This is a genomic window from Blautia sp. HCP3S3_D9 (assembly GCF_052063845.1).
In the GTDB taxonomy this organism is placed as follows: domain Bacteria; phylum Bacillota; class Clostridia; order Lachnospirales; family Lachnospiraceae; genus Blautia_A.
The window spans coordinates 1-57,671 of the sequence record NZ_JBQHWS010000008.1 but is presented as its reverse complement, the minus strand read 5'-3'; the positions used below and the strand labels follow the sequence as shown (position 1 = coordinate 57,671).

Genomic DNA, 57,671 nt, shown 5'->3' with positions numbered 1-57,671 from the left:
GCGCAGAGAAGAAACGAAATTTTAAAACTCCTTCATCAGGCAGAGAAGCCGATCGCAGCCAGAGCACTGGCATCACAGTTTGGGGTAAGCCGGCAGGTGATCGTACAGGATATGGCAGTAATACGGGCGTCCACACCGGGAATCCTCTCCACTACCAGAGGCTATGTCCTGCAGCAGGACAAAGACGTTGCATGTACCAGAGAATTTAAAGTACGTCACGGACAGGAACAGGCAGCAGAAGAACTGAACCTGATCGTAGACTGCGGAGGACGGGTCAAGAACATCAGCATCAGCCACAGAGTCTACGGACGTGTCAGTGCAGAGATGGATATTCGTTCCAGACAGGATGTAAATGAATTTGTCCAGGCCATCAACAGCAGCCATTCCACAGTGTTAAGCAGTGCGACTTCCGGATATCATTATCATCTGGTAGAAGCTTCCAGCCAGGAAAGACTGGACCTGATCGGAGAACAGCTGGCGAAAGCAGGATTTATTGCTCCGCTTCAGCCATGGGAAAAAGAGAAACAGGAATAATGAAAACAGAATCAGGAAAAAGGAATTAAAACAATGACAATAGCAGAAATTCAGCAGGAAATCCTGCGCATGAAAAAAGAAAAGGATATCTGTATCCTTGCACACGCATATCAGGGCCAGGAAATCCTGGAAGTGGCAGACTATACAGGCGATTCTTATGGACTGAGCGTACAGGCTTCCAAAAGAGACTGCAGCGGCGTGATCATGTGCGGGGTCCGCTTCATGGCAGAAACATGTAAAATATTAAGCCCTGAAAAAAGAGTATGGCTTGCAAATCCGGCAGCTGGCTGTCCGATGGCAGAACAACTTGATCTGGAAAGCCTGCGTGAATTAAAAGCACAGTATCCGGATCATGCAGTGGTTGCCTACATCAACACAACTTCAGAACTTAAAACAGAATGTGATGTATGTGTTACTTCCTCTTCGGCAGTGGAAATCTGCAGAAAACTGGAACAGGATAATATCTTATTTATCCCGGATCGTAATCTGGGGCATTATGTAGCAGAAAAACTCCCAGAGAAAACATTTGAATTCTACAGAGGCGGATGTCCGAGACACATCGTAGTAAGTGCAAAAGATGTAGAAAATGCCCGCGCAGAACACCCGGATGCCCTTTTCCTGGTACACCCGGAATGCCGTCAGGAAGTAGTAGAACAGGCAGATTTTGTAGGTTCTACAACAGGAATCATGGAATTTGCCCAAAAATCCGATCACAGAGAATTTATTATCGGAACAGAAAACAGCATCGTAGAACATCTCCAGTTCGCTTGTCCTGATAAGAAATTCTATCCGGTTACTGTGCAGCTTACCTGCATGAACATGAAAGTTACAACCCTTATGGATATCTATAACTGTCTTAAAGGAGAGGGTGGAGAAGAAATCTTCCTTCCACAGAATGTCATGGATGGTGCCGGAAGATGCATTCACAGAATGGTAGAACTGGGCGGCTGAATTTAGTATAGCAATTTTCTACTGGCTATTATTGCATGGAATTGGTACAATAAGTAATATTGAGAGAATATGAAAACAGATCAGGGGTAGAAAATTGAAGAATATACAGGCAGACATTAAATCAGGTAATTTCAAACAGGCATATCTTCTGTATGGAGATGAAGCATATCTGAAGCAGCAGTACAAGCATAATCTGGTGAAGGCATTGAATCCGGATGGCGACACTATGAATTTCAATCATTATGAAGGAAAAGGCGTTGATGTTAAACAACTGATCGATCTCTGCGAAACTATGCCATTCTTTGCAGACCGGAGAGTAATCCTGTTGGAAGATACTGGTTTCTTTAAGAACAAGAGTGAAGAGCTGGCAGACTATATGAAAGAACTGCCGGATTATCTGTGCATGGTCTTTGTGGAATCCGAAGTGGATAAACGAAACCGTATGTATAAAGCGGTAAAAGCCTGCGGCACGATCGCAGAATTTGCCAGACAGGACGAGAAAACTTTGATGCGCTGGGCAGCAGGAATTCTTGGAAAAGCAGGAAAGAAGATTACACAGAGAGATATGGAACTCCTGCTTACAAAGACAGGAACAGACATGGGAAATCTCAGAATGGAACTGGAGAAACTGATCTGCTACACAGAAGGCAGAGATGTGGTAACTGCAGAGGATATCGAAGAAATATGCACGACCCAGACCACCAACAGAATCTTTGATATGGTCCGTGCAGTAACAGAGAAGAATCAGAAACGTGCACTGGATCTTTACTATGATCTGCTGACGTTGAAAGAACCGCCAATGAGAATTCTGTTCCTCCTTGCGAAACAGTACCGTCAGCTGCTTCAGGTAAAACAGTTTGCCGAGGCAGGGCTGGCACAACAGGAGATGGAATCGAAACTGGGAGTACCCAGCTTTGCAGTGCGAAACATTGCATCCTGCGCCAGAGCCTACACTATATCAGAACTGGAACAAGCAATCAAAGATTTTGTAGATGCAGAGGAATCCGTAAAAACGGGACGTCTGGAAGATAAACTGAGCGTAGAACTGCTGATTATTAAATATAGCAGTAAGGTGAGTAATGCGGGTTAAAAATGTGCAGATTTAAGATTGAGTCAAATTTATGATAATACAAAAACTTCCGGCAGAATATGAGATGCCTGTATAGATATCGCATATTCTGCCGGAAATTTTGTGTGAAATAACAGACAATAAAAAAGACAGCCACATGACGGTAATGGCTGTCCTTTTAATTATAAGCTTATAATTAAAAATTCAATCTATGATTAGTCAATGCTGTTAACAGCTTTAGCTAAACGAGCAACTTTTCTTGCACAGTTGTTTTTATGATAAACACCTTTAGATGTAGCTTTGCTGATTGTGGAAACAGCATCTTTTAATGCTACTTCTGCAGCTGCTTTATCTTTGTTTGCTACTGCTGCTTCAACTTTCTTGATAGAAGTCTTAACTGCGGATTTGATAGATTTGTTTCTAGCAGCTTTTGTTCTGTTTACTAAAATTCTTTTCTTAGCAGATTTAATGTTAGCCAATTCGTACACCTCCAATTTAATTCAATAAAAATATTAATTATACTCCTGTCATAGAAACAGACACGGGCGCTTCTATGAACATGCTTATATATATTATCCCAAATAGTCTTTTTTGTCAATACATATTTCTGTAAAAAAAGCTAAAAATATAGTTAATAAGACAATCACAATAAAAATGCGGGAGGAAGAGGAAATGTTGGGAAGTTATGGCATAAGAACAGACCTGGCACTGGAGGCAACAGAAAGGTTTACAGAGGAAAATGTGGAAGTACGCGGCGTGGAAGTTCAGGAAGACTATAATGAAGAAAAAGATATCCGCACAACAGTAGTAAAAATCACCACAGAAAACGGTGCACGTACAATGGGTCGTCCCCAGGGAAATTATATTACCATTGAAGCACCTGGACTTTCTGTCCATGACGAGGACTATCACAGAGAGATTTCACAGGAAATCATGCGTCATCTTCAAAAACTTATGAATCTGGAACGGGAGCAGTCGATCCTTGTTGTAGGTCTGGGAAATTCTGCTATCACTGCAGATTCACTGGGCCCCCATGTAGTAGAGAACCTTCATATTACCAGACATATGATCCGTGAATACGGTCTCCAGAGTCTTGGAAAAGAAAAAATGCACCGCATCAGCGGGATCATCCCCGGAGTCATGGCGCAAACAGGAATGGAAACTTCAGAAATTATTCAGGGAATCGTGGCGGAGACAAAACCGGATGTAGTTATCGCCATTGATGCTCTGGCAGCTAGAAGCACCAGACGCTTGAACCGCACCATCCAGATCACAGATACCGGCATCAATCCAGGTTCTGGCGTAGGCAATCACAGAGTAGGGCTTACAGAGGAAAACCTTCAGGTCAAAGTAATCGGAATCGGGGTTCCAACAGTAGTAGATGCAGCAACTATTGTCCATGATTCCATGGCACATTTGCTGGACACACTGGAGGAGACGGAACAGAAAGAATTTTTGGAGGAAATGATCGCACCGCACCTTCATACCATGTTTGTAACTCCGAAAGATGTAGACGAGACAGTAAAATATTTAAGTTTTACGATTTCAGAAGGTCTGAACATGGCGTTTGAGGAAATCAGTGAATAGATATTATTACTGTTCACATGCAACTATCCCGCGAAGTGTATTACTGAGGATGGAGTGAACAGCAATTCCCCACCAATTGCTTGATTTGGTTAAATACCTGGCAGCAGGAACTGTGTATAAATGAGAAAACATGGACATAGGATAAGTCAAGAGGTGATCCATGTGACAAACTTTCAGAAAGCGTTCTGCATTGTGCTGAGCTTGTGCTTTTTTGCTTCGCTGGCAATCCTGCCGGGAGCGCTTTTTACAGGAGAAAATGTGTACAGGCATCTGCCCTTGTACCGCTTTCTGGAAAAAAAGACCCAGGTATCTTCCTATGAAGACAGGGAAACTTATGAAAAAATCGCAGGAGAAAATGGAAAATATCTCGGTGAATGCGCCAGGTCTGAACAGCTTGTGGCTGAGAATGAGAAAACAACACCTGAACCGGAAGAAAACGCAGTGACAGAAGAGACAATTGTACCGGAAGAAACAGCTATGCCGGAAAAAACAGCTATACCGGAGGAAACACTTGCGCCGGAAAAAACAGCTACGCCAGAGGAAACACCTATACCCGAGGAGATATCTGCTACTGAAATAACACCTGCATCAGAGGCGGCAGACCACTCTGAAACAATTCAGGAGTCACCAGAACCTGACGAACCAGATCTTCACGATTCCACAGAAACTTTGGCAGCAGCGATCCCACATCCGGAAATTGACCTGTCTCCGGCAAAACTCGCAGACTATAACTATCTGCTGGGACAATTCTATATTGTAGATTCCAACACAGAAGCAGATGCCGTCCAGATCAATGCAGAAGACTTCCTCCAGCAGGACTTCGGAATTTCCAAAGACACAGAAACCCCTCAGATTCTGATCTACCACAGCCATTCTCAGGAAACCTTCGCAGATTCCAGAGAAGGCGAAGAAGCAGACACCATAGTAGGAGTCGGAGACTACCTGACCCAGCTTCTCACTGAAAACTATGGCTATAAGGTTGATCACATCAAAGAGCAGTTTGACATGGAATCCGGTGACCTTGACCGCAGCGCAGCCTACGATTACGCCCGGGACTATCTTGAGCTGTATTTGCAGGAACACCCTGACATTCAGGTCATTATCGACCTTCATCGAGACGGTGTCCCCGAAGATCGCCACCTTGTAACAGACATGAACGGAAAACCAACTGCCCAGATCCTTTTTTATAATGGACTGAGTTACACAGTCACCAAAGGTTCGCTAGATTATCTGCCGAACCCCTACATACAGCAAAACCTGGCATTCTCATTTCAATTAGAATACCAGGCTGCACAATACTATCCCGAATTCTATCGGGGAATCTACCTTGCAGGCTACCGCTATAACCTCCACTTACGTCCACGCTCCATTCTTCTGGAGGCCGGTGCCCAGACCAACACAGTTCAGGAAGTGAAGAATGCTATGGAGCCCTTTGCGGATATTCTCAATAGGGTACTGCAGGGGTAGCAAATGGACTTTGACTTGTAAATATCTGAGCAATTACAATAGAACTTTTATTGTAATTTTCAGAGCGTAATAAATACGTGACAAAGTAACTGGAGCTGTGATATAATTCTTAATTAGCAATTAACCAATCAGAGTAGTCCAAAGCCGGAATAATCCATCAGCAGACAGATATTTCCGGTGTATAATGGGAGAGAACAGGAAATAGTAGGAGGGAATTCCTGAATGATAGATCAGAGTAAAATCAGAAATTTCTGCATTATTGCACATATAGACCACGGCAAATCCACCCTTGCCGACCGAATCATCGAAATGACCGGTACCCTGACCGAACGTGAGATGCAGTCTCAGGTTCTTGATAACATGGATCTCGAACGAGAACGAGGAATCACCATCAAATCCCAGGCAGTCCGAATCGTATACAAAGCCAAAGACGGCGAAGAATATATCTTTAACCTTATTGACACCCCAGGACATGTCGACTTCAACTACGAAGTATCCCGAAGCCTTGCTGCCTGCGATGGTGCAATCCTTGTAGTAGACGCTGCACAGGGAATCGAGGCTCAGACACTTGCAAACGTATACCTTGCACTGGATCATGACCTTGATGTACTTCCAGTCATCAACAAAATCGACCTGCCAAGCGCAGAACCGGATCGTGTAGTAAACGAGATCGAAGACGTCATCGGCCTTGAAGCCCACGATGCGCCAAGAATCTCAGCCAAAACAGGCCTCAACGTAGAAGAAGTCCTGGAGCAGATTGTAACCAAGATCCCTGCACCACACGGAGATGTAAACGCTCCGCTGAAAGCATTGATCTTTGACTCTGTTTATGATGCATACAAAGGAGTTATCGTATTCTGCCGTGTCATGGACGGTCGTGTCAAGAGAGGCACCCAGATCCATATGATGGCAACCGGATTCACAACAGAAGTCGTAGAAGTAGGATACTTCGGCGCAGGCCAGTTCATTCCGTGCGATGAGCTGACAGCAGGTATGGTAGGCTACATCACAGCCAGCATCAAGAACCTTGGCGATACCCGTGTAGGTGATACAGTAACAGATAAAGAAAGACCATGCGCAGAAGCACTTCCGGGATATAAGAAAGTAAACCCGATGGTATACTGCGGATTATATCCTGCAGACGGTGCCAAGTACGGAGACTTAAGAGATGCACTTGAGAAACTTCAGCTCAATGATGCTTCCCTTTTCTATGAACCGGAAACATCTGTAGCCCTTGGTTTCGGTTTCCGTTGCGGTTTCCTCGGACTTCTTCATCTGGAGATCATTCAGGAACGTCTGGAAAGAGAATATAACCTTGACCTTGTAACTACAGCACCAGGTGTTATTTACAAAGTACACAAGACAAACGGCGAAGTCATCAATCTGACAAACCCAAGTAATCTGCCGGATCCGTCAGAAATCGAATACATGGAAGAACCAATGGTAAATGCTGAGATTATGGTAACAACAGAATTTATCGGTGCAATCATGGATCTCTGCCAGGAACGAAGAGGCCAGTATATCGGAATGGATTATATGGAAGAAACACGTGCGCTTCTGAAATATAAACTTCCGTTAAATGAGATTATCTATGACTTCTTTGATGCTCTGAAATCCCGTTCCAGAGGCTATGCTTCCCTGGATTATGAACTCTGTGGATATGAGCGCAGCGAACTTGTGAAACTGGATATCCTGGTAAATAAAGAAGAAGTGGATGCTCTTTCATTTATCGTACATGCAGACACTGCTTATGAGCGTGGACGTAAGATGTGCGAGAAGCTGAAAGAAGAAATTCCGCGTCAGCTCTTCGAAATCCCGATTCAGGCAGCGATCGGAAGCAAGATCATTGCCAGAGAGACTGTAAGAGCCATGCGTAAAGACGTACTTGCCAAGTGCTATGGTGGTGATATTTCCCGTAAGAAGAAACTTCTGGAGAAGCAGAAGGAAGGTAAGAAACGTATGCGCCAGGTAGGAAATGTGGAAATTCCGCAGAAGGCATTTATGAGTGTATTGAAACTTGATGATAAATAAAAGTATCACAGTTGCAGACAGCAGTGATACTATGACAGAGAGTTGATATATAATATGAAGAAAAACAATTTTGCAGTAATTGCGCTATGTATGATCTTGAGCTGTGCGCTTCTCTCCGGATGTGGAAAAAAGAAAGAGGTAGATGAAGCCTCTTCTCAGGTAATCCAGATCAGTGTAGCACCGGAGGTTACTCCGACACTGGCTCCGGATCAGGTCAGTTCAGATGCTGTTGTGACAAATGGAAATATGATGATGGTCAATGAATATCTTGCAGATCAGAATACATCAGCAGAAACAGTTTCTGACAGCAGTAGTAATATCAATATAAATACAGACAGCACTGAAGATAGTAGTGAATCTGACAACACGGACGATACACAGGATAGTGCTGAACCTGGCGATAACAGTACAGATGGATACTGATCAGTTATATCTATATGGAGAAATGAAAGGTATAGCTTCGTGTCCCGAGTTCAAAAGTCTTATCGTGCAGGCATGAACAGATTTTTGACTCAGATTTTTAAAATGTGACAGGAGATGGAAATGGAAATTAGAGACATAACAGGCTCTCCCATGGAAATTTACATCCACATTCCGTTTTGTATAAAGAAATGCGACTACTGTGATTTCTTGTCAGGACCGTCCGGTCCGAAGGAGCAGGATGCCTATGTGCAGGCTCTGATTGAAGAAATCCATGCAGTAAAGGAAGGTAAGGGAAGGAGTGTATCCTCTATATTTATTGGAGGAGGCACTCCTTCTGTTTTGGATGCGAGATTTATCGGAGAAATCCTGAATGAAATAAGAGAAAAATTTCTGATAGAGAATAACGCGGAGATTACGATTGAGGTAAATCCCGGAACTGCAGACAGGAAGAAACTCCGGGCATACAGATCTTATGGGATCAACCGTATGAGTATCGGTCTGCAGTCCCCGGATGACAGGGAGTTAAAAATTCTCGGCAGGATTCATAATTACGGGCAGTTTCTGGAAACCTATAAGAATGCAAGAGATGTCGGTTTTGATAATATCAACATTGACTTAATGAGTGCGATTCCAGACCAGACTTATGAAGGATGGGAAAAAAATCTGTGCACTGTAGCAGAACTGGAACCGGAGCACATTTCAGCATACAGCCTGATCATTGAAGAAGGTACTCCTTTTGCATCCAGAAAACTGAATTTGCCAGATGAAGATACCGAATATAATATGTATGAAGCAACTGCACGGATTCTGAGAGAGTATGGTTTTGAACAGTATGAGATTTCCAATTATGCGAAAGACGGCAGAGCCTGCAGACATAATATAGGATACTGGACCAGACAGGACTATCTGGGATTTGGACTGGGCGCGTCTTCACTTTATGGAAAGGAACGTTTTGCAAATACAGCTGACAGAGAAATATATCTGCAAAACAGCAGCCGTCCGGAGCTGATCCGGGAAAAGGAACCGGTTCTTACCAGAGAGGATGAAATGGCAGAATTTATGTTTCTGGGACTTCGTATGACAGGGGGAATTGCAAAGACGGATTTTGAGCAAAATTTCGGATGCCCGATCGAGGAAATCTATGGAGAAGTTCTGAAGAAATATAAATCTATGAAGCTGCTTGAGGAGAAAGACGGCAGAGTCTTTCTGAGCAGGGAAGGAATTCATGTGAGTAATTCCGTTATGGCAGAATTTTTGCTGTAAACGCCTTGACGAACAAATGTTCTTATATTATACTGGAGACATACAAGTCAAAATCCCATCGCCGCAGGCGATTTTCAATGGATTTTGACTCGTAACTGTGAAGGTACTAAACAGTTACATTTTATCCTGTAAACACGGTACAGATAACTTTTTTACTTAGATATTATAACGGATTCAGACAAGAATGAATAAGAAACGGAGGCAGACATGGCCGCAGATATATCAAAGAAACAATTTATCAGGATCAGAGGAGCGAATGTTAATAATCTTAAGAATTTAAGTGTTGATATTCCGAGAGATAAGTTTGTAGTACTCACCGGACTGAGCGGTTCCGGGAAGTCTTCACTGGCTTTTGATACTATTTATGCAGAAGGACAGAGACGTTATATGGAGTCTCTGTCTTCCTATGCGCGACAGTTCCTTGGCCAGATGGAGAAGCCAGATGTAGAGAGTATTGAAGGTCTGCCGCCGGCGATTTCCATTGACCAGAAGTCAACTAACCGCAACCCGCGTTCTACAGTGGGTACTGTGACAGAGATTTATGACTATTTCAGACTTCTCTATGCCAGAGTAGGAATTCCGCATTGTCCGAAGTGCGGCAGAGAGATTAAGAAGCAGACAGTTGACCAGATGGTAGACAGTATCATGTCTTTTCCGGAGAGAACAAAGATTCAGCTGTTGGCGCCTGTTGTAAGAGGTCGTAAGGGAACTCATGTCAAACTTCTGGACCATGCGAAGCGAAGCGGCTATGTCCGTGTGCAGATTGACGGAAATATGTATGAGCTTTCTGAGGAAATCAGTCTGGATAAGAATATCAAGCATAACATTGAGATCGTGGTAGACCGTCTGATCGTGAAACCGGGAATTGAGAAGAGACTTTCAGATTCTATTGAGACCGTACTGGAACTGGCAGACGGACTTCTCATGGTAGATACCATGGATGGAAATATTCATAATTTCAGCCAGAGTTTTTCCTGCCCGGATTGTGGAGTGAGCATTGATGAGATTGAGCCGAGAAGTTTCTCCTTCAATAATCCGTTTGGTGCCTGCCCGGACTGTCTGGGACTTGGATATAAGATGGAATTTGATATTGACCTGATGATCCCGGATAAATCTTTAAGCATCCTGGAAGGAGCGATTGCGGTAACCGGATGGCAGTCCTGTACAAGTGAGGGAAGCTTTTCACGGGCAATCCTGGATGCACTTGCCAGAGAGTATGATTTCAGTCTGGCAACACCATTTGAAGATTATCCGGAGAAAATCAAGGATATTCTGATCAACGGAACGAACGGACATTCCGTTAAGGTTTATTATAAGGGACAGCGCGGAGAGGGTGTTTATGATGTGGCATTCCCCGGACTCATCCGAAATGTGGAGCAGCGTTACAGAGAGACTGGTTCAGATACCATGAAGCAGGAGTATGAATCTTTCATGCAGATCACTCCGTGTAAAACCTGTAAGGGTCAGCGATTGAAGAAAGCGTCTCTGGCAGTGACTGTTGCGGATAAGAATATTTATGAGATCACGAACCTTTCTATAGAGAAGCTGAAGGCCTTTCTTGCAGATATGCAGCTTACGCAACAGCAGCAGCTTATCGGCAAGCAGATTCTGAAGGAGATCAAAGCGCGAGTAAGCTTTTTGTCAGATGTAGGTCTGGATTATCTTTCTCTGGGACGTGCTACCGGAACTCTTTCCGGAGGTGAAGCACAGAGAATTCGTCTGGCTACACAGATCGGTTCCGGACTGGTAGGTGTTGCCTATATTCTGGATGAGCCAAGTATTGGTCTTCATCAGAGAGATAATGACAGACTTCTCAGTTCTCTGATGAAACTGCGTGACCTTGGAAACAGTCTGATCGTTGTGGAACATGATGAAGATACTATGCGTGCAGCAGACTGTATTGTAGATATCGGACCTGGAGCAGGAGAACATGGAGGACAATTGGTTGCCATGGGAACTGCCGAGGATCTGATGAAGAATGAGAATTCAGTTACAGGTGCCTATCTGAGTGGGAAATTGAAGATTCCGGTACCAGCAGAGAGACGTAAGCCAACTGGTTTCCTGACCATTAAGGGAGCGGCGGAGAACAATCTTAAGAATATTGATGTGAAGATTCCTCTTGGAATTATGACCTGCATTACCGGTGTTTCAGGTTCGGGCAAGAGTTCTCTGATCAATGAGATCCTTTATAAACATCTTGCAAGAGATCTGAACCGCGCAAGAGTGATCCCTGGTAAGCACAAGGATATCCTTGGGGTGGACCAGCTGGACAAGGTAATCAATATTGACCAGTCACCGATCGGACGTACACCGAGATCGAACCCTGCAACTTATACAGGCGTGTTTGACCAGATCCGTGATCTTTTTGCTGCAACAGCAGATGCCAAGGCAAGAGGATATAAGAAAGGACGTTTCAGCTTTAATGTAAAGGGCGGCAGGTGTGAAGCCTGCAGTGGTGATGGTATCATCAAGATCGAGATGCATTTCCTCCCGGATGTCTATGTACCATGTGAGGTCTGCAAAGGCAGAAGATATAACAGAGAGACCCTGGAAGTGAAATATAAGGATAAGAGTATCTATGATGTGCTGAATATGACAGTAGAGGAAGCATTAACATTTTTTGAAAATGTTCCTTCTATTAAAAGAAAGATCCAGACACTGTATGATGTAGGGCTTTCCTATATCCGGCTGGGACAGCCGTCCACAGAACTTTCCGGAGGAGAGGCGCAGAGAATTAAACTTGCGACAGAGTTGAGTAAGAGAAGTACAGGTAAGACGATCTATATCCTGGATGAGCCGACAACCGGACTTCATTTTGCAGATGTGCACAAACTGGTAGAGATTCTGAAGCGTCTGTCAGAGGGCGGTAATACAGTAGTTGTGATCGAACATAATCTGGATGTGATCAAGACAGCGGACTATATTATTGATATTGGTCCGGAGGGCGGTGACAAGGGAGGCACTGTGGTAGCACAGGGAACTCCGGAGGAAATCGCACAGTCACCAGTCTCTTATACTGGAAAATATGTAAAAAAATATCTGGAAGATTAGAGCGTGTTTGAAAAATCATTCCCGCAATCTGCACGCCCCACTTTGCGGTATATTTTGCCCGAATTCGGTTGTCGTAGCCCGCTACGACGCCCTCATCCGAACAAAATCTCCCACAAATTGTGACGCACATCTTGCAGAAAGTCTTTTTCAAACACGCTCTGGGGCTTTTCTTTTGGCAGGAAGTTGTATATAATAGAAGCGATTATCTGACCGAATTATAGCAATCATCGTAACTGTTCAGTACCTTCATCGTGGACTGCGGAATAAGTAACGATCATCTAAAATAATGTATTTTAATCTTGTTTATCAGAGAGTGAAAATACTTTGTTGAACTGTCGTAAATACATGATTTACAGGGATTACTATAAATGGCAACAGGATATTAAGAATGTAAGAACAGAAAGGGGATTTCCATGCCGGCAACTGATATTGGAATTGACCTGGGAACCAGGAATAGTCTGGCTTATTCTACAACAAGAGGACTTGTGTTAAATGAACCTTCTATTGTAGTTTATGATAAGAATACAGAGAAGATCCGGGCAATCGGAGAGGAAGCCCGTATGATGGAGGGAAGGATTACTTCAGATCTGGAGATTATCCGGCCGATCAGACAGGGCGTGATCGTTGATTATACAGTTACAGAGAAAATGCTGAAATATTTTATATCCAGGGCAATCGGAAGGAGAGCGTTTCGCAAGCCGAGGATCAGTATTTGTGTTCCGAGTGGAATTACAGAGATTGAACGAAAGGCAGTAGAAGAAGCGACTTATCAGGCAGGAGCCAGGGATGTCTATATGGTAGAGGAGCCTATTGCAGCAGCAATCGGAGCTGGGGTAGATGTGACGAAACCTTTTGGTAATCTGGTTGTGGATATTGGAGCCGGAACATCTGATGTTGCAGTTATCTCACTGGCAGGAGTTGTAGTTTCTGCTTCTGTAAAGGTTGCGGGGGATACTTTTAATCAGGCAATCCTGAATTATGTGAGAAAGAGCCATGGACTTTTTATCGGTGAGGATATGGCAGAGAAGATCAAAATACAGATCGGAACAGCCAGTGAAGAATCCAATCCAAGAACAATGGAAGTGAAGGGACGAAATGTGATCACAGGTCTGCCGAAGACGGTGACACTTACATCAGAGGAGATCCGTGTGGCATTGAAGGATTCTACTACCCAGATTGTAGAGACTGTACATGGAGTTCTGGAGAAGACACCTCCGGAACTGGCAGCGGACATTGTAGACAGAGGAATTGTGCTTACAGGCGGCGGTGCACTTCTTCATGGAATGGATACACTGATCGAGCAGAGAACAGGAGTGAGTACACTGACGGTTCAGGATGCAATGAGCGTAGTTGCAGTGGGAACAGGTAAGTACGCAGAGGTAATGGCACGTTTTGATGGATAAAGCAGGAGGTACTGCATGTTGCAGTGCCTTTTTGTGTTGTGTAAAAGATTTTTGATTATTGTTCATTGTTAATATCCTGTGTAGTATCTTGCCGGGTACGGAGTGAACAGTAAAAGTTTTGGGGAGCGGGAGGTGCAGGAAAAAATACATGAGCGAAACGATTACAGGATACATAGATCATATTATTTTTAGAAATGAAGATAATGGATATACAGTCATGGTTTTAAAAGATACGAAAGAAGATACGGAATTAACCTGTGTCGGGAGTTTTCCATCAATCACTCAGGGAGCATCTATTGAAGCAACAGGCGTGTATACCCATCATCCGGTGTATGGAAAGCAGTTCCAGATCAGTTCTTTTGTAGAGAAAATGCCTGAGGATACAGATGGGATAGAACGTTATCTGGGGTCTGGAGCGATTAAAGGAATTGGTGCTGCTCTGGCTGCCAGAATCGTACGCAGGTTTGGAGAAGATACGTTGCGTATTGTGGAAGAAGAACCGGAACGACTGGCGGAAGTGAAAGGAATCAGCGAAAAGAAGGCCAGAGAGATTGCAACACAGGTGTCCGAGAAAACAGATATGCGAAGGGCTATGATCTTTTTACAGAAATATGGGATTTCTCTGAATCTGGGAGCAAAAATTTACCAGAAATACAAAGAGTCTGTTTATACAGTGCTCCAGGAGAATCCTTACAGACTGGCAGAGGATATTTCAGGTGTAGGTTTTAAAATTGCAGATGAGATTGCTGCCAGGATTGGAATTCATGCAGATTCGGATTACAGAATCCGAAGTGGAATGTTGTATACTCTCCTACAGGCTTCAGGGGAGGGACATACCTATCTTCCAAAGGAACAGTTATTTACAAGATGTTCCCGCCTTCTGGGAGTAGATCCGTCTTATATGGAGAAGCATCTGATGGACATGGTCATTGACAGAAAGCTGTTATTGAAGGAGAAGAACGGGGAAACCATTGTCTATCCTGCACAGTATTATTATCTGGAATTAAATACTGCCCGTATGCTTAATGAGTTGAATATTCTGTGTCCGGAGGATGAGAAGTTTGTTCAGCACAGGATTGAGATGATCGAGAAAGATACAGGAACAGTTCTGGATGAAATGCAGAAGAAAGCGGTTACAGAGGCTGCAAGTCATGGTTTATTTATTCTGACCGGTGGACCAGGTACAGGTAAAACAACTACGATCAATGCGATCATCCGCTTTTTTGAAGCAGAAGGAGCAGAACTCCGGCTTGCAGCGCCTACCGGACGTGCTGCCAAGAGGATGACAGAGACTACCGGATATGAGGCACAGACGATTCACCGTCTTCTGGAACTCAATGGAATGCCAGAGGACGAAAGGGACGGCCGTTCTGCTAAATTTGAGAGAAATGCACAGAATCCTCTGGAGGCAGATGTGATCATTATTGATGAGATGTCTATGGTGGATATTCATCTGATGCATTCCCTTCTTCTTGCAGTAACTACTGGAACAAGACTGATCCTGGTAGGAGATGAGAACCAGCTTCCAAGCGTCGGACCGGGAAATGTCCTGAGAGATATTATTCATAGCGGATGTTTTCCGGTGGTGGAGCTGACAAAGATTTTCAGACAGGCTTCAGAGAGTGATATTGTTGTAAATGCACATAAGATCAACAGAGGTGAGCAGGTACAGATCAGTAATAAGAGCCGTGACTTTTTCTTTTTGAAAAGATATGATGCAGATATTATCATAAGAGTTGTGATCGCGCTGATCCAGGAGAAACTGCCTCATTATGTGGACGCCAAGCCTTTTGAGATACAGGTATTGACTCCTATGAGGAAGGGACTTCTGGGAGTAGAACGTCTGAATCAGATTTTGCAGAGATTTCTTAATCCACCGGAGGAGAGCAAGCCGGAGAAAGCAGTTGGAGAGCGCCTGTTCCGTACCGGAGATAAGGTGATGCAGATCAGGAATAATTATCAGATGGAATGGGAAATCCGTGGAAGATACGGTATTGTCATTGAGAAAGGTGTGGGTGTTTTTAATGGCGACACCGGAATTCTTAAAGAAATCAATGAGTTTGCAGAGACTGCAGAAGTAGAGTTTGAGGATGGACGTTTTGCCATTTATTCCTTTAAGCAATTGGAGGAGCTGGAATTGGCATATGCCATTACAATACATAAATCTCAGGGTTCCGAATATCCGGCAGTGATCCTTCCACTGCTTTCCGGACCGCAGATGCTGCTGAACAGGAATCTTCTTTATACAGCAGTGACCAGAGCACGAAAGTGTGTGACTGTGGTTGGAAGCGAGGAAACTTTTGCGGAGATGATACGCAATGAGAAACAGCAGAAGCGTTACAGTGCGCTGGATGAGCGGATCATAGAGCTGAGCAATGCGATGGAAGATGAATAACAGATAACAAAGAAGAAATCAATTCGTTGGTACCCTAATAGCGAAGAAATAGAGGGAAACGGCAGATAAAGGATGCGTAATGAGCAGATATAAAAAATAGCGGAGAGGAACAGGAAATGAAAGTAAGTCGTTTACTAAGCAGAATTCTTGATGTTTTTTACCCCAGACGTTGTCCTGTCTGCCAGAAAATCCTGAAGGATCAAAGGCGGATGATCTGTCCGGAATGTGAGAGACTTCTTCGGCCTATCGGACATCCAAGGTGCTATAAATGCGGAAAACCCGTTGAAAAAGGGGAATATTGCAGAGACTGTGAAAGAAGGCAGCATATATTTGAACAGGGAAGAGGGATTTTTGTTTATGACAGCAGGATGAGAAGATCTGTTACCAGATACAAGTACTATGGATGTCGGGAATACGGAGATTTTTTCGCAAGGGCAATGTACCGATATGCACAGAAAGAGCTGCGGGAATGGGCTCCTGACCTGATTGTGCCGGTTCCTGTGCACAGGTCAAAGGAACGGATGCGCGGATTTAATCAGGCGGCCTATCTGGCAGAACGTCTCAGCCGTTATACAGGGGTCCCTGCAGATATGGAACTGGTAAAGAAAGTAGTGAAAACCAGATCCCAGAAGAAACTGAACGCACTACAGAGAAGAAAGAATCTTGAGAAAGCTTTTTTTGCGACAAAGAATGTCAGAGGAAAAAATATTCTGGTGGTGGACGATGTTTATACGACCGGAAGTACCATAGATGCAATGGCAGGATGCCTGAAGAAAAAAGGGGCAGAAAATGTGTATTTTCTTACTGTCTGTATAGGTCGGACATAGGTTGTATATCAGAAAAAACACTTTTCATACATAATGATATATGTTACAATTAATCTGTATGATTATATAATGGTACTGGACAAAAGGCAGTGCGAAGCCAGCTGGTATCAGACTTAGTAAAAGGGAAAACATGCAGTAAGGAGTAATTTATGTTAAATGAAGAGAAGATAAAAATCATGAACAAACTTGCCATGTATGAACAAGGTGAAGGAAAGAAATATCTTCCGGTCAGTAAGTTCTATAGAAGTGATTACATTGGACTTGCCATGATTAAAAACTTTTTCATTGTTACGATTGGTTATTGTCTGGTTTTAGCCGGTATCGCAGCGTATTTTGGTGAATACCTGATAGACAATATTCATAAGATGAATCTTGTTTCACTGGGAGTGGAAGCGATTTTGGGGTATGTGATCGTACTGGTGGTGTTTTCAGTACTTACCTATATTCAGTATACGGTAAAATACCGCAAGGCCAAGAAGAGTGTGAAGAATTATTACGAAGAGCTTACACAGTTAAGCAAAATATACGGCCGTGAAGAGAAAAAATCCTCAGCCAGAGGAGTTTCAGGAGGATATAAGAGATGACAGCATTACTCGAATTGAAACAGAAAATTAAGAATTTATATAGTCAGTATGAGGTTTATATCCTGCCTGTTTTACGTTTTATCCTTGCTCTGGTTTATTTTGTATGGATTAATTCGAATATGGGATATATGACACAGCTCAATAATATATTTATTGTACTGATCCTGGCACTGATCTGCTCTATCTTACCGTCCAGCGTTATGATTTTTGCAGGTTTTGCATTGATGATCGCCCATAGTTATGCAGTGGGAATAGAAGTTGCAGGATTTATGCTGGTACTGATCCTGTTTATGACAATTTTATTCCTGCGATTCAGCGCAGGCAATAATATCGTGCTGGTATTTACCCCACTTTCTTTTGGATTCAGTGTTCCGACACTTCTTCCTATAGGAAGCGGACTTCTATGCAGTGCGGTTTCCGCGCTTCCGGCAGGCTGTGGAGTAATTATTTACTACTTTATCCGTTTTATCCGTGTACAGAATAAAATCCTGGAGAATGCGGATGTTGCTATGGCAGATAAATTAAAATTGCTGGCAGACGGAATTGTGCAGAACTGGGGAATGTGGATCACAGTGATTGCATTTATTGCTGTAACTTTACTGGTAAATCTGATCCGTACACGTTCTTTTGACTATGCATGGAGAATTGCCATTGTTGCAGGTGGAGTTGTTTATGTTCTTGTGATCCTGGCAGGCGGATTTTATTTTGGCCTGAATATTAATGTAATCGCACTGATTATTTACACAGTGATCTCTGTTGTGATCGGACTGGTCCTTGAGTTCTTTGTGTTTGGTGGAGATTATACCCGTACAGAGAGACTGGAATACGAGGACGACGAGTATTACTATTATGTTAAAGCAGTGCCGAAGGCCTCTGTAGCAACTTCTGAGAGAAGCATTAAGAAGATTAATGGTGAACCTGCAAACGATGAAAAACAGCAGGATAATGTAGTTTCTTATGCAAATCCAATCTTCCATGGAGATGAGGAAACAGTACAGATTCCGGAAGATGCAGCTCCTGTAGAGAGGAAGAGAGATATTGACAGCATTGACTTTGAGAAGAAACTGGAAGAATCATTAAAGAATCTTTAGGGAAAATGCTGGTTACTGTTTGTAGAGTGAACAGTGATAAAATTTAAGATACTGCTTATGCAGGGAATAATAAGGGAAAGGAGAACCGTATGCAGAATATTTCAGGAAATCTGATCGAGATGTTATCAAGAATGGCACTTCCTAAAATTGGGATTATTGATATCATACAGATTGCACTGATCGCATTTTTTGTATACCAGTTTATGGTGTGGATCAAGTATACTCATGCGTATACACTGCTGAAAGGTATACTGGTTGTTCTCCTCTTTATTCTGGTAGCCTATATTTTTAAGATGAATACGATCCTGTGGATCTTTTCAAATCTGGCAAGTACATTGATCGTAGGTGTGATCGTTATTTTCCAGCCGGAGCTGCGAAAAGCTCTGGAGCAGATCGGACAGAAGCGGATCATGGCTTCACTGATACCTTTTGATGCAGGTAAAGAAGTGAAAGAACGATTTACAGACAAGACGATCAGTGAACTGGTTAAGGCATGTTTCGATATGGGAGAAGTTAAGACCGGAGCATTAATTGTGATTGAACAGAATGAGCTGCTGACCGACTATATTCGTACAGGTATTAATCTGGACGCAATTCTGACAAGTCAGCTTCTGATCAATATATTTGAGCATAATACACCACTTCATGACGGAGCTGTTATTGTGAGAGAAAACCGTATTGTGGCGGCAACCTGTTATCTTCCGTTATCAGATAATATGGAGCTGAGCAAACAGCTTGGAACACGTCACAGAGCAGGTGTGGGGATCAGTGAGCAGACAGATTCTGTTACGATCATTGTATCAGAGGAAACAGGGCAGGTGTCTGTGGCACAGGGCGGAAGACTGATCAGAAGCGTGAACAGCGCGAAACTTCGTGAGATTCTTGTCAAGGCACAGAATAAACAAGTCGTAGACAACAGCAAACTTCGTCATTTACTGAAAGGAAGAGTGAAGCATGAAGAAGAGAAAAATAACAGATAATATACCTCTTAAGATCATGTCTGTCGCAGTAGCTGTTGTAGTATGGTTGATTGTTGTGAATATTGACAATCCCGTAGGTACAAATTATTATACACTGAATAATGTTGAACTGATCAATAAAGAATATGTGGAGTCTTCGGATACGATCGGCAAGATGTGTATGCCGGAACAGAGCCAGGATTCTATCAGAGTCGCGATCACAACAACAAAGAAGATCAGAGACCGGATCAAAGTTACGGATATTTCTGCAGTAGCGGATCTGCAGCAGGCAGTAAGTCTGGACACGAATCCTGTTATGGTTCCGATCACAGTGACCTGTTCTATACCTGGTGTATCAGCAAATGATATTAAAGTTACTCCACAGAATCTCAGTGTGAATCTGGACGAAAAGGAAACACAGGAGTTTGTAGTTAATGTCAGTAGAGGGGATACAAAACCTGGCAAGGACTATGAGGTAGGAAGTCTTACAGCTAATCCTGAGAAAGTAAGGATTACAGGTCCAAAGACCCTGATAAATAAAATAGATAAGGTAAATGCTGCCATTGATCTGGATGGAAATACACAGGATTTCAGTCAGGACGTAAATCTCACGATTATTGACAAGAATCAGGAACCTCTTTCTGACTCTGAGATGAATTCATTGAGGATTGAGAATAATGCGAAAGTGGTAGTGACTGCAAGACTCTGGAAGATCCGTCAGGGAGTGGGAATTTCCGCAGGCTATGTGGGAACACCGGCGGACGGATATCAGGTAGGATCTGTAAAAACTGTACCGGATACTATCAGTGTAGCAGGGAGTACAGAGGGACTGGAGAGCCTTGCCCAGAATGATAATGTGATTACAATACCGGCAGACAGTATTGATATTTCAGGTGAATCTAAAGATGTTGAGAAGAAGATCAATCTGAGTAACCTTCTTCCGGATAATGTGAAGCTTACCAGTGATTCCAGCGAGGATGTGTGGGTAACAGTAAGTATCCTGCCTGTTGGAAGCAGAGAATTTGATATTCCGACTAAAAGTATTGAAGTCAAGAATAAGCCGGATGATCTGCAGGTAACATTTGAGACTGCGCAGATTGCGGTTCGCATTAAATCAGATGAGAATGACATGGATGATCTGAATGCACAGAAAGATATTAAAGCTTCTATAGATTTGAATGGTAAAGAGGAAGGAAACTATGAGGTTCCGGTCAAGATTGTTTTACCAGACGGATATGAGACAGTAGAGGATGTAACTACAGAAGTGGTGATTTCATCAGGAACTGCTGTTGATGAGAGTAAGAGCTAAGAGTGTCTGGCTATGCTGAGGCTTTTTCATCTGTGCAATCGGATTTGCAGACAAGTGAGAGGTATAGTTATTTCGAAAACGCTCTAGTTACTGAGAATGGAGTGAACAGTTACGGCATCTGTACAGTGGCCGACAAGATAAGAGGAACTATATAATGGTTAATAAGAAAGTGACAGTTAAGAATCCCACAGGTCTCCACCTGAGACCTGCGGGGATTTTGTGCAATGAAGCAATGAAATATCAGTCACAGATCACATTTGCTTATGACGGCGGTATGGCAAATGCTAAGAGCGTCCTGAGTGTACTCGGGGCATGTGTGAAATGTGGAGATGAGATTGAGCTTACCTGTGAGGGGGTTGATGAACAGGAAGCACTGGATAACATGGTAGCTGCTATTGAAAGTGGGCTTGGCGAATAGCGTCATGAAGCTTTAGAGCAGTGAGAATCGTTGTAATAAAAGAACGCTGCTGTACATTAGTGGCTACGGCGACTGACAACAACGCGGAAATAAAAAATTTAGATGCGATATTGTTCAAGAAATCAACTTGTTGGCACACTAGGTGTACAGTAACAATATAAATGCAGTTGTTCAAAGATCAGTTTAATCAAATCAGGTAAGTCCCCCTGCTTCAATTGCGAAAAGCAATAAGCGACAGGTGGTGACTTGCTCGTGGGATATTGAGTTGGTCAACAGTTATATAGAAACTGCATAAATAAAAGAGGAGGACATTATTGTGAAAAGAAGATTAGTTGCAGTTACACTGAGTTTGGTCATGACGATGGCAACGGTCAGTGAAGCGGGTGCTGCTGCATTTACTTCACCTGATGAGTCTGCTGTTGTTACACAGGTGACAGAGACAGACACAGAGGATGTAAGTGTTGCAGAGGAGCCGTCTGAAACAGATACGGATTCCGATGAAGTGGATATTTTCTCATCAGGAGATGATACAGCAGATGTTCCGGCTCAGGATCAGACAGACGATGTTTTCACAGCAGGAACTGATACAGCAGCAACAGCACAGCAGGATCAGACACCGGCAGTTACAACAGGTACCACAGATGCAGAGGGTGCAGTTGTAGTGAAAGCAGAGGACTGGGTAAGTACAGAGGCAGGATTTAAACTGCGTAAATCTGCACAGACTCAGGATGCAGCAAACACAGATGGCGAAGATATGGCTCCGACAGATGGGGACACATCCGCTGATGAAGTGCAGAATGTGGCAGATGTATTATCTCAGGGTGATGCGGATGTGATCGTAGACAATGCTGATGCTACAGCAGATCAGGTTGATGCAGCAGATGTAGCTGATGCAGATACTACCGTAGATACAGCAGATGATTCCACTGTAGAACCGGCAGCAAAAACAGAAACTGAGTTTTATACAGAAGCTGACGGAATTGTAAAGATCAGTACAGAATATAAAGGAACTGCACATACCGGATATTATCTGTTTGATGAGAATGGAATTCTTGTAACCGGACAGGCAGAAGTAAAACAGGAAGTTGTTCCGGCTGCACAGGGAGAAGATGAACCGGCAGTTATTAAGGAGAATCTTACACAGTCTTACTTCACAACCGCAGAGGAAGCAGTTGTATATGAAGGATGTGAAGGCGAGTCCGTCACACCTTATACTTCTACTGTGGGACAGCAGGAGATGAGCACCTGGAAATGGACAGGAACTGTGTTCCAGTATTATGATGAGAATGGTACACTGGAAACTGTAAAACAGCTGGAAGAGAAAGCGAAAGCTGCAGGTACATATACCGGATATTTTGAGATTAACGGAGAGTACTATTGCCTGGACGCAGATGGCAAGCCGCAGACAGGTGAGATTACTCTTACAGTGAATGGTCAGTCAAATCTGTATTATTTCCAGCCGGCAAGTACAACAGATGATATTCCTGGAAAGATGTATCATGATGGATGGATTCGTCTGGACAAGTCTAACAAAGAACGCTGGCTGTACTTCAAAAAAGGTGAAGTGCTGGCAGATATTGGTAAATGCTACAAACGTGGTGTGATCGCGACAGCAATTGATAAAAAGGGAACAGATGCATACCTGATAGATGCCAACGGATATATTCTGAAATCAACCATGAAGAAGGCAGCAAACGGTGCGTTCTACTGTACAGATAAGAATGGTGTGATCTACAGAAATCAGTTGGTGAAATACGGAAACTACAGATATTACTTTACATCCAATGGTAAAAGAGCTACATGGACCAAGAGATGGGCAAAAGTAGGTACTCACTATTACTATTTCGGAAGTACAGCAGGCAGAGTTGTAGAGAAACACGGATGGCAGAAACTGGTAAACACCAGCGGTAAATATCTTGGATGGTTATACTTTGATTCCAAGGGAAATCATTACACAAACAAGTGGACTTCCACAGGATATTATTTCAAACCATCAGGAAAACTTGCAAGTGGTTTAACTGAAGTTGACGGCAAGATGTATTTATTTGAGTCATCTACTTCTACAGAACATAAAGGTAAACTGTATAAGAGCACAATGGTACGTTATAAGAAGAAATGGTATCTTGCATCTTCTACAGGAAGTCTGTATAAGAGTGGATGGAAGAAATACAGTGGTAACTACTATTATGTAAAAGATTATGTGATCCAGACAAATCAGTTTATGAAGAAGAACGGAGTAAACGGATATCTGGATTCCACCGGTAAATATACAACAGGATGGGTAGTTGTAAGTAACACTAAGAACCTTGTAAGATATATTGATCCAACCGGAAATGGTTTTGCAAAGAATAAGAGTATGAGAGTTAACGGTATTCTCTACTACTTTGACAGCAACGGTTATCGTATTACAGATCTGACAAGCAGATATACAGGACCATATACATTACAGGTGGATAGAACCAATGGTGTTATGACTGTTTATGCAGATTCTGCAAGAACGATTCCGGTAAAAACAATCCGTGTATCTGTAGGTTTACCGAGTACACCAACTCCGACAGGAACTTATTCATTGAGCAGAAGTCTTAGATGGCAGCCGCTGATGGGACCGTCCTGGGGACAGTATGGAACACATGTAGATGGAGCCGGTCAGGGTGGAATTTTCATTCATTCTGTAGCGTGTGCACAGGCAAACTCCTACAATCTTCCTACTGTTGAGTACAATAAGCTTGGTTCCCCGGCATCTCATGGATGTATCAGAACTTGTGTTGCTGATGCGAAATGGGTATATGATCACTGCAATGGAGCAACCATCAATATTTACGACGGTAAATATAAAGCAGATGATGCTTTAAAAGGACCGCTTGGAAAGAAACCTCTGACTCCATTAAAAGGAGCTGCAAACTACGACCCGACAGACCCGAACTTATAAAAAGTACGAGCTGTATCTGAAGTGTAGAGAAAGTTTATAGAAAATAATAAAGAGACACAAAGAGCTTTGATTACTCTGCGTGTCTCTTTTTGTATGAGTTACTGAGAATGGAGTGAACAGCAACTTGTATAATCATACAGTAGTAAATTTAACCGTGATTATCTTGCACATATGTAATTAATTGTGTATAATATCTTAATAATATTGTAATAATTAATTCCGACCGATGTGCAGACTGGGCGGATATAGTATGAACAGGAGAAAGAAATGAGAAAAAAATCAATAAAAATCGGGAGAAAAATAGCAATCGGGCTTCTGGCAGCTGCGATGGCAGTGATACCGTCGGTAAGTTCTGTTATGGCGAATCCTCATTATGACAGACGTGACACGGTTGCAGAGGAAGAACGTGTACCGGCAGCAGGAGCTTCCGATACAGAGAAAGCAAGAAGTAAAGTAAGTCCGAATGCCTGGAAGAAGATTAATGGTGTCTGCTACAATGGAAGCGGAGAGGTAATTCCGGGAGCCATTACAAGAGGAATTGATGTATCGGAATGGCAGGGTAATATCGATTGGGCGCAGGTGAAGAAATCTGGAATTGATTTTGCATTTGTACGTATTTCTTATGGTGCTAACCGACTGGATAAAACCTACGATGCCAATATGACAAAGGCAGAACTGGCAGGAGTTCCTGTCGGAACATATGTATACAGTCTGGCGCTGAATACAGAGACAGCTCTGAAAGAGGCACAGGTTGCCATTGAGCAGATGCAGGGATATAAGGTATCCTACCCAGTTGTATTTGACCTGGAATATTCTAAAGCAAGCAATCTTTCCAGACAAGAGGTATCAAAGCTGGCGCTGACTTTCTGCAATGAAGTGCGCAGGGCAGGATATTATCCGATGGTGTACTGTAATGTAAACTGGTATAACAATTATGTGGACTGGTCTATGTTATCCGGGATGGATGTGTGGCTTGCCAGTTATGGAGACAGGATTCCGGCACCTGACAGGAGCAAATATAATTATACGATCTGGCAGTCAACAGATGGAAACAGTGAGTATGGACTTAATAGCACAAGCGGTCTGGTAGGCGGAATCCCTGCCGGAGATGACGTTGATATGAATTTTGGTTTCGTAGATTATACGAAGAAGATCACACCAAGATGGAAATCTGTTGATTCCTACGTTGCTTCCACAACACCTGACACAGGAACAGCAGATAAGGAGAAAGAAGGCCTCCACAAAGTAGACGGAAAGTATTATTATGTGGATGAGAATGGCAGCCGTGTATCAAGCCGATGGGTAACTGCAAACGGAAAGACTTATTATATTAGTTCCGATGGTTATGCGTTGATGGGAATGAAGAAAGTAGACGGGAAATACTACTGGTTCCACACCAAATACGGATATATGTTCAAGAGCCGCCGCGTGACCAGATCCAATGGAGATATTTACTATTTCGGCAGTGACGGTGTCCGCTATGAGAATGGAATGTACCGTGTTACAGAGAGTAGCGGGGAGCATACCTATTATTTCCAGAAGAACGGAAAGGCATATAAAGGGTGGCGTACATTAAATGGCAATAAGTATTACTTCTATAAAGGAAGTTCCGCACTTTCCGGCACCAGAGCAGAGAACATTTCTCTGACAAGCAGCAGCGGACTTGTGTCTGTATTTGATGGAAATGGAGTCTGCGTCAGACAGTACAAGAAATAAAGTATAACAGAAGTGAAAACTATAAAGAAAGATAAAAAGAAAGGTTTTGACTGATATCTGGTTTGGCTGAGGATATCGGTCAGAACCTTTTTGGTTGAATAACAAAATAGCTGCATTGTTACTTGCTCATAACCGAATAACTGCTTATTGCTTTTCGCAATTGAAGCAGAGGACTTCCTGATTCGGTTAAATGTGGCTCAAAGCGTATAGATAATAATTCCTGCAATAATGATCAGATTTCCAATAATCTTACCCTTAGTGATCTCTTCTTTCAGAATAAAATGAGAAAGGAGAAGCACAAACACATAAGCCGCAGTATCGATCACCGGACCGTAACGCATATCTACCTTTGTATAACACCAGGTATTCAGCAGAAGAATCAGCATAAAGATCGCATAAGACAGGATTACGCGGAAATTTAAATATTCCCGGATTCTGTTTTCGTATTTAATGTTTGCACTCTGCTTCAAAAGTATCTGGGAAACCGCAGAGAAAAAAGTTCCACCCAGCATAATTAAAATAAACATTCTATTCATATCTCTGCACCGTCCATACTCCGATTAAAACTACCAGAATACCAATGATATTCTGGATTGACAGATTCTCATGGAAAATAACAACTGCCCAGATCTGTGACCACAGAAGATACACGCTCTTATTGGCATAGGCAGTAGACAACGAAAACTTCTTGATAACCTGCTGCCAGGCAATCGCATAAACTCCACAGTTAGCAACCATCAGAAACAGAAACAGGTAAAGCAGCGGACTGCTCAGACCATGCTTATTGTATTGAACAGAAGCAGCTTTGGAAAAGACACTTGTCAGTGAAAACAGCAGAATATTCAGATGCAGTTGTATGTAGTCTTTTATTTTTGACATAATACCTCCCCAAATATAGACATATATAGTTTATTTTACATAAAAAGACAGGGAAGTCAAGGTTTGTACAGGATGAAACTTGAAATGGCATGTTGAAAATGATATGATAAAAATGATCGCAAAAAGATGAAAAAAGGAAAGGGAAAGCATATGAGCTTATATTCAGTGGTTGTTCCTGTATATAATTCTGAACATACACTGGGAGAACTATATACCCGATTAGAGAAAGTATTCCGAGAGACTCTGAAAGAAGATTTTGAACTGATCCTTGTAGACGATGGGTCAAAAGACAGATCCTTTGAAATAATGAAAGAACTTCGAGAAAAAGACCATAGGGTTCGTATTATACAGATGGCACGAAATTTCGGACAGCATCCAGCACTTTTGTGTGGATTTGCTCACGTAAAGGGAGAATTCGTGGTGACTATGGACGATGACCTTCAGCATCAGCCTGAGGAACTTCCGAAAATGGTAAGAACCATGCAGGAGAGACCGGATGTAGATGTTATTATCGCAAGTTATGAAGGCAGAAAGCATGGTCCGATCCGTAAACTGGGAACAAAGTTCTCTGTATGGGCAACTTCCAAGATGCTTGGAAAGGACCCGGATCTGCAGATCACCAGCTACAGACTGATCCGCAGATTTCTTGTAGATGCAATGGTAAAGACAAACACTTATCTGCCACAGATCGGAAATCTTCTGATCCGTAGTTCGAACCGTATCATCAATGTTCCGGTTCAGCATGCAGAAAGGGCTTACGGCAAGAGCGGCTATTCCCTGAAACGATTAGTCAAAGATCTGATGTACGATATCACTACACATACTGCATTTCCACTTCTCCTTGTGAGAAATATCGGAATTGCAAGTTTTCTGGTAAGTGTGATAATGGCAATTTATTATCTGGTGAGATACTTTACACTTGGAATCTCTGTACAGGGATGGACTTCACTGATGCTGGTTATGCTGGCATTTTTTGGACTTATCCTGTTATCCATCGGAATTATGGGAATCTATTTAATGAACATTCTGAATGAAGCGAAGAAAATGCCTCATTACGTAATACGTCAGGAGGACGCAGACGAATAATGACGAAAGAAATTGGCGGATATTTCCAGTTGGAAGAGATGCCGGGTGAGGAATACTATACAGATCTATATAGAGTAAATCTTGGAAGGACAGCTCTGCTGTGGCTTCTGGAGAGCCGCAGATGTAAGAAGATCATTCTGCCTTATTTTCTGTGTGAATCAGTAGTACATACCTGCAGTGAGAATCAGATAGAGACAGAATTTTATCATCTGGATGAGAAACTGGAGGTTCAGTATCCGAAAGGACAGCTCCCGGAGGGAGTATACCTGTATTTAGTCAGTTACTATGGCCAGCTTTCAGACGACAGGATTCTGGAATATAAGAAGCTTTACGGAAATATCATTGTGGACCATACTCATGCATTTTTTCAGAGACCACTGAAAGGTATTGACACTCTTTATTCCTGCAGGAAATTCTGGGGTGTCAGTGATGGTGCTTATCTGTCAACAGATACCAAACTGACAGAGAACAATACACCGGATTATTCCGAGGATCGTATGAAACATATCCTTGGACGTTATGAGCAGGATGCAGGAACTTATTATAAAGATATGCTTGCAAATGCAGCAAAATATGAAGGTATGGAGCTCCGGCAGATGTCCAGGCTTACGCAGAATCTGCTGAAAGCTGTGGACTATGAGACAGCAAAAGCGAAGAGAGAAGAGAATTACCGGATACTGAGTGAACTGCTTCCATCAGAGAACATTTTCAATCAGATCATTCCGGAGGGACCTTTTGCCTATCCGTATTTTCATGCCAATGGTATGGAACTTCGCAGACGCCTTGCGGCAAAGAAGATTTTTGTGCCGACTTACTGGAAGAATATCCTTGAGAGCTGTGAAAGAGACAGTCTGGAATATATCTGGGCAGCTGACATTCTGCCTCTGCCCTGCGACCAGCGTTACGGAGCGGAGGATATGAAATATATGGCAGCTGTTGTCAGAGAATGTGAGGAATTAGAATGAAACATAAAGTGCTGATCCTGGGTACACTTGGAGAATTTACAGAACTGGTCAGAAAAGCGAAAGCAAGAGGCTATGAGACGATTGTGTGTGACGGTTATCCGGATGGTATTGCAAGAGAGTATGCAGATAAGGACTACACGATTCCTGTAACAGATATCGATGCCATTGCACAGATGTGCAGAGAAGAGAGTGTAGACGGGATCATCACATCATTCTCAGATCTGCTTCTGGAATGTATGACGAAGATTGCAGATAAAGCAGGTCTGCCCTGTTATCTGAAACCGGAACAGCTTCCCTGGTACAGAGACAAATCAGCATGCAGAGAAGTTCTTGAGAAATTGGGACTTCCCACACCGGGCTTTCGTAAAATTTCTGTAGACCTGCTGAGACAGGGTACAGAAGCGCAGCTGCAGGAAAGCATTGCTGGTCTGGAGTATCCGCTGATCAGCAAACCGCTGGATAAATATGGATCAAGAGGAATCTTTATCATCCATGACCAGAGTGAAATCAGAAGAAAAGCATTACAGACAGCAGAGTATACAAATTGTCAGGAAATTCTGATCGAGGAGTACAATGACGGTTATGAATTTAATATGATGACCTGGGTCATGGACGGCAGAGTCAATGTCGTAAGCATTGCAGACCGTGAGAAAACAGAAGTGGAAGAAGGAATGCTTCCGATCAGTACACGAAATGTCTATCCGTCCCGTTTTCTCACTGAGGTGGAGAAGGGTGCCACAGATGTTCTGCAGAGATACATTGGTTATACCGGACAGACGGAAGGTGCTTTGTCCATGCAGTTCTTCTGGAAACCGGGAAAAGGAATCCAGGTATGTGAGATTGCAGGTCGTTTCTTTGGATACGAACATGAGCTGACGGACATGGTCTATGGATTCCAGATCGAAGAACTTCTGCTGGATTATCTCTATGAGAAAGAGAGAATCCGGGAAATGTTTGCAAAGCATAACCTCCATGCACCTCAGAAATACGGGGCAGTGCTGTATTTTCAGGGAAGACAGCTGCAGATTGCAGATCAGACAGCGGCCCGCCGTCTTGCAGAAGAGAAATGTGTAGTAAAGCCTTGGATTTTTTACAAAGAAGGAGAAAAAGTGGTAGAATATGGACCAAATCCATATCTGGCACTGTATTATATAGAAACAGAGACCCGCGGAGAACTGGACAGAGAAACGGAGAAGTTTTTCAGTGAAATGAGCATTAGGGATCCGGAAGGGAAAGAAGTTGCTTACAAAAATAGAATACCTGACTATGAAAAGGGAAAGAAAATAGATGATTGATTTTAACAGACCTGCTTTTACAGGTAAGGAATTTGACTATATCCGTGATGCTGTGGAGCGGGGAATGCTCTGCGGAGACGGAGAATATACGAAGAGATGCTCCAAGTGGATGATGGATCATTTCAATGTAAGGCATGTCATGCTTACTACATCCTGCACCCACGCATTGGAGATGGCAGCCCATCTTTCAGACATTAAGCCGGGAGATGAGGTGATCATGCCATCCTATACATTTGTGTCAACAGCGGACGCATTTGTATTAAAAGGAGCAAAGATTGTATTTGTTGATATCAGACCGGATACAATGAATATTGATGAGAAGCTGATCGAAGCGGCAGTTACAGAGAAGACAAGAGCAATCGTGCCAGTTCATTATGCAGGTGTTGCCTGTGAGATGGATACCATTATGGCAATCGCGAAGAAATATAATCTCAAAGTTGTTGAGGATGCTGCGCAGGGAGTGGATGCCTATTATAAAGGCAAAGCACTCGGCACGATCGGAGATTTCGGATGTTACAGCTTTCATGAGACTAAGAATTATACTATGGGAGAAGGCGGCGCGATCCTTTTCAACAACGATGAATATCAGGATAAAGCAGAGATCCTGAGAGAAAAAGGAACAGACCGAAGCAAGTTCTTCCGCGGACAGGTAGACAAGTATCGCTGGATGGATTATGGTTCTTCTTATCTTCCGAGTGAGCTGAATGCTGCATATCTGTATGCACAGCTGGAAGAACGTGAGAAGATTTTCAACAAGCGAATGGAAATCTATAATTACTATCATAAGAGTCTGGCACATCTTGCAGATGAAGGTAAAATTGAACAGCCGTATGTACCGGCGGAATGCAGCCATAATGCACATATGTATTATATTAAGGTTCATGACATTCAGGTGAGGACCCGTCTGATCAGTTATCTTCGTGAAAAAGGAATCTGCAGTGTATTCCATTATGTACCGCTTCACTCTGCTCCGGCAGGACAGAAATTCGGCAGATTTTCGGGAGAAGATGTCTACACGACGAGGGAGAGTGAACGTCTGTTAAGACTGCCGCTGTTTTATAATCTTGACATGGAAGATGTGAAGTATATTACGGATACGATCGCTTCCTTTGATGGATTTTAACCGAATCAAGTAAGTCGCCGGCTTCAAGTATGAATATCCGTTTGACCCGAATAGCGAAATTGGTGATTTTGTTCGTTTGGCGCAGTAACAGATATTCGGCATCAGGGGACAGACAGATAAGAGGACACAGTATTATGAAAAAAAGAAACCATTTATTTAAGATTGCATTGCTTTCCAGTGTGATTGCAATGACATCTGTACAGATGTGTGCAGCGGCAGAGGTGACTACACAGGACACTGCATCAACAGCAGAAACAGCCCCGGCATCTATTTCCACCAATGAAATTCCGGGATGGCCTGCAGGACCTGAAATCACATCAGAAACAGGCGTGTTGATAGATGCGGACAGTGGAACCGTTCTGTATAGCAAGGGTGGAGATGACATCCGCTATCCTGCAAGCATCACAAAGATTATGACATTACTTCTTGCAGTGGAGAATTGCTCTCTGAAGGAGGATGTGGTATTCACGGAAACAGGAACCCGTGACATCAGCTGGGATTCCGGAAATATCGGAATGCAGGTGGGCGAAGTAATGAGCATGAGGGCATGCCTTTATGCACTTATTATCCAGTCTGCCAATGAGGTTGCAGCTCAGATCGCGGAACATGTAGGCGGCACAGAGCAGAACTTCATAGATATGATGAACCAGCGTGCAGCAGAGATCGGATGCACGAATACACACTTTGCAAATGCCAGCGGACTGCCGGACCCGAACCATTATTCCACAGCCCATGACATGGCGCTGATCATGCGAGAAGGTCTGAAGAATAAGAAATTCCGCAGGATCATCGGCACCACAGATTATACGATCAAACCAACAAATATGAACAGTGAAGCAAGGGTTCTGCATACGCACCATCCAATGTTTGCACCGGAAAGTGGTTATTACTATAATGGATGTATCGGTGGCAAGACCGGATACACCAGTGAGGCAGGCAATACTCTTGTGACAGCAGTTGAGCAGAATGGAACCACTTATATTACAGTGACTATGAAGGCGGCAGATCTTGCCGTTGCCAGCACAGATTCCACAGCGCTGTTCAATTATGGCTTTCAGAATTTCACAAAACTACAGGTAAATGGTGGAGAAATCCTTGCGCCAAACGGTGTGACTGTGGATAATCTGACTGTTCAGGAATTACAGGAGAACGGAGAGACAGTGGATAGCTATTATTACAATGATTATCTGCTGGGAAGCGTCACAGTTCCGGAAGCAACACCAACACCGGAACCAGCAGCGGATACTGCTTCAGAGAACGGAGGCGGGGCAGATACGTCTGATGGAAGTGAGACAGTTCAGTCTGACAGTACACAGACCTCAGATCAGACAAAGACCACTGCCGAAGACTCACAGACTTCTGCTGGGAGGCTTCAACTGAGAAAAATCCTGCTTGGTATAGGAGCAGCTATGGTTCTGCTTATTATCATTCTCTGTATCGCACTTGCAAGAAAAGAGCGGAGATATAGTGAGTAGTAACGATATTTGACTGATAGAATATAAAAGAATGATTACTGTTTAGTAGTGAACAGTAGCAAATAATGACATAGCATAAGAGAGGAAATCAAAATGGGAAAAATTAAAGTAACAGAATGCGGTGGAATCAAAGGATTAAAAGTAGTAGAACCAACAGTTTTCGGAGATGCCAGAGGATATTTCATGGAAACATACAACTACAATGACTTCAAAGAAGCAGGGATCGACGTAGAATTCGTACAGGACAACCAGTCCAGCTCCCACAAAGGAGTACTTCGCGGACTTCACTTCCAGATCAACTATCCGCAGGACAAACTTGTCCGTGTTGTAAACGGTGAAGTATTTGACGTAGCAGTAGACCTTCGTGAAGGTTCTGAAACATATGGCAAATGGTTTGGCGTTGTACTTTCCGCAGAGAACAAGAAACAGTTCTTTATCCCTAAGGGATTTGCACACGGATTCCTGGTACTTTCCGAACATGCGGAATTTGTTTACAAATGCTCTGATTTCTATCATCCAAATGATGAGGGCGGCCTGATCTGGAATGACCCGGATATCGGAGTAGAATGGCCAATTCCGGAAGGAATGGAATTAAGCTTTTCTGACAAAGATACCAAATGGGGAAGCTTCAAGGATTACCGCAAATAGGAGAACGAGAGATTGAGTACAATTTTTTCTTTACCAAAAGATATTTATAAAAACAGACGGCTTGTGGCAAAGCTGGCAAAGAATGACTTCAAAACAAGATACGCAGGCTCTTATCTGGGAATCGTATGGGCATTTATCCAGCCCGTGATCACGATCCTGGTATACTGGTTTGTATTCTCTGTAGGCTTTCGTTCAGGAACCGGAGATCTGGGAGTTCCGTTTGTTCTTTACCTGGTAGCAGGTATCGTACCCTGGTTCTTTTTCCAGGACGCGCTGATCGGAGGAACGAACTCTCTGCTGGAATATAATTATCTGGTAAAAAAAGTAGTCTTTAATATCAGTGTCCTTCCGGTAGTTAAGATTATTTCTGCTATGTTTGTGCATGCGTTCTTCGTATTATTTACGATCATTCTGTATGCAGCTTATGGGAAATTTCCTGACCTTTATTATCTCCAGATCATTTATTACAGCGGATGCGTATTTATGCTGGTTCTGGGCTTGTCTTATGCAACCAGTGCAATTGTTATCTTTTTCAGAGATCTGACACAGATCATCAACATCGTACTTCAGGTAGGCGTATGGCTGACACCGATCATGTGGATCGTTGAGAATACCCCTCTGGTGGGACATCCGGTGATCATGAAGATCCTGAAACTGAATCCGATGTACTATATCGTTTCCGGATACAGAGATACCTTCCTGATGAAGAATTGGTTCTGGGAACACGCAGGATGGACCATTTATTTCTGGGCATTTACATTCCTGTGCTTCTTATTCGGCAGCTGGGTATTCAAATGTCTGCGCATTCATTTCGCAGATGTCCTGTAGAAGAAAGAGAGTAAGGTGTTCACAGATTATGTTTTTATGCAGTAAGTGCAGAAGATGGAGTGGACAGCAGTTATAGAGATACAGATATGGCAGAAAGGAAATAACGTGGAGAACAAGAAAGTAATTCAGGTGAAAGACCTCACCAAGATGTATAAATTATATGATAAGCCCTCCGACAGACTCAAAGAAGCGCTTGGGCTTACCAGAAAGAAACTTTACAAAGAACATTATGCGCTTCATGATGTCAACTTTGATATTTATGAAGGCGAGTGTGTGGGTATTATCGGAACCAATGGTTCCGGTAAATCCACGATCTTAAAGATCATTACCGGCGTTCTGACTCCTACTTCAGGAGAAGTAAAAGTAGACGGAAGAATTTCCGCACTTCTGGAACTGGGAGCCGGATTTAATATGGAATATTCAGGACTTGAGAATGTGTATCTGAATGGAACCATGATTGGTTTTTCAAAAGAAGAGATTGATGCCAGACTGAATGATATTCTGGAATTTGCAGACATTGGAGACTTTATCCACCAGCCTGTAAAGACATATTCCAGCGGTATGTTCGTGCGTCTGGCTTTTGCTGTCGCGATCAATATTGATCCTGAGATCCTTGTAGTAGACGAGGCATTATCTGTAGGTGACGTATTTTTCCAGGCAAAATGCTACCATAAATTCGAGGAATTTAAGAAACAGGGCAAAACGATCCTGTTCGTAAGCCATGACCTGAGCAGTGTTTCCAAATACTGTGACAGGGTTGTCCTTCTGAATAAAGGCGTGAAGATGGACGAAGGTTCCCCGAAGCAGATGGTTGACTTGTACAAACAGCTTCTGGTAGGACAGAGTCCTGTGAAACAGAGTGAAGCTGCGATTGATGAGCAGGTTTCAGCAGGAAATGGAGAGGATCTGGGAGATTTTCAGGTGAATCCGAACATGCTGGAATACGGAAGCCGCATTGCCGAGATCATAGATTTCCGTGTGATCGATGACAAAGGAATGTGTTCCAATACCATTGAAAAGGGAAGCGAATTTAAGATCCGCATGAAAGTCCGTTTTAACGAAGATATTCAGGAGCCGATCATGGCGTACACATTCAAGAATATCCAGGGAACGGAGATCACAGGTACAAACACCATGTATGAGAATGCAAAGGTAGAACGCTCCGGAAAGGGCGATGTATGTACTGTGACTTTCACACAGAATATGAATCTCCAGGGCGGTGAATACCTCCTGTCATTTGGATGTACCGGATATAAGAACGGAGATTTTACAGTATTCCACAGACTTTATGATGCATGTAATGTGACAGTTATTTCCAGTAAGAATACCGTAGGGTTCTATGACATGGATTCAAAAGTAGAAGTCAGGTGCGGCGAGTAATTTGTGGATATACGGTGGAGACTTTGGGCTTCGGGCACAGATTAAGTTTGCAAAACAAACGATATTCACTGGGCTTTGCATAAGGAGGCTCGGCTTTCCTGTACCGCAAAGCATGTTGCTGGGCAAAGTGAACAGTAACAAAAATAAATGAGCGTGAGGAATATATATGGAAGAAAAAATCGGAAAAGTAGTCCTGGATACGACCTGCTATCTCGGACAGGACTTATACAGCGATGGTGCGATAGAGGATGAGATGCTTGCGATTTCCAGAGATTTTGCACCAGAAGAATTTAACAGAGTCATCAGCGAGCGCAAAAGCTGGCCAATCCTGTATCATTTTTCTCATATCAGAGAGAACATCTTAAGCTGGCTTCCTTTCACGGGAGAGGAGAGGGTTCTGGAGATCGGTTCCGGATGCGGAGCTGTCACAGGTGCTCTGTGTGAGAAGGCAAAGGAAGTTACCTGCATCGAGCTTTCCATGAAGAGAAGTAAGATCAACGCATACAGACATCAGGCTCAGGATAACCTAAAGATCCTTGTAGGAAACTTCCAGGAAATCGAGAAGAATCTGACTGAGAAATACGATTACATTACTCTGATCGGTGTATTTGAATATGGTGAATCTTACATTCAGAGCGAGAACCCATATGTGGATTTCCTGAAGATCATTTCCAGACATCTGAAGCCAGACGGAAAGATCATTCTGGCAATCGAGAACAAGCTGGGACTGAAATACTGGGCAGGATGCACAGAGGATCATTTCGGAACTCTGTTCGAAGGAATCCAAGGATATCCGAATACCAAAGGCGTGAAGACTTTCTCCAGAAAAGAATTTAACACGATCCTTAAAGATGCCGGAGACTTAAAAGCTGACTGGTATTATCCATATCCGGATTACAAATTTCCGATGACTATCCATTCAGACAGATATCTCCCTGCCAGCGGAGAGCTGAATATGAAGGATTACAACTTCGACAGACTGCGTCTTGGGCTGTTTCAGGAATCTCAGGTATACAACACACTTCTGAGCAATGACCTGTATCCGCAGTTTTCTAATTCGTTCCTTCTTGTGATCGGAAAAGAACAGCCGCAGATGGAGCCGGTTTACGTGAAATTCTCTAATGAGAGAAATCAGAAGCTTTCCATTTATACAGAGATCAGCCAGACTGCTGAAGGCAGACTGACAGTAAAGAAAGTACCAACCCAGAAGAAAGCCACAGAGCATGTACAGAAGCTGAAAACAATTTATGAAAATCTGACCAGTATGTACAGAGAAGAGGGAATTGAAGTAAACCGTTGCACACTTAAAGAAAATAGTGCAGAACTGGAATATCTCACAGGAATTACTCTGGAGGACAAGCTGGATCACCTTCTGGAAGATGGCAGAACGGATGAGCTGGAGGAATTATTCTTCACTTATATTCAGAAGGTAAAGAATATTCACGAGAAGAAAGCATTTGAGAAAACACCAGAATTCATTCGTGTATTCGGAGATGTAAATCTGCGTTCTGATCTGAAGAGTACAGAGGTATCCAATATAGACTTCGTTCCTGCAAATATCATTCTCTCTGAGGACAGAGTATCAGTGATTGATTATGAATGGACATTTACATTCCCTGTGCCATCCCAGTTTCTGGTTTATCGTATGATCTTCTACTATCTGGAACTGAACGACAAACGTGGAGTATTAAAGAGCAGAAACTTCTACGAGAAAGCCGGCATCACAGAGAAAGACATAGAAGTATACGTGCAGATGGAACACAATTTCCAGCAATATATCCTTGGTGAACATACCGCAATGCGAAACATGTATGCCGAGATTTCCCCGGGACGTGTGGAAATGGCAGACTATTATGCAGAGAAGAAGCAGGAGTCCATGGAGAATCTTCAGATTTTCTGGGATAACGGAAAGAGCTTCAATGAAGCGGATTCCGTGAGATACCTGTTCAGAAACAGAAAAATTCAGGCGGAGTTCAAACTTCCAGAACATACCACAATGCTCAGACTTGATCCGGGTGAAATGGCAAAAGGTCTCAGAATCATAAAGATGAACTGGGATGACGGAAGCACTGTGAAATTCCATACAGATGGATGCGAGGTAGCGGACGGAGAATTCTATTTTGGAGGGGATGATCCGCAGATCATTATAGACAGTGTTCCTGAGAATACGAAGTCCATGGAAATGGAAATGGAGATTCTGGATGACAAAACAACAGAGAAGAAATTCTGGAACATATATACAGAACAGAAACGGGCAATGGACCAGATGAGTCAGGAACTTGCACAGAAGAAAGCACTGGTTGATCAGGTAGAAAGCAGCAAGGCATGGAAAGTTTACCGTGCTATTAAAAGGGTTTAAAGGGATAAATTATGGGAAATATACTTTGGAGTGTGGACAAGAAAATATACAGCGACAAAGAAAATCATACTCTGACCATTACCGGATGGGCAGTAACAAAAGACCAGACAACATATGATTTTTCTCTTTATGGTTCAGGAAAGGAGCTCTCTTTTCCTGAACCTTCGCGCTATGAAAGAGCGGATGTAGCTGAAAATCTGAAAGAAACAGTAAAAGAAATAAAAAACGCAGGCTTTACAGTAAAGATACCGGAAATCCTGCAGCTTGCGCAGGAGCATGAGAACTTCCAGCTTGCACTGCAGGCAGGAGATGAAAAAGAAATCATCTGGGAAGCCAGTGCACAGCAGGTGAAGGATTTCTGCATAGAGAGCCTGATCGAATATTATATTGACGAAGAACAGATCACTCAGGGAAACATCCTGACCATCAAGGGATGGGTAGTAAACCAGATGGATTCTGATGATGTATTTGTACAGGACACAGATGGAAAAGTTCTGGAGTGTACCATCACCAGACACAGACGTCCTGATGTAGAAAAAGCAAAAGGAATCTCTGAGTCTGAGAAAAGAAATCTTGGATTCAGCATCACTGCAGATCTGGAGAACATACACGATCAGAACATCTGCATCTGCTTCCGCGGACAGGACGTGCAGAAAACATATACTGTAAATGTAAAGAAATTAAAGAGAGAGAATACAGGTCTCTATCAGCAGATGAAACTTCTGTCTCTGGAGAACAGACAGAAGAATCATGCGTATATAAAAGAAAACGGGATTGGAAGATTTTTCCGTTATGTACGCAATTCTCAGCTTAAGGATGGTGAGCAGGATTATGAGGACTGGCTCAAAGATCACGAAGCATTCCGAAAGGAACTGAAGAGACAGAAGAATGCGGTCTTTTCTTATTCACCTCTGATCAGTATCGTTATTGTACTGGCAGATACAGATGTGAGACGCCTGAAGAATGTGATCGATGCATATACAGATCAGACCTACGATAACTGGCAGCTCTGTCTGGTGGACGCCAATGAAGGAGAAGAAACCGGAGAGTTTTTACGAAAGAAATATAAAAAAGAGATTCGACTTTCTTATAAGAAAGTTACAGAGAATAAGGGAATCTCTGAGAATCTGAATGCAGCACTGAAACTGGCAATGGGAGATTATGTACTGTTTGCGGATCAGGAGACAGTACCTGCGCCGGATGCTCTTTTCTGTATGGTTAAGGCAGTCACTGAGAAGAAAGCAGACATGATCTATACAGATGAAGATCAGATCAGTGTGGATGGAAAACAACATTATGAACCGAAATTCAAACCGGATTTCAATCTGTACAGATTACGAGAGAACAATTATATTGGACGGTTCTGGGCAGTCCGGAAAGAAATTATGGAGCAGTCTGGATGGTTCAATCCGCAGTACGACGGAGCCGAGAATTTCGATATGCTTTTAAGATGCAGCGAACAGGCTGCGCAGATTGTGCACATTCCAAGAGTTCTCTGCCATAACATGGATGCCGGACAGCAGCTGTCACAGGAAGAGAAACAGAAAGCCGGGGAAGCCGGAAGAAAAGCACTGGAAGAGCACTATCACAGAGTACAGATCCCTGCCGCTGTAGAACAGACAGAGAAACCGGGATGGTACAGGAGCCATCTGGCTATTCAGGGAGAGCCGCTGGTCTCTATCATTATTCCGAGTAAAGATCACATCAATGACCTGGATCTCTGTGTTACTTCCATAGAAGAGAAGAGCACCTGGAAGAATTATGAGATCATTGTTGTAGAGAATAACAGTGTGGAGAAGGAAACCTTCGTATACTATGAAACACTGAAGAATCGATATCCAAATGTCAGGATCCTTACCTGGAAAAAAGAATTCAACTATTCTGCCATCAACAATTTTGCAGTGAGAGAAGCCCAGGGAGAATATCTGCTGTTTCTCAATAATGACGTAGAGATCATCACCGATTCCTGGTTAGAAGAGATGCTTCAGCTTTGTCAGCAAAAAGGTGTCGGAATGGTTGGAGCGAAACTCTACTATCCGGATGATACCATTCAGCATGCCGGGGTAGTAGTTGGACTTGGCGGGGTTGCGGCACATGTTTTATGTAAACTTCCGCGTGATGCAGAAGGATATATGGGACGTCTGCGCTGCGTACAGGAGATGAGCGCAGTCACAGCAGCGTGCATGATGGTAAAGACTTCTGTTTTCAAATCTGTTGAGGGATTTGACGAGGAACTCAAAGTTGCATTTAATGACATTGACCTCTGTATGAAAGTAAGAAGCAAAGGCGAAAAGATTATTTTTACCCCATATGCAGAGTTGTATCACTATGAATCCAAATCCAGAGGAATGGAAGACACTCCGGAGAAGCAGCTGCGTTTCTCCAGAGAAGTCAACTGTTTCCGCAGAAAATGGGAACGGGAGCTGTTGAAGGGAGATCCTTATTACAGTCCGAACCTGACATTAAATAACACAGACTGCTCTCTGAGAAAACTGGAGAGAAACGGAGATTAACATGCCTAAGGAAATATTTGAAGTAGTAAGAGAGAGATTTCATTTATCAGACAGAACTCAGTATATTGTTCAGGGCCACTGGCCGAAAACGGCGAAATTAGAGGCGTATCTGGACAATAAAAAGCTGGAAACATCTGTAAAAGAGAATGAGAACGTAAGTGCTCTGGAGCGTTTTCAGGATCCGGAGAAAATGGAAGGAATGCAGATTACAGCAACCATCCAGATTCCAGAGAATCTGAGCAGCTATCATAAACTGGTGATCTATGAAAAGTTCCCGGACAAAAAGCAGACCTGGTTTTCCATCACAGCCCGTGAGTTGGATAAAAAGAGAGATAAGCCGCAGGTTTATTTCGAAGAGGAGAAAGCAGAGCAGGGAACTGTTCGTATCAGGGGATGGGCCATTGCACCGAAACCGGTGACAATCCGTATCTTTGATGCAGACAAAAAGCCGATTACTGCTGAGATCCAGAGAACAGACAGAGTAGATGTAAATCAGTTATTTGAAGAAACTCAGGATCCGGGAAAGACAGGATTCTTCTCCGAGATCACGAATGTTTCCGGAAAATGCCTGTATGTAGTTTTCTACGCAGGAGAGAAGAAGACGGTACACGTAGTTCCACTTCGAAAAGCAGACATTCTGGCAAAGAAAGTCGATAAATATGTAGAAAAAGGTATCCGCTACTGGAAATCCCAGGGTATGACGGCACTTGCAGAGAAAGTAGTCACTAAGGTAAAAAATGTCCGCCAGGGTCCGCCGACCTACCAGAAATGGATCAGACATCATCTGCCTGGAAAAGCCGAACTGGAGAAACAGCGTAAGACTACATTTGGATACAATCCAAAGATTTCTTTTGTAGTACCGCTGTATAAGACACCGGAAAAATATCTGCGCAGACTGGTAGAATCTCTTCAGGAGCAGACTTATTCCAACTGGGAACTGTGCTTCTCTGACGGAAGCGGAGCCGAGTCACCACTGACCGATTTATTAAAAGAGCTGTCAGCAAAAGACAAGAGGATCAAATATGTTTCCCATGATGAGGCACTGCAGATCTCAGAGAATACCAACAGTGCGATCGAGATTGCTGCTGGTGACTTTATTGCATTTGCAGACCATGATGATGAGCTGACTCCGAATGCGCTGTTTGAGTGTGTGAAAGCATTAAATGACAGACCGCAGACACTGGTGATTTATACAGATGAAGATAAGATGTCCATGGACGGACATAAATTCTTCCAGCCGCACTTTAAACCGGACTACAATCCGGATCTGCTCTGTACAGTAAACTATATCTGCCATCTGTTTGTAGTTTCACGAAAAGTAATTGAGAAGACCGGCGGACTGAGAAGCGAGTTTGACGGTGCCCAGGATTATGATTTTGTATTCCGCTGCGTGGAAACAGTTAAAGATGAGGAGATTTACCATATTCCGAAGATTCTGTATCACTGGCGCTGTCACGAAGACTCTACAGCAGAGAATCCGGAGAGCAAGCTATATGCGTTTGAGGCCGGAAAACGTGCAGTACAGGAACATTACAACAGAACCGGAATTAAGGCAGAGGTGCTTAAGGGAGAATATCTTGGATTATACAGAACGAAATTTATCAGAGATTATGATCCGCTGATCTCCATTATTATTCCAAACAAAGACCACATTGATGATCTGAAGAGATGTATGGATTCTATTGAACAGAATTCTACTTACAAAAACTATGAGTATATCATTGTGGAGAACAACAGTACAGACCCTGCGACCTTTGAATATTACAAGAAGCTGGAAGCTGAGAATCCGAAAGTACACATGGTATACTGGGACGGAATCTTTAATTATTCCGCGATCAATAATTACGGCGCATCTTTTGCAAAGGGTGAGTATCTGCTTCTTCTGAATAATGACACAGAGATCATTAATCCGGACTGTCTGGAGGAACTGCTTGGCTACTGTATGCGCAGTGATGTTGGTGCAGTAGGAGCCAGACTCTATTACGAGGATGACACCATTCAGCATGCCGGCGTTGTGATTGGATTCGGAGGAATTGCAGGACATTGTTTCGTTATGCAGAAGAGAGGCACAACAGGATACTGCCACAGAATTATCTGTGCACAGGATTACAGTGCAGTTACAGCAGCCTGCATGATGGTAAAGAGATCCGCCTTTGATGCAGTAGGAGGACTTTCCGAAGAACTGGCAGTTGCATTTAATGATATTGACTTCTGTATGAAACTTCGTCAGGCAGGATATCTGATCGTGTATAATCCTTATGCGGAATTATATCACTATGAGTCCAAGTCCAGAGGTCTTGAGGACACGCCGGAGAAGGTAGCACGATTTAATAAAGAGATTGCTGCTTTTGAGAAAAAATGGCCAGATATTTTAAGAGATGGAGATCCGTACTATAATCCGAACCTCACATTAAAAAGCCAGGATTTCTCACTGAAGAGAATCTGAAAAGTATCCATGGATTTTGACTTGTAACTGTGAAGGTACGGAACAGTTATTCTGAAAATAAAAATGAATGTGAAAGAAGATATGTCAAAGAAAATAGAGATTAATGAAAAAAGCATGACCATAGCTTTTGTACTCCTTGCGTTTATCATTCTGACGGTCTGGGCGATGACCCAGCCGTTTAATGCAGGACCGGATGAACATATGCGATATCTTGTTGCAAACTATATTTATACTCATCATGGAGCACTGCCAAAGGGTGATGATGAAGCAGTACGAAACGCTACCTGGGGAATTTCCTATGCGTATTACCCGGTAGTATCCTATATGGTTTCTGCAGTTTTTATGCGGATCGTCAGATTCTTTGGAAACCCAGGAAACTATATGTTCCGTGCTGCGCGTATGGCAGATGTGCTGTTTGTCACAGGTGCAGTATATTTTCTGGTAAAAGCTTCCGGAAAATTATTTTCAAAGGAGAAGTACTCAAAAGAAGCGAGATGGTTATTTGCAGCACTGGCAGGATTTATGCCTCAGGCGATTTTTCTGGGAACTTATGTAAATACGGATTCTCTGGCACTGTTGGCAGCAGCCATGCTTCTGTATGTATGGGCCTCTTATCTGAAAGAGGACTGGACCTGGAAGAATTGTATTCTTCTTGCTGTGGGAATGGCAATCTGTGCATTGTCCTATTACAATGCATATGGATGGATCCTGTGTAGCTTTTTCTTCTTCTGTCTGACGATTTTATTGTGTAGAGAAGAAGCTTTTGGACAGAGAGTAAAATTCCTTTTCAGCAGAGGACTGGCGATCACTGGTGTGACACTGGGACTCTGCGGATGGTGGTTCATCCGAAACGGACTTTTATACAACGGGGATATTCTTGGAAGAAAAGCAAGCGCCGCCTGTGCAGAGAAATATGCGTTAAAGGATTACCGGCCGTCCAATTATCCGACTCCGCAGAAATTGGGATGGACATGGAAGGACATCCTGATCTATCAGGATCCGGGATGGTATCACAACTGGGTAGTGACTGTCTGTGTAAGTTTTATCGGTACCTTTGGACTGATGGAAATTTACATGCCTTATACGGTCAGCAAGCTGTATATGGTATTTTTTGCAGCAGGCATTCTCAGTACATTCTTTGTAAAAGGAATGTACAGACTGAAAAAGAGAATGTATGTTACACAGAAGAAAACCGTAGGCACAGATACCTGGAAAATAAAGACAAAAGTAATTTCCAGGAAATGGAATAAGCAGGGCATTTTTCATCTGATCATGATACTGGCGATTTTGATTCCTGTAGGATTATTTATGGATTATGTGTACTACAGCGACAATCAGGCACAGGGAAGATATATTATTCCTGCGCTGTATCCGCTGATGTATTTCGTGACTGTAGGATGGGATAATATTCTTACCAGAGTGGTCAGAAATGAGAAAATACGAAGCTGGATTTACAGAGTACTGACTGCATTATTTGTTATTGCACCATTTGCATGCTGGGCATTTCTGGTGCTTCCATATTATGCGAAATAAAAATGATTGATTTATGCAGCTATGTATCGAAAAATACTTTTTAGGATTAACGTTATTGGGTTATGAGCAAGTAGCGAAGCAGATGATTTTATCCATTTGACTGGATTATGAAAAACGGGAATTACCACATTAGAAGGTAATTCCCGTTTTTGATATTCTTTTATTTGCCTGGTGAATCCTGAAGACAGGGCTATTATGACTTGATCACTTTGATCAGCAGGAAGAGGAAGAACAGCAGAAATGCCGCTCCGATCGCTCCGATAATATAATATGGAGTTGTCGTATGAGAAGCAGAATATTTCTGTGCTGCTTCCATATTCTTCTGACCTGTGACAGCGGCCTCATTTGTCTCCTGCTCAGTATCTTCAAGAACTGCAGTTCCTACAGGTGCTCCACCAAAGTAATATTGACGGATGATCTGTCCGTCAGAAGAAGTATCCTCAGTAGTCAGATTGTCCTCAGTAGCACCGTTTGGTGTAATGACCGTACCGCCGGAGATACGGTTGAAATCATTGTCTGCGATAGTCAGAGGAGAGAAATTGTCAAATCCATAATTAAGAAGCGCAATTGCCTCGTCATCTGTGACACCGGATGCGCCGTTTAACACAACACATACAAGATTCATATTATTCTTGGAAGCCTCGCATACCAGAGTACTTCCGGAAGCTTCAGTGTAACCTTCTTTTCCACCGATACATGGCTCATAATAACCGTCACTGGCATTGTTGATCATAGTGAAACTGTTTGTAAGTACACGCTCACCGCCGGAAACATTGGTTGCCGGGATTGTATAGGAAGTGGTTGCAGCAATCGTTCGAAATGTTTCATTTGTCATGGCAGTCTCCATGATCAGTGCCATGTCATGAGCAGTTATATGCTGGTTCTCATCCGGAAGACCGGTCGGATTAGTAAAAACGGTATTGGTACATCCAAGTTCCTGTGCACGGGCATTCATATTCTGTACGAACGCATCCACAGAACCTCCTACATGTTCCGCAACCTGCAGGGCGATATCATTTGCAGATCCAACCATAATAGCATACAGACACTGTTCCATAGTGAACACTTCGTCAATCTGTGAGGAAATATTGGCTCCTCCGTCTGTGACACCGGATACACCGGTAGCTGTCATAGTTACCTGCTCATCCAGACTGCTGTTCTCAAGGGCAAGCAGGCAGGTCATAATTTTGACTGCGCTGGCAGGATAGAGCGGCTGATCTGCATTCTTGGAATAAAGGACTGTGTTAGTGGAAGTCTCCATCACGATCGCTGCAGTGGAGGAAATATCAGAAGCCTGCGGCCATCCGTCAGTTCCGTTTGTAGTAACGATGGAAGGGTCTGCTGTCTGTACCTGTGCTTGGGCAGCTGCCTGGTCTGTATCAGTTATCTCAGCAGCTTCTTCAGCAGCAAAAACCGGAAGCTGGGAAAAGACAGTAACGGTACTGAGTCCCAGAGCCAGCAGAGCTGCGGTAATTCTTTTTTTCTTCATGTTATAATAATACTCCTGTGTTAAAATCTAATAATCAGGTAAAGTTACTTTTCACTCTGTGCATCGCGAAGCGCATTACTGAGAACGGAGTGAACAGCAACCTTTGCATAGTTACTGTTCACTCCGTTCGCAGTAACGTAGCCAAAATTCATTCCAAATTGCCTGCGGCAATGGAATTTTGGCTTGTATGTCTCGGGATTTTGGCATATTCATGCCAAAACACCTCGCGGGATAGTGGTGTGTGAACAGTAACTTTGCATACAAAAGCAGTATAACACATTCTCCGCGTTTCTTGCAAAAAATATCATACAATGTTAAAATAAAAAATCATAGAAAAAATCGAGGTTAATATATGAGCAGAAAACAATCAGCAGGAGGAAAGATTCAGTGGACGAGAATGCTGAAGAAACTTTCTCCTTACACGATCCAGAAAGGGTTTCGCTATCTGAAACATTACGGCCCAAAAGAATTCTGGATCAGGCTGCATGAACGTTTCGAGCCGGAAGAAGTACCATATGGCCCATGGTACCAGGCATACGTTCCAGATCAGGAAACGCTGGAAGCGCAGAAGAAACACAAATTTGACTACAGACCACTGATCAGCATTGCGGTACCGGCTTATCAGACACCTGTGGAATTCCTGAAGCAGATGATCGAATCGCTGATCAGTCAGACCTATCCGGAATGGGAACTGTGCATTGCAAACGCAAGCCCGGACAATGAAGAAATGCAGAGAGTTCTGGCAGATTATTCAGCAAAAGATTCCAGGGTGAGATTCTGCAATCTCAAAGAGAATCTGGGAATTGCAGAGAACACAAATCGGGCATTTTCCATGGCAAAAGGCGAGTTTATGGGACTTCTCGATCATGATGATCTGTTGGCACCGAATGCATTGTATGAGATCGTGCAGGCATTACAGGATCATCCGCAGGCAGACGCACTTTACACGGATGAGGACAAAGTTACCACAGAACTGGACGAGCATTTCCAGCCACATCTGAAACCGGACTTTAACCTGGATCTGCTGCGTTCCAATAACTATATCTGTCATTTCTTTGTCGTGCGCCGAAGCATTGTGGAGAAGGCAGGCGGTTTCCGTAAGGAGTTTGACGGAGCACAGGATTATGACTTTATTTTCCGATGCACGGAGAATGCCAGAGAAGTTCTGCATGTTCCGGAGATCCTTTACCACTGGAGAACTCACAAGGCATCTACTGCTGACAACCCTGCAAGTAAGATGTACGCATTTGAAGCCGGAAAGAGAGCAATAGAGGCAAACCTTGAGAGAACAGAAACCAAAGGAGTAGTAAGCCATACCCAGGATCTTGGATTCTACCGTGTGAAATATCCTGTACAGGGAAAACCGCTGGTATCCGTGATCATTCCGAATAAGGATGAGAAAGAAACCCTCCAGACCTGTATGGAAATGTTAAATAGCAACACTTCTTATCAGAATTTTGAGATTATTATTATAGAGAACAACAGTACTACCGATGAGATTTTCAGATATTACAAAGAACTTTCAAAGGATCCGAGAATTCATCTTCTGCGCTGGGGAAAAGAATTCAACTATTCAGCAATCAATAACTTTGGCGTAGCACATGCAAAAGGGGAGTATCTGCTTTTTCTGAATAATGATATTAAATCCATTAATCCGGACTGGATGGAAGAACTGCTTGGCGTATGCCAGCGCCCGGAAGTTGGCGGAGTGGGAGCAAAGCTGATCTATCCGGATAATACGATCCAGCATGCAGGATGTGTAGTTGGAATGGGCGGCATTGCAGGCCACATGTTTGTAGATATGCCGGCAGACCGGACGGGGTATCTTCACAAAGCGTCCCTGCTTCAGGATATGAGTGCAGTTACGGCAGCGTGTCTGATGATGAAGAAAGAAGTTTTTGAGGAGGCAGGAGGATTTACCGAAGAGTTGGCAGTGGCATTTAACGATGTGGATCTGTGCCTGAAAGTAAGAAAGAATAATCATCTGATCGTATATGATCCATATGCAAAGCTTTATCATATGGAGTCGAAGACCAGAGGAGCAGAGGACAGTAAGGAGAAAGTTCGCCGTTTCCAGACAGAAATCGAATATATGCGCTGTCACTGGCTTGATATTCTTAAGAATGGAGATCCTTACTATAACAAGAATCTGTCTCTTACTAAATGGAATTATTCCCTAAAACCGATTCCGGGAATGGAGACTGCAGAGATGAAGACAGGACAGAACAAAGAGAAATCAGCGAATACGGGGAGGAAATCATGCAGGAAGTATCAGTGATTATTCCGAACTTTAACGGTATGGCTTATCTGGATGGCGTACTGGCAGGACTGGAATGCCAGACTGTGAATAATTTTGAGGTGATTCTGGTGGATAATGGTTCCAGTGATGGAAGCTGTGCTTTTGTTTCTGCCAGATATCCGTGGGTACATCTGATCGAACTGCCGGAGAATTTTGGATTCTGTAAAGCGGTCAATGAGGGGATCAAAGCGTCCAGGGCGCCATATGTACTGCTTTTAAATAATGACATTGAAGTGACAGAGAATTTTATCGAAGAAATGATTTCAGCGATCCGGAGACATCCAAAAGCGTTTTCTTGTGCTGCCAGAATGATCCAGTTCCATGACAGAGACAAACTGGATGATGCAGGAAATTATTACTGTGCACTTGGATGGGCCTATGCAAGAGGTAAGGGAAAAGATATCCATACCTATGAGAAAGAGGAGAAGATTTTTGCTTCCTGTGCAGGTGCTGCTATTTACAGAAAGAAGATTTTCGACAAGATCGGTTTATTTGACGAGGAACATTTTGCCTATCTGGAAGATATGGACGTAGGATACCGGGCAAGGATCCATGGATATGAGAACTGGTATGCGCCGGACGCGATGGTATATCATGTGGGAAGCGGCACAAGCGGTTCCAGATATAATCAGTTCAAGATCCGCTATTCCTCCAGAAATAATATTTATCTGATCTACAAGAATATGCCGGTTTTACAGATCATTCTGAACCTGCCGTTTCTTGTGGCCGGTTTTGGGGTTAAGATTTTATTCTTTGCTTTGAAAGGTTTTGGCAGAGAATACATTGCAGGGATCAAGAATGGATTTCAGATCAGTGAAAAAAATCGCAAAGTATCCTTCAAAATGCGGAATTTGCCAAACTATTTTAAAATACAGTTTGAATTGTGGGTGAATATATTCAGGCGCTTCCGCGAATGATAAGAAAGAAGCACTGAAACATATAAAATAGTAACAAAAGAATTCATAGAAATTTTATAAAATTCAGAACAAGATTTTATTGCTTTTGCAAATCAACTATTATAATATAAGGATACTGAGGTCAAAAGAATCTTTTTGACCTTGCCGAAAGGCAATGAAAAAATGAGGTGACAAAAGATTGTTAAAGGACAATGAAAAGAATTTCAGTCGTCTCCATATGCTTGTTGATACAATTGTACTGGTGATTTCTTACTTTCTTGCATGGATGATCCGTTTCGTAGGTCCTATGGCTGCAACGGCAGTTAGAACAAGGAGTTTCCAGCAGTACATGATGATGTTGATTCTGATCATACCTGTTTATCTGCTTTTGTATCAGGCATTCACGTTGTACACTCCTATGCGGATGCAGGGGCGCCGACTTGTACTGGCTAATATCATAAAAGCCAATTCGCTCGGGCTCCTTATTCTCATGTTCACATTTTATATGGTAAATGAGGGGGACTATTCCCGTTCCACTTATATTATGTTCTATGTGATCAATATCATACTTCAGTGGTGCACACGAATGCTGATCTTTACTCTTCTCAGAGATATGCGTGAGAAAGGACTTAATCAGAAGCAGATGATCTGCGTAGGATACAGCCGTGCAGCAGAAGAATATATTGACCGTGTTCTTGCGAATCCTCAGTGGGGATATGTGATCCGTGGGATTCTCGATGACAATGTGCCTGCGGGAACAGAATACAGGGGTATTAAGGTACTTGGAAGAATTGCCAATCTGAATATTATCCTTCCGGAGAACCGTCTGGATGAGATCGCGATCACACTCGGACTGAGTGAATATTACCGTCTGGAAGAGATTGTAGCTCTGTGTGAAAAGTCAGGAGTACACACGAAATTCATTCCGGACTATAATAAGATCATTCCAACAAAGCCATATACAGAGGATATTCTGGGGCTTCCGGTCATCAACATCCGTTATGTACCATTGAATAATACATTTAATGCACTGATCAAACGGGCTATGGATATTGTAGGATCGATCGTTGGTATTATCGTGACTTCACCGTTAATGATTCTGATGTGTCTGATCATTAAGCTGACTTCACCGGGCCCTCTGATCTATAAGCAGGAAAGGGTAGGCCTTCATAACCAGACATTCTGGATGTATAAGTTCCGTTCCATGGAAGTGCAGCCGGAGGCAGAAGAGAAGAAGGCATGGACAGTAAAGAACGACCCGAGAGTTACTCCAATCGGTAAGTTTATGCGTCACACCAGTATTGATGAGCTCCCGCAGCTTTTTAATATCCTGAAAGGCAATATGAGCCTTGTGGGACCGCGACCGGAACGACCGTTTTTTGTTGAGAAATTCAGAGAAGAAATTCCAAGATATATGGTGAAGCATCAGGTACGTCCGGGACTTACGGGATGGGCTCAGGTAAATGGCTACCGTGGAGATACTTCCATAAAAAAAAGGATTGAATGTGACCTTTATTATATAGAGAACTGGAGCATCGGACTGGATATTAAGATCATATTCCTTACATTTTTCAAGGGATTTATAAACAAGAATGCATATTAAGATAAGGGGAAAGAGTATGGCTAGACCAGGAAAAAAGAGAAAAGTACTGTTTGTACTTGAGATTATCGTACTGTTACTGTTCATTGGCGGACTGTATGTGTACGGACAGATTTCCTCCAGACTGGACAAGATTGAGCAGCCGGAACTGGATGAAGAGAAAGTAATTGTCAATCAAGAAGCTCCAAAGATGACGGGATATAAGACATATGTGCTTTTTGGTATTGATACTCGTGGAGAGGAATCTCGGTATTCAGCACAGAACAGTGATACCATGATTATTGTAAGTGTCAATAATGACACTAAAGAAGTACGAATGGTATCTGTATACAGAGATACACTTCTCAATGTCGGAGATGAGACTTATACAAAGGCAAATGCGGCCTATGCATATGGCGGACCGGAGCAGGCGATTTCCATGCTGAATACAAATCTGGATCTGGATATTACGGATTATGCAACAGCAGATTTCTCAGCACTCGTAGAAGTGGTAGATGATCTTGGAGGTCTGGATATGCCACTGTCCTATGCAGAGATTGAGCATATGAACAATTTCTGTGTTGAGACTTCCAAACTGACAGGCAAGGATTATACTCCGATTGAGAAACCGGAACCGAAACCGGAGGATCAGGAAGCAATAGTTGGAACTTATCATCTGAATGGTGTACAGGTAACTTCTTACTGCCGTATCCGTTATACAGCAAGTCTGGATATGGGACGTACAGAGCGTCAGAGACGTGTACTTGGAATGCTCTTTGATAAAGCAAAGATAGCAGGTCTTTCCTCTATCTTTAAGATTATGGATGATGTATTCCCAATGGTAACAACCTCTCTTTCCAAACAGGATATTCTGGGACTGATCCCGACTCTGGTTGGATACAAATTTACTGACAGTACAGGATTCCCGCAGAAATTCAAATTCTCCAATATCAAAGGCAGTATCATTGTTCCTACAGATTTGGAGAACAATGTAGTTGAACTTCATAAGTTCCTGTATGATGATCAGGATTATACTCCATCTTCAGAGGTAGTAACACGCAGCAATAAGATTCTTGAGATCGTAGGCGGTGAGAGCCAGCTGGATGATGCAGCGAAGACTACTACACAGGATACCACAACTACAACAGACACATTTGTATGGTCTGAGAATAATACTTCTGATAGCAGCTATGACACCAGTGGAGATTATAGTTACGATAACGACTATGATAATGATTATTCCGGTGGTGGAGACTATTCTGGCGGTGGAGATGATTATTCCGGTGGTGGTGATACCAGTGGTGGAGATGATTATTCCGGTGGTGGTGATACCAGTGGTGGAGATGACTATTCCGGTGGTGGCGATACCAGTGGTGGAGATGACTACTCAGGCGGAGATGACTATTCCGGTGGAGATGATACCAGTGGAGACGGTGGATTCGAAGACGGTGGAGATGCAGATTCCGGAACAGGTGAAGAATAATAGAGAAATTAAATAAGTATTACTGAAAAGGACCATCCATCGGAAAGGATGGTCCTTTCTTTCAGATAAGGAGTATGTAGAATGGATAATCCGGGTAAAAATAAGAATTATATAAATCATACAGATACAGATGAAGGTTCGACAGGTAAACAGAATAAAAAAACAGTAGACGTGATCATTCCATCGTATCGTCCTGACAAAGAATTTGGAAAACTCCTCCACAGACTGGAGGAACAGGAATACCGTCCTGACAGGATCCTGGTAATGAACACAGGAGAACAATACTGGAATAAGGACTGGGAGAAATGCCCGCTCCTTGAAGTTCATCATCTGGAACAGAAAGATTTTGATCATGGCGGAACCAGAAAAAAAGCAGCAGGGCTTTCAGAGGCAGATATCATGGTTTTTATGACACAGGATGCACTTCCCGCAGACCGGAAACTGATCGGAAATCTGGTACATGCAGTTACAGAGAATGAACAGACGGGAGCTGCCTATGCGAGACAGCTGCCGAAAACAGATTGCAGATTCCTGGAACGTTACACCCGTTCTTTTAATTATCCGGATCAGTCCTACGTGAAAGCCCTGAATGATATTAATAAATATGGAATTAAGACGTATTTTTGTTCGAATGTATGCGCAGCATATGACAGAGAAATTTATGAGAAAATGGGCGGATTTGTAAATCGGGCAATTTTTAATGAGGACATGATCTATGCGGGAAAGATGGTTCAGAATGGTTATGCGGTTGCCTATGCTGCAGATGCAAGAGTATATCATTCCCATAATTATTCTGGCAGGCAGCAGTTCCATCGGAATTTTGACCTGGGCGTGTCACAGGCAGAGCATCCGGAGATTTTTGAGGGTGTTCCTTCTGAAGGTGAGGGAATCCGTCTGGTAAAAAAGAGCCTGGCTTATCTGATAAAGACAGGACATATCTGGCTTATTCCACAGCTGATCTGGCAGAGCGGTATGAAATATGCGGGATATTTTCTGGGAAAAAGATACAAAAAGCTTCCGCGTAAAGTAGTGCTGGCATGTACTATGAGTCCTTATTATTGGAATAGAAATGAGAAGTAAGGGAAGGGCGTCTGACCGCCGGAAAATGGTGTAGTCAGGACACGCCAATTTACGATTATTGTCACATTTTGAACACAATTAATTGCTATACTGAATCCAGAATCCAGATAAGAGTTATTGTTCATTTTGCAGGTGATAAATTCTTTTTCAAACAGATTGGATATTTTCATAAATTATGTTGGATGAACAGTGACTGACAGGGACAGAAGGGAGCAGATTTACATGAATGATGAGAGAAACTGGGGTGAGAATCGGAACGATTCCGGACAGCAGCCGCCCAGATACGAACACTATCAATTCCATGAGGAATCCAGACCTGCTTTAAATACATCCGGTCCCTCAGAGCATAAGAAGAATCGAAATTCTTTTCAGAAGAAAGCAGAGACAACTGTTGCGCTGGCGGTGATTTTTGGACTGGTGGCAGCAGTTGTATTTCAGGCTGCGAACTTTACAGCAGACAGATTTTTAAATACAGGTAGTTCTACTGCACAGATAGGAACAACACAGAGCGTGAATCTGCAGGAAGCAGTCTCAGATTCAGGCAGTACAGATGAGCAGACGATTGCAGATACAGCTTCCGAGAATGGAACAGTAGCAGCAGTAGCACAGGCTTCTATGCCCTCTGTCGTTGCTATCACTACTGTAAGTGTTCAGGAGATTCCAAGTTTCTTTGGTTATGGATCCCGTCAATATAAGAGTGCTGCCAGCGGCTCTGGAATTATTGTAGGAGATAATGATGATGAGCTTCTGATCGCTACCAATAATCATGTAGTTGAAGGTGCAACAACATTAAGTGTCTGCTTTATCGGAGATGATGTGACAAATGCAGAAACAGAGACTGTCAATGCAGGTGACAACGGAGATCTGAATGTAGAGGACGCAGTCAGTGCGAAGATCAAGGGTACGGATGCAGATAATGATCTGGCAGTTGTTGCAGTAAAGAAAGCAGACATTCCAGAGGATACATTGAGCCAGATCAAGATTGCTCAGATCGGCAGTTCAGATGATCTGGTAGTTGGACAGCAGGTAGTTGCCATTGGTAATGCATTAGGTTATGGACAGTCAGTAACATCTGGATGGGTCAGCGCGTTGAACAGAACGATTTCTACAGATGATGGGGACAGTACAGGTCTGATCCAGACAGATGCAGCGATCAATCCAGGAAACAGCGGCGGCGCACTTCTGAATATGAAAGGTGAGCTGATCGGTATTAACTCTGCGAAGTATGCAGACAGTTCCGTAGAAGGCATGGGATATGCAATTCCGATCTCCAAAGCAAAACCGATTCTGGAAGATCTGATGAACCGTGAGACCAGAGAGAAAGTAGACTCCAGTGAGAAAGGATATCTGGGAGTAGTTCTTGCAAATCTTACAACAGAAGCGATTCAGATGTACAATATGCCGACGGGCGCTTTTGTGAGAGGCGTAGAACAGAATTCACCGGCACAGGAGAGTGGCCTTTGCAAGGGAGACATTATTGTGAAGTTTGATGGCCAGAAAGTCAGTGATGGTGATGATCTGATGGATAAGCTGCAGTATTACAAATCAGGAGAGAAAATAGAAGCAGTCATAGCAAGAGCTAATAATGGTGTATATGAAGAAAGTACCATAGAATTGACTCTCGGTACCAGACCGGACAATGAATAAATAGTAAAGCAGGGCATCGCCGGAAACGGCGGTGTCTTTTTGCAAGTTTATAAAACTTTCATTTTGTGATAGGGTCAGAATATGGTATAATGCATTTTAAGGTAACTATGAAGACATGAAGCAGTTACGATAAATATTTGACTGCCGAAGACCGCCGGCAGCAGAATCAGACAGAAAGGAGTCATTATGAGCGAAATCTATAATGATGATGAAATCATAGATAATGACACAGATATAGAAGAGAAAGAGGACAAATCAGAGAAATACTGTTTCCTCTGCCGCAGACCGGAGAGCAAGGCAGGCCCGATGATTGAGCTGCCGAATAATATTCATGTCTGCACAGACTGCATGCAGAAGAGTTTCAATTCCATGAACCAGCAGTTCAATGATGGAAAATTTAATTATTCAGATCTGTTGAATATGCCGAATGTGAGCATGATCGACCTCAGCAGTTTCCAGAATCCTGTACAGCAGCCTAAGAAAGCAAAGAAGAAAAAGAAAAAAGCGAAACCGGCTCTGGATCTGAAGAATATTCCTGCACCGCATAAGATTAAAGAAACTCTTGACCAGTACGTGATCGGACAGGAGAGAGCAAAAAAAGTAATGTCTGTAGCCGTTTATAATCATTATAAACGTGTAGCAACAGATACTATGGATGAAATAGAAATTGAGAAATCCAATATGCTGATGATCGGACCAACCGGATGCGGTAAGACCTATCTGGTAAAAACACTTGCCAAACTTTTGGATGTGCCGCTTGCGATCGCAGATGCGACATCTCTGACAGAGGCTGGCTATATTGGAGATGATATTGAGAGCGTGGTATCTAAGCTTCTGGCAGCAGCAGACAACGATGTGGAACGTGCAGAGCACGGTATTATTTTCATTGATGAGATCGATAAGATCGCGAAGAAGAAGAACACCAACCAGAGAGATGTCAGCGGTGAAGCAGTACAGCAGGGAATGCTGAAGCTTCTTGAAGGAAGCGAAGTGGAAGTTCCGGTAGGAGCCAACAGTAAGAATGCAATGGTACCGCTGGTAACAGTGAATACACGTAACATTCTGTTTATCTGCGGAGGTGCTTTCCCGGATCTGGAGAACATCATCAAGGAGAGACTGAACAAGCAGGCATCCATTGGATTCTATGCAGATCTTAAGGACAAATATGACAATGATCCAAATCTGCTTCAGAAGGTGACTGTGGAAGATATCCGTAATTTTGGTATGATCCCGGAATTTATCGGACGACTTCCGATCATCTTTACGCTGGATGGACTGACTGAGGACATGTTTGTGAAGATCCTGCAGGAACCTAAGAATGCAATCCTGAAACAGTATCAGAAACTTCTGGCACTGGACGAAGTGAAACTGGAGTTTGAAGACGGAGCACTTCATGCGATTGCTGCGAAAGCTCTGGAGAAGGATACCGGTGCCAGAGCGCTCCGTGCGATCCTGGAAGAGTATATGCTGGATATTATGTATGAGATTCCGAAGGATGACAATATCGGAGAAGTAGTGATCACCAGAGAATATATTGAGGGAAATGGTGGACCAAGAATCTTATTGCGTGGGCAGGAACCGGCACTGCTGGAGGGAACTCACTGATTCAGACAGGAATTATATTATGAAAATGATCTGACGCAGGCTGAGAATTCTGCAGGAAGAATAGAATTTCTTCGGCAGCAGATATAGAAGCAACAAAGCAAACGTAATGGAAAGGGGTAATATTATGGCAGCAGAATTTTTTGATGGATTAGTTAAGACAATTTCAAAAACAACAAAAGAACTGGGAAAGACAACAAAGGAGATTGGAGCCCGTGCAGAGCAGACGATCGAGACACAGAAGATTCGCAATAAGATTGCAGGTGAAGAACGTATCATTGCGAAAATTAAAGAAGATATCGGAGATGTGATCTACAGAAGACACTCCGAAGGTGACGGAATTGACAATGAGTTAAGTTCTTTATGCCAGGAGATTGATCAGCATTATCTGAAGATCAGAGAATTTAAAGATAATGCAGCGAATTTAAAGGGACAGAAGATCTGCCCGTCCTGTGAGAGGGAAGTGGACATTACAGTTAGTTTTTGCCCATATTGTGGAACACCATGTCCAACTCCTGAACCGGCACAGGATGTAGAGGGAGAAGCAGTACAGGACGAGGAAACTGATGATGGGAGTAATGGCACAGAGGAGGTGCAGACAGAGGAACAGTCCGAAGAAGTACAGACAGAAGAACCGGCAGCAGATGCCGCAGAAGAGCCTGCACAGGAGCAGCCAGTGGAAGAACAGCCGAAAGAAGAACCAGTGGAAGAACAGTCCGAACAGGAAACAACGGTAGAAGAGAAAACCGAAGAATAAACAAAACTGTATATAGCAGTACATAGATAAACAGCAGGATAAAGCCGTTGCGTGAGAGCATGAATATCTCAGGCAGCGGCTTTATACGTGTAATATGTAAGCAAAAGATGCTGCAATATTTTACGAAACAGCGGCAGAAAGGGGAAACTTATTTTTACAGATATGTAAAAGTTTTACATTACAATTAAAAACTCAAACTTCCCACATTAAAAATAAGCTTAGCACCTTGAAAAATCAATGTTTTAACCCACAAAATAACAATCAGGCGGCACTTTGTCCGTATTCCAATGCTTCCTGCATGT

Annotated in this window: 44 protein-coding genes and 1 pseudogene (1 of these 45 running past the window's edge); 40 read left to right on the top strand and 5 right to left on the bottom strand. The window is 43.0% G+C overall.

Features of this window, described 5'->3' with window-relative positions:
• From ACTNES_RS03490 to holA, 3 genes are all read left to right on the top strand, one after another.
• On the top strand, positions 1 to 534 hold the 3' portion of the coding sequence (locus ACTNES_RS03490) for a transcription repressor NadR (protein WP_291805177.1). The gene continues 9 nt to the left of window position 1, outside the view; 534 of the gene's 543 nt are visible here — the last part of the coding sequence; its start codon lies off the left edge, out of view; it ends in the stop codon at positions 532 to 534.
• 33 nt (positions 535 to 567) lie between these two features.
• Positions 568 to 1,485, top strand: a complete 918-nt coding sequence (gene nadA, locus ACTNES_RS03485) for a quinolinate synthase NadA (protein WP_291805180.1) — start codon at positions 568 to 570, stop codon at positions 1,483 to 1,485.
• A gap of 94 nt (positions 1,486 to 1,579) precedes the next feature.
• Positions 1,580 to 2,575, top strand: coding sequence for a DNA polymerase III subunit delta (gene holA, locus ACTNES_RS03480; protein WP_291817790.1), 996 nt, complete (start codon positions 1,580 to 1,582; stop codon positions 2,573 to 2,575).
• 194 nt (positions 2,576 to 2,769) lie between these two features.
• Here the strand turns inward: holA and rpsT are convergent, their stop codons facing one another.
• Positions 2,770 to 3,033: a 30S ribosomal protein S20 gene (rpsT, locus tag ACTNES_RS03475; RefSeq protein ID WP_330635998.1), complete on the bottom strand. Its 264-nt coding sequence runs from the start codon at positions 3,031 to 3,033 to the stop codon at positions 2,770 to 2,772.
• 193 nt (positions 3,034 to 3,226) lie between these two features.
• Between rpsT and gpr the strand changes: the two genes are divergently transcribed.
• From gpr to uvrA, 6 genes and pseudogenes are all read left to right on the top strand, one after another.
• Positions 3,227 to 4,141, top strand: a complete 915-nt coding sequence (gene gpr / locus ACTNES_RS03470) for a GPR endopeptidase (RefSeq protein WP_216459124.1) — start codon at positions 3,227 to 3,229, stop codon at positions 4,139 to 4,141.
• A 162-nt stretch (positions 4,142 to 4,303) separates the two neighbouring features.
• Positions 4,304 to 5,608, top strand: coding sequence for a stage II sporulation protein P (locus tag ACTNES_RS03465; protein ID WP_441038515.1), 1,305 nt, complete (start codon positions 4,304 to 4,306; stop codon positions 5,606 to 5,608).
• A 222-nt stretch (positions 5,609 to 5,830) separates the two neighbouring features.
• Positions 5,831 to 7,639 (top strand): translation elongation factor 4, encoded by a 1,809-nt coding sequence (gene lepA / locus ACTNES_RS03460; protein ID WP_216459126.1) that lies wholly within the window; start codon positions 5,831 to 5,833, stop codon positions 7,637 to 7,639.
• Between the two features lie 54 nt (positions 7,640 to 7,693).
• Complete coding sequence (locus ACTNES_RS03455; RefSeq protein ID WP_291805193.1) at positions 7,694 to 8,062, top strand: hypothetical protein; 369 nt, start codon at positions 7,694 to 7,696, stop codon at positions 8,060 to 8,062.
• 120 nt (positions 8,063 to 8,182) lie between these two features.
• Positions 8,183 to 9,325, top strand: coding sequence for a radical SAM family heme chaperone HemW (hemW, locus tag ACTNES_RS03450; RefSeq protein WP_291805196.1), 1,143 nt, complete (start codon positions 8,183 to 8,185; stop codon positions 9,323 to 9,325).
• A gap of 207 nt (positions 9,326 to 9,532) precedes the next feature.
• Positions 9,533 to 12,310: pseudogene (gene uvrA, locus ACTNES_RS03445) on the top strand (excinuclease ABC subunit UvrA); the annotation flags it as partial.
• Here uvrA and ACTNES_RS03440 read toward each other — a convergent pair.
• A complete protein-coding gene (locus ACTNES_RS03440) occupies positions 12,249 to 12,494 on the bottom strand; it encodes a DUF6783 domain-containing protein (RefSeq protein WP_334305852.1) in 246 nt (81 codons plus the stop codon). The pseudogene uvrA and the gene ACTNES_RS03440 sit on opposite strands and share 62 nt — an antisense overlap.
• Here ACTNES_RS03440 and ACTNES_RS03435 point away from each other — a divergent pair.
• The 11 genes from ACTNES_RS03435 to ACTNES_RS03385 all read left to right on the top strand — a co-directional run bounded on the left by ACTNES_RS03435 (position 12,426) and on the right by ACTNES_RS03385 (position 26,007).
• Positions 12,426 to 12,569, top strand: coding sequence for a DUF6783 domain-containing protein (locus ACTNES_RS03435; RefSeq protein ID WP_334300724.1), 144 nt, complete (start codon positions 12,426 to 12,428; stop codon positions 12,567 to 12,569). The two genes, ACTNES_RS03440 and ACTNES_RS03435, sit on opposite strands and share 69 nt — an antisense overlap.
• A gap of 220 nt (positions 12,570 to 12,789) precedes the next feature.
• The gene (locus ACTNES_RS03430; protein ID WP_216459130.1) at positions 12,790 to 13,779 is read left to right on the top strand and encodes a rod shape-determining protein; all 990 of its coding nucleotides are present in this window, start codon (positions 12,790 to 12,792) and stop codon (positions 13,777 to 13,779) included.
• Between the two features lie 148 nt (positions 13,780 to 13,927).
• Positions 13,928 to 16,174 (top strand): SF1B family DNA helicase RecD2, encoded by a 2,247-nt coding sequence (gene recD2, locus ACTNES_RS03425; protein WP_291814815.1) that lies wholly within the window; start codon positions 13,928 to 13,930, stop codon positions 16,172 to 16,174.
• A 116-nt stretch (positions 16,175 to 16,290) separates the two neighbouring features.
• Positions 16,291 to 17,001, top strand: a complete 711-nt coding sequence (locus ACTNES_RS03420) for a ComF family protein (RefSeq protein ID WP_291814812.1) — start codon at positions 16,291 to 16,293, stop codon at positions 16,999 to 17,001.
• Between the two features lie 149 nt (positions 17,002 to 17,150).
• Positions 17,151 to 17,585 (top strand): hypothetical protein, encoded by a 435-nt coding sequence (locus tag ACTNES_RS03415; protein WP_291807780.1) that lies wholly within the window; start codon positions 17,151 to 17,153, stop codon positions 17,583 to 17,585.
• The gene (locus tag ACTNES_RS03410) at positions 17,582 to 18,676 is read left to right on the top strand and encodes a hypothetical protein (RefSeq protein WP_291807781.1); all 1,095 of its coding nucleotides are present in this window, start codon (positions 17,582 to 17,584) and stop codon (positions 18,674 to 18,676) included. The genes ACTNES_RS03415 and ACTNES_RS03410 overlap by 4 nt, the downstream gene beginning before the upstream one ends.
• An 89-nt stretch (positions 18,677 to 18,765) precedes the next feature.
• Entirely contained in the window at positions 18,766 to 19,656 is an 891-nt protein-coding gene (gene cdaA, locus ACTNES_RS03405) for a diadenylate cyclase CdaA (protein ID WP_291807782.1), read from the top strand.
• The gene (locus ACTNES_RS03400; RefSeq protein WP_291807783.1) at positions 19,631 to 20,944 is read left to right on the top strand and encodes a CdaR family protein; all 1,314 of its coding nucleotides are present in this window, start codon (positions 19,631 to 19,633) and stop codon (positions 20,942 to 20,944) included. The genes cdaA and ACTNES_RS03400 overlap by 26 nt, the downstream gene beginning before the upstream one ends.
• Positions 20,945 to 21,098: 154 nt before the next feature.
• Entirely contained in the window at positions 21,099 to 21,362 is a 264-nt protein-coding gene (locus tag ACTNES_RS03395; RefSeq protein ID WP_216459137.1) for an HPr family phosphocarrier protein, read from the top strand.
• Between the two features lie 316 nt (positions 21,363 to 21,678).
• On the top strand, positions 21,679 to 24,291 hold the full coding sequence (locus ACTNES_RS03390) for a L,D-transpeptidase family protein (RefSeq protein ID WP_291807784.1): 2,613 nt from the start codon (positions 21,679 to 21,681) through the stop codon (positions 24,289 to 24,291).
• A gap of 267 nt (positions 24,292 to 24,558) precedes the next feature.
• On the top strand, positions 24,559 to 26,007 hold the full coding sequence (locus tag ACTNES_RS03385; protein ID WP_291814805.1) for a GH25 family lysozyme: 1,449 nt from the start codon (positions 24,559 to 24,561) through the stop codon (positions 26,005 to 26,007).
• 197 nt (positions 26,008 to 26,204) lie between these two features.
• On the opposite strand, the gene ACTNES_RS03380 is transcribed toward ACTNES_RS03385, so the two are convergent.
• Together ACTNES_RS03380 and ACTNES_RS03375 are read right to left on the bottom strand one after the other, a co-directional pair.
• A complete protein-coding gene (locus ACTNES_RS03380; RefSeq protein WP_330636079.1) occupies positions 26,205 to 26,534 on the bottom strand; it encodes an EamA family transporter in 330 nt (109 codons plus the stop codon).
• Between the two features lies 1 nt (position 26,535).
• Entirely contained in the window at positions 26,536 to 26,886 is a 351-nt protein-coding gene (locus ACTNES_RS03375; RefSeq protein ID WP_216459140.1) for an EamA-like transporter family protein, read from the bottom strand.
• A gap of 150 nt (positions 26,887 to 27,036) precedes the next feature.
• Here ACTNES_RS03375 and ACTNES_RS03370 point away from each other — a divergent pair, with 150 nt between their 5' ends.
• From ACTNES_RS03370 to ACTNES_RS03315, 12 genes are all read left to right on the top strand, one after another.
• Entirely contained in the window at positions 27,037 to 27,972 is a 936-nt protein-coding gene (locus ACTNES_RS03370; protein WP_291814802.1) for a glycosyltransferase family 2 protein, read from the top strand.
• Positions 27,972 to 28,937 carry a hypothetical protein gene (locus ACTNES_RS03365; protein ID WP_291814798.1) on the top strand — a complete coding sequence of 322 codons (966 nt, stop codon included), beginning with the start codon at positions 27,972 to 27,974 and terminating at the stop codon, positions 28,935 to 28,937. Before ACTNES_RS03370 ends, ACTNES_RS03365 begins: the two co-directional genes overlap by 1 nt.
• Positions 28,934 to 30,232, top strand: a complete 1,299-nt coding sequence (locus ACTNES_RS03360; RefSeq protein ID WP_291807788.1) for an ATP-grasp domain-containing protein — start codon at positions 28,934 to 28,936, stop codon at positions 30,230 to 30,232. The genes ACTNES_RS03365 and ACTNES_RS03360 overlap by 4 nt, the downstream gene beginning before the upstream one ends.
• The gene (gene rffA, locus ACTNES_RS03355; RefSeq protein WP_291807789.1) at positions 30,225 to 31,355 is read left to right on the top strand and encodes a dTDP-4-amino-4,6-dideoxygalactose transaminase; all 1,131 of its coding nucleotides are present in this window, start codon (positions 30,225 to 30,227) and stop codon (positions 31,353 to 31,355) included. Before ACTNES_RS03360 ends, rffA begins: the two co-directional genes overlap by 8 nt.
• Positions 31,356 to 31,489: 134 nt before the next feature.
• Positions 31,490 to 32,830: a D-alanyl-D-alanine carboxypeptidase family protein gene (locus ACTNES_RS03350; RefSeq protein WP_291807790.1), complete on the top strand. Its 1,341-nt coding sequence runs from the start codon at positions 31,490 to 31,492 to the stop codon at positions 32,828 to 32,830.
• A 93-nt stretch (positions 32,831 to 32,923) separates the two neighbouring features.
• Positions 32,924 to 33,478, top strand: a complete 555-nt coding sequence (rfbC, locus tag ACTNES_RS03345; protein ID WP_118510525.1) for a dTDP-4-dehydrorhamnose 3,5-epimerase — start codon at positions 32,924 to 32,926, stop codon at positions 33,476 to 33,478.
• A gap of 12 nt (positions 33,479 to 33,490) precedes the next feature.
• Positions 33,491 to 34,306, top strand: coding sequence for an ABC transporter permease (locus tag ACTNES_RS03340; protein ID WP_441038509.1), 816 nt, complete (start codon positions 33,491 to 33,493; stop codon positions 34,304 to 34,306).
• A gap of 147 nt (positions 34,307 to 34,453) precedes the next feature.
• The gene (locus tag ACTNES_RS03335; RefSeq protein WP_216459213.1) at positions 34,454 to 35,686 is read left to right on the top strand and encodes an ABC transporter ATP-binding protein; all 1,233 of its coding nucleotides are present in this window, start codon (positions 34,454 to 34,456) and stop codon (positions 35,684 to 35,686) included.
• Positions 35,687 to 35,852: 166 nt separating this feature from the next.
• Positions 35,853 to 38,045, top strand: coding sequence for a class I SAM-dependent methyltransferase (locus tag ACTNES_RS03330; RefSeq protein WP_291814795.1), 2,193 nt, complete (start codon positions 35,853 to 35,855; stop codon positions 38,043 to 38,045).
• Positions 38,046 to 38,056: 11 nt separating this feature from the next.
• Positions 38,057 to 40,558 carry a glycosyltransferase family 2 protein gene (locus ACTNES_RS03325; RefSeq protein ID WP_291807792.1) on the top strand — a complete coding sequence of 834 codons (2,502 nt, stop codon included), beginning with the start codon at positions 38,057 to 38,059 and terminating at the stop codon, positions 40,556 to 40,558.
• Between the two features lies 1 nt (position 40,559).
• Positions 40,560 to 43,004, top strand: a complete 2,445-nt coding sequence (locus tag ACTNES_RS03320; protein ID WP_300333000.1) for a glycosyltransferase family 2 protein — start codon at positions 40,560 to 40,562, stop codon at positions 43,002 to 43,004.
• An 81-nt stretch (positions 43,005 to 43,085) separates the two neighbouring features.
• Positions 43,086 to 44,537 carry a DUF2142 domain-containing protein gene (locus tag ACTNES_RS03315; protein ID WP_216459150.1) on the top strand — a complete coding sequence of 484 codons (1,452 nt, stop codon included), beginning with the start codon at positions 43,086 to 43,088 and terminating at the stop codon, positions 44,535 to 44,537.
• Between the two features lie 193 nt (positions 44,538 to 44,730).
• Here the strand turns inward: ACTNES_RS03315 and ACTNES_RS03310 are convergent, their stop codons facing one another.
• Complete coding sequence (locus tag ACTNES_RS03310; protein WP_441038507.1) at positions 44,731 to 46,026, bottom strand: D-alanyl-D-alanine carboxypeptidase family protein; 1,296 nt, start codon at positions 46,024 to 46,026, stop codon at positions 44,731 to 44,733.
• Positions 46,027 to 46,378: 352 nt separating this feature from the next.
• Here ACTNES_RS03310 and ACTNES_RS03305 point away from each other — a divergent pair, with 352 nt between their 5' ends.
• The 8 genes from ACTNES_RS03305 (at position 46,379) to ACTNES_RS03270 (ending at position 57,369) form a co-directional block, all read left to right on the top strand.
• Positions 46,379 to 48,304: a glycosyltransferase family 2 protein gene (locus tag ACTNES_RS03305; protein WP_291816823.1), complete on the top strand. Its 1,926-nt coding sequence runs from the start codon at positions 46,379 to 46,381 to the stop codon at positions 48,302 to 48,304.
• Positions 48,286 to 49,242: a glycosyltransferase family 2 protein gene (locus tag ACTNES_RS03300; protein ID WP_291810004.1), complete on the top strand. Its 957-nt coding sequence runs from the start codon at positions 48,286 to 48,288 to the stop codon at positions 49,240 to 49,242. The genes ACTNES_RS03305 and ACTNES_RS03300 overlap by 19 nt, the downstream gene beginning before the upstream one ends.
• A gap of 178 nt (positions 49,243 to 49,420) precedes the next feature.
• A complete protein-coding gene (locus tag ACTNES_RS03295) occupies positions 49,421 to 50,824 on the top strand; it encodes an undecaprenyl-phosphate glucose phosphotransferase (protein WP_291810007.1) in 1,404 nt (467 codons plus the stop codon).
• A gap of 16 nt (positions 50,825 to 50,840) precedes the next feature.
• Positions 50,841 to 52,283, top strand: a complete 1,443-nt coding sequence (locus ACTNES_RS03290; protein WP_441038505.1) for an LCP family protein — start codon at positions 50,841 to 50,843, stop codon at positions 52,281 to 52,283.
• A gap of 81 nt (positions 52,284 to 52,364) precedes the next feature.
• Positions 52,365 to 53,363, top strand: a complete 999-nt coding sequence (locus ACTNES_RS03285) for a glycosyltransferase family 2 protein (RefSeq protein WP_441038504.1) — start codon at positions 52,365 to 52,367, stop codon at positions 53,361 to 53,363.
• A 222-nt stretch (positions 53,364 to 53,585) separates the two neighbouring features.
• On the top strand, positions 53,586 to 55,010 hold the full coding sequence (locus ACTNES_RS03280) for a S1C family serine protease (protein ID WP_291810017.1): 1,425 nt from the start codon (positions 53,586 to 53,588) through the stop codon (positions 55,008 to 55,010).
• A 186-nt stretch (positions 55,011 to 55,196) separates the two neighbouring features.
• Positions 55,197 to 56,615, top strand: coding sequence for an ATP-dependent Clp protease ATP-binding subunit ClpX (clpX, locus tag ACTNES_RS03275; RefSeq protein ID WP_291810020.1), 1,419 nt, complete (start codon positions 55,197 to 55,199; stop codon positions 56,613 to 56,615).
• 124 nt (positions 56,616 to 56,739) lie between these two features.
• Entirely contained in the window at positions 56,740 to 57,369 is a 630-nt protein-coding gene (locus tag ACTNES_RS03270; protein ID WP_291816820.1) for a DUF7575 domain-containing protein, read from the top strand.
• Positions 57,370 to 57,671: the final 302 nt, after the last annotated feature.

Bases quoted from the DNA above. Each gene is read 5' to 3' on its own strand.
- nadA (WP_291805180.1), top strand. From the start codon at position 568: ATGACAATAGCAGAAATTCAGCAGGAAATCCTGCGCATGAAAAAAGAA.
- gpr (WP_216459124.1), top strand. From the start codon at position 3,227: ATGTTGGGAAGTTATGGCATAAGAACAGACCTGGCACTGGAGGCAACA.
- lepA (WP_216459126.1), top strand. From the start codon at position 5,831: ATGATAGATCAGAGTAAAATCAGAAATTTCTGCATTATTGCACATATA.
- ACTNES_RS03455 (WP_291805193.1), top strand. From the start codon at position 7,694: ATGAAGAAAAACAATTTTGCAGTAATTGCGCTATGTATGATCTTGAGC.
- hemW (WP_291805196.1), top strand. From the start codon at position 8,183: ATGGAAATTAGAGACATAACAGGCTCTCCCATGGAAATTTACATCCAC.
- ACTNES_RS03430 (WP_216459130.1), top strand. From the start codon at position 12,790: ATGCCGGCAACTGATATTGGAATTGACCTGGGAACCAGGAATAGTCTG.
- recD2 (WP_291814815.1), top strand. From the start codon at position 13,928: ATGAGCGAAACGATTACAGGATACATAGATCATATTATTTTTAGAAAT.
- ACTNES_RS03420 (WP_291814812.1), top strand. From the start codon at position 16,291: ATGAAAGTAAGTCGTTTACTAAGCAGAATTCTTGATGTTTTTTACCCC.
- ACTNES_RS03415 (WP_291807780.1), top strand. From the start codon at position 17,151: ATGTTAAATGAAGAGAAGATAAAAATCATGAACAAACTTGCCATGTAT.
- ACTNES_RS03410 (WP_291807781.1), top strand. From the start codon at position 17,582: ATGACAGCATTACTCGAATTGAAACAGAAAATTAAGAATTTATATAGT.
- cdaA (WP_291807782.1), top strand. From the start codon at position 18,766: ATGCAGAATATTTCAGGAAATCTGATCGAGATGTTATCAAGAATGGCA.
- ACTNES_RS03400 (WP_291807783.1), top strand. From the start codon at position 19,631: ATGAAGAAGAGAAAAATAACAGATAATATACCTCTTAAGATCATGTCT.
- ACTNES_RS03395 (WP_216459137.1), top strand. From the start codon at position 21,099: ATGGTTAATAAGAAAGTGACAGTTAAGAATCCCACAGGTCTCCACCTG.
- ACTNES_RS03385 (WP_291814805.1), top strand. From the start codon at position 24,559: ATGAGAAAAAAATCAATAAAAATCGGGAGAAAAATAGCAATCGGGCTT.
- ACTNES_RS03380 (WP_330636079.1), bottom strand. From the start codon at position 26,534: ATGTTTATTTTAATTATGCTGGGTGGAACTTTTTTCTCTGCGGTTTCC.
- ACTNES_RS03375 (WP_216459140.1), bottom strand. From the start codon at position 26,886: ATGTCAAAAATAAAAGACTACATACAACTGCATCTGAATATTCTGCTG.
- ACTNES_RS03370 (WP_291814802.1), top strand. From the start codon at position 27,037: ATGAGCTTATATTCAGTGGTTGTTCCTGTATATAATTCTGAACATACA.
- ACTNES_RS03365 (WP_291814798.1), top strand. From the start codon at position 27,972: ATGACGAAAGAAATTGGCGGATATTTCCAGTTGGAAGAGATGCCGGGT.
- ACTNES_RS03360 (WP_291807788.1), top strand. From the start codon at position 28,934: ATGAAACATAAAGTGCTGATCCTGGGTACACTTGGAGAATTTACAGAA.
- rffA (WP_291807789.1), top strand. From the start codon at position 30,225: ATGATTGATTTTAACAGACCTGCTTTTACAGGTAAGGAATTTGACTAT.
- ACTNES_RS03350 (WP_291807790.1), top strand. From the start codon at position 31,490: ATGAAAAAAAGAAACCATTTATTTAAGATTGCATTGCTTTCCAGTGTG.
- rfbC (WP_118510525.1), top strand. From the start codon at position 32,924: ATGGGAAAAATTAAAGTAACAGAATGCGGTGGAATCAAAGGATTAAAA.
- ACTNES_RS03335 (WP_216459213.1), top strand. From the start codon at position 34,454: ATGTATAAATTATATGATAAGCCCTCCGACAGACTCAAAGAAGCGCTT.
- ACTNES_RS03330 (WP_291814795.1), top strand. From the start codon at position 35,853: ATGGAAGAAAAAATCGGAAAAGTAGTCCTGGATACGACCTGCTATCTC.
- ACTNES_RS03325 (WP_291807792.1), top strand. From the start codon at position 38,057: ATGGGAAATATACTTTGGAGTGTGGACAAGAAAATATACAGCGACAAA.
- ACTNES_RS03320 (WP_300333000.1), top strand. From the start codon at position 40,560: ATGCCTAAGGAAATATTTGAAGTAGTAAGAGAGAGATTTCATTTATCA.
- ACTNES_RS03315 (WP_216459150.1), top strand. From the start codon at position 43,086: ATGTCAAAGAAAATAGAGATTAATGAAAAAAGCATGACCATAGCTTTT.
- ACTNES_RS03310 (WP_441038507.1), bottom strand. From the start codon at position 46,026: ATGAAGAAAAAAAGAATTACCGCAGCTCTGCTGGCTCTGGGACTCAGT.
- ACTNES_RS03305 (WP_291816823.1), top strand. From the start codon at position 46,379: ATGAGCAGAAAACAATCAGCAGGAGGAAAGATTCAGTGGACGAGAATG.
- ACTNES_RS03300 (WP_291810004.1), top strand. From the start codon at position 48,286: ATGCAGGAAGTATCAGTGATTATTCCGAACTTTAACGGTATGGCTTAT.
- ACTNES_RS03290 (WP_441038505.1), top strand. From the start codon at position 50,841: ATGGCTAGACCAGGAAAAAAGAGAAAAGTACTGTTTGTACTTGAGATT.
- ACTNES_RS03285 (WP_441038504.1), top strand. From the start codon at position 52,365: ATGGATAATCCGGGTAAAAATAAGAATTATATAAATCATACAGATACA.
- ACTNES_RS03280 (WP_291810017.1), top strand. From the start codon at position 53,586: ATGAATGATGAGAGAAACTGGGGTGAGAATCGGAACGATTCCGGACAG.
- clpX (WP_291810020.1), top strand. From the start codon at position 55,197: ATGAGCGAAATCTATAATGATGATGAAATCATAGATAATGACACAGAT.
- ACTNES_RS03270 (WP_291816820.1), top strand. From the start codon at position 56,740: ATGGCAGCAGAATTTTTTGATGGATTAGTTAAGACAATTTCAAAAACA.